The organism is Rhodococcus sp. SJ-2 (genome assembly GCF_053750035.1).
In genome coordinates, this window is record NZ_JBSMJG010000003.1 from 56,290 (window position 1) to 111,825 (window position 55,536).

Here is a 55,536-nt window from a genome sequence, read left to right on the forward strand (position 1 = left end):
GTGTGGACAACGGACATCCGCACCTTGTCCACCGCCCCCGACGACAAGGTTCAGCTGGTCGAATTCCTCGATTTCGAGTGCGAGTCCTGCAGAGCGTTGTACCCGGTGATGGAGCGGATCCGCAGCGAGTACGCCGGACGGATCGACATCGGCATCCGCTATTTCCCCATTCCCAGCCACACCAACAGCCATCTGGCGGCCCGGGTCGTCGAGGCCGCGGCTCGGCAGGGCCGTCTCGAGCCGATGTACCAGCGTATGTATGAAACGCAGGCGCAGTGGGGCGAGTCGAGCCAGTCTCAGGCAGCAGTGTTCTGGGGTTTTGCCGAACAGCTGGGGTTGGATATGGCCGCATTCGAGCGTGACGTCAACGATCCCGCTGTCAGCGCGCGCGTGGACCAAGATTTCGACGACGGTCTCGCCCTCGGTGTGCAGGGCACGCCCACGCTGTTCCTCAATGACGTCGAGCTGCCGACCATGCCCAGCTACGAACTGCTCAAGGCCAGGATCGACACGGCGTTGGCAGAGTGAGCGTCCCGGCGGGTTCGGCGACGGTCGCCGGCGAGACGTCGGGGCGGGCACTCGGCCGCAAAGGGGTGGGCTGGATTCTCGGTGTCTGCGGCACTGCGGGTCTGATCGCTTCGCTGGTGCTCACCATCGAGAAGTTCGCTGTGCTGGCCGATCCGACGTATCGGCCCTCGTGCAGCATCAATCCGGTCATCAGTTGCGGGTCGATCATGACCTCGTGGCAAGCGGAATTGTTCGGCTTTCCCAATCCGCTGCTGGGGCTGATGGGTTTCGCGGTTGTGCTCACCACTGCCGCCGTAGTCCTGGCCGGAGCCAGCTTGCCCCGATGGTATTGGAACGGCCTGTTCACCGGCCTGAGTGCTGCGGTCGTCTTCGTGCACTGGCTGGCATTCCAGAGTCTCTTCCGGATCGGGGCGTTGTGTCCGTACTGCATGGTGGTGTGGCTGGTGACTGCGCTCGCCTGGTGGTACTGCCTGCTGTACCTCGAGGCGGTGCACACGACCCGGCCGTCGCGGACATGGCAGCTGCTGCACCGTCACCATTCGGTGCTACCGACGGTGTGGGTGTTGACCGTGCTCGCCTTCGTCGTCGAAGCCTTCTGGTCGTACTGGCAGACCCTGATCTGACACGGGCCGCACAAGGTCAGCCACGGCTCTGTTGTCCCTGCCATGACCTCGACCTTTGCGCATCGTCGCACCGACCGCGTCGCCCGCCCGTGAGATGCGCGGTGACCATGTCGATGTTCTGCGGCCGGTCGAGAGTCGAACCCTATGGATATCTCACCCGGACGGCGAAATATCCCTGACGCACCTCACACTCCTCTCGGATTCAGGGATGGTCCGGGCAGCGCCCGGCCGCGCCAGCTCAAGTCCGCCTACAACGAGCGGTTCCGGCCGCCGTACGGGCCTGTCTCGGGCGGATCCAGCCCGATCCGTCCGAGACAGGGCCCCGCAGCCCGGCCGGGTATCCCACTGCAGTGACCTCGATCGCTATCCGGGATCGACGAGCACCTGCGCCTGCGGCTCGTCGCACCACAGCTGCGTGATGAATGCGCAATACGACTGTGCGGTAGCCGACCAATTTTCGGTTGCCGAGGTCATCCCCCATCCCTCGCCGATCACTGCAGCCGAGATCAGGACCGCCCGATTGGCCAGAGCGGCAGCCGGGCTGCCGTAGTCGGCGACGGTCCCGGCCACATCGGCCGCCACATCGAAGACCTCGTCGGGCACGGCAGGGGCCGCCTGGGCGCCGTACCCACAGGGAGGCGTGCTGGCATGGAGGTGCCGGTTCACCTGTCCCAGAACCTGTTCCAACGCGCGCACATGCCGACGCAGTTTGCTCGGCTTGCCGATGTGGGCGGCTGTGACGGTCGGCAGGCGACGCAGCCGCTGAGGATCCGGAAGTCCGGCATGCTCGAGCATCAACGCGGTCAGGTCCCTGATGACCCAGTCGGCCAATGCCGCGGTGGCCCGGTCTGTTGCCGGCACAGTCACCACCGGCATGTTGGTCTTCAACAGTGTTTTCCGATCTTTCGGCGCCGAGACGGCGAACGACTATTCTTTCGGGTCGGTAGGTGTCGAGGTGTCGCTGTGTGTCGATGGCTCGCCGGAGCTCTGCAGCTCGGCGGGATCACGATCGACGATCGTGGTGCTCTTGGGGGCACCGCTGAATCCCACGTGCGCCTCGTCTCGCATGCGTTTGACCATGTGCGGGTAGTGCAGCTCGAACGCAGGTCGTTCGGAGCGGATCGGCGGTAGTTCGGTGAAGTTGTGGCGCGGCGGCGGGCAGGTGGTGGCCCATTCGAGCGAGTTGCCGTAGCCCCACGGGTCGTCGACGGTCACGATCCGGCCGTAGCGGTAGCTCTTGAAGACGTTCCACATGAACGGCAACACCGAGGCGCCCAGGACGAAGGAGCCGATGGTCGAGATCACGTTCAAGGTGGTGAACCCGTCGGTGGGCAGATAGTCGGCGTACCGGCGGGGCATGCCCTCGTTGCCGAGCCAGTGCTGCACCAGGAATGTGGCGTGGAAGCCGATGAAGGTCAACCAGAAGTGCCACTTGCCGAGGCGCTCGTCCATCATCCGGCCCGTCATCTTCGGGAACCAGAAGTAGACGCCGGCGTAGGTCGCGAACACCACGGTGCCGAACACCACGTAGTGGAAGTGCGCCACCACGAAGTATGAGTCGTGCAGCTGGAAGTCCATCGGCGGGCTCGCGAGGATGACGCCGGACAGACCGCCGAACAGGAAGGTGATCAAGAACCCGACGGAAAACAGCATGGGCGTCTCGAATGTCAGCTGGCCTCGCCACATGGTGCCGATCCAGTTGAAGAATTTCACGCCGGTGGGGATGGCGATCAGGAAGGTCATGAACGAGAAGAACGGCAGCAGTACTGCGCCGGTGGCGTACATGTGGTGCGCCCACACCGCGATCGACAGCGCGGCAATGCCCAAGGTGGCATAGACCAGACCGGTGTAGCCGAAGATCGGTTTGCGGGAGAACACCGGGAAGATCTCGGAGACGATACCGAAGAACGGCAGCGCGATGATGTAGACCTCGGGGTGGCCGAAGAACCAGAACATGTGCTGCCAGAGCAACACACCGCCGGTGGCGGGATCGAAGATGTACCCGCCGAGCATTCGGTCGTACAGCAAGCCCATCAGCGCCGCGGTCAGCAGCGGGAAGGCGAGCAGGATCAGGATCGAGGTGATGAAGATGTTCCAGGTGAAGATCGACATCCGGAACATCGTCATCCCCGGGGCACGCATGCACACGACGGTGGTGATGAAGTTGACCGCGCCCAAGATGGTGCCCAGACCGGACACGACCAGACCCACGACCCACAGGTTGGCGCCCATCCCCGGCGAATGCAGTTCCGAGCTCAACGGCGCGTAGGCCGTCCACCCGAAGTCGGCGGCCCCGCCCGGGGTGAGGAAACCGCTGACGGCGATGAGGGAACCGAACAGATACAGCCAGTAGCTGAAGGCATTCAAGCGGGGAAAGGCGACATCGGGTGCCCCGATCTGCAGCGGCAGGATGTAGTTGGCGAAACCGAACACCACCGGGGTGGCATACATCAGCAACATGATCGTGCCGTGCATGGTGAACAGCTGGTTGTACTGCTCGTTCGACAGGAACTGCAGACCGGGTACGGCGAGCTCGCTGCGCATGAACAGCGCCATCAGTCCGCCGGCCCCGAAGAACGCGAACGAGGTCACCAGATACATCAGACCCAGAACCTTCGGGTCTGTCGTGGTGATCATCTTGTAGAGGAAGGCGCCCTTGGGTCTGCGCCGCGCCGGCATCGGACGGGTGGCGGCAGGTAAGGGTGGTGGGGCGAGAGCGGTCATGAGGTGCTGTCCGATCCGGTTTTTGCGCGTGCGCACAACGATGAGACGTCACGAGCGTACCTAATTACTACGCAGCATAGTTTTTAGGGTGGATCAGACCGTGGTGGCTACCAGGCACACCGACGCAGAGACCACGGCCAGCCCGGCCAGCGCGGTGGCCATGGGCATGGTCACCGACAACGCTGCGGCAGTCGCGTACGACAGCCGCGGCCATCGGGTCCGCCAGCTGAGGTTCAGGGTGCGCAGCCGCAGCGTCGTCTCGTTGCTCAGCCCCAGGGTCCCGGCCGGCTGCGACAGTGTCGATGCGGACACCACGGTCAGCGCCGAGCACACGGTTGCTGTGCTGGTGGCGTGGGCAGCGTGCTGATCTGCGGTGAGTTCGACCAGAGTTTTGACCGCGGACGGGGCAGACGCGAACAAGGGGACGACCGGGAATACCGCAGCGAGGATGTCGCATGTGGTGACGATGAGGTGGTGACCGCCTCGCAGGTGCGCCCGTTCGTGGGCGAGCACCGCGTCGCGTTCACCCGTGGTCAGAAAATCCGACAACCCGTCCGTGGCGACGACGAACCCGGGCCGGCCGGCGACGCTGTAGGCCATCGGCATCGGGTGCGCTAGCCACATCACATCGTCGTCGCGGGAACGGGCGACGATGGCGACCACATCCCGGTGATAGGTGCGCAGACGGGCCTGTTCCCGGGCGTATCGCCGACCCAGAATCACGGCTCGGACCACCACGGCGAGCAATCCCAGAGCCCCGACTGCTGCCATGGTTTCGGTGATCCACGGCTGCACCGCATGGGACATGGCGGTAAAACATCGCACCACGGCTTCGACCGCGGCCTCAGCGGGCGCATGGTCGGGCCAGGCCAAGGTGACCACCGCCGAAGCCCCGAGGAACAGCGCCCCGCCCAGGCTGCCGAGCCAGGCTGCCAGCAGGACTCCCGGAGGCAGGGAGGTGCCGGCAAGCCGGGCGAGCATCCGCGGTGCGGCGATCGAGATCAGAGCAGCGCCCAGCAGCAGGACCAGGGCCAATGTCATTGGTCGGCGGTCCGGTTCGTCCTACCGCGGCGCAGGGCATCGTATTCGCGGTCACTGACCGTCTTGGCGAAATGCAGCAGCACTGCGCTGGGGTCGGCGCTGCTGTCGAGCAGCGCACGCAGCGCCTCGGAGGTCGCCTCTTCCCGGCTGCGGGAGGGCGAATAGAAGTACGCGCGGCTACGCTTTTCCCGTTGCACCCACCCCTTCTCGTACAGGTGGGTGACCACGGTCAAGATGGTGGTGTAGGCGAACTCTTTGCGTTCGCTGAGCCGATCGACGAGATCGTGCACCGACTGCGGATCCTCGGTCGACCACAGTTCGTTCATCACCTCGGCCTCGAGGCCCCCCAACCTATTCATGGCTCCCCTCGCAGACATTCACCGATCATCCCTTATCCATGCGCTACCTATGCGCGCGCATCCGGCGCGACCTGAACTCCTCGTGCGCTCAACCATGCCATGGGATCACCTTTACGACCGTCCGGCTCCCAGACCTCGTAGTGCAGATGCGGTCCGGTCGACTGCCCTCGATTGCCGACAGTGGCGATCTGCTCACCGGCACGCACACGCTGTCCCGCAGAGACCAAGGCCTGGTCGATGTGCCCGTACACCCCGATGGTGCCGTCGTCCTGCAGAACTCGCACCCACAGGCCGAAACCGGAAGCCGGCCCGGCCTCGAGTACCGTGCCGTCGGTCACCGAGACGATGGGGGTGCCGATCGTGTTGGCGATGTCGAGACCGTAGTGGGTGGTTCCCCATCGCGGCCCGACACTCGAGGTGAGCGTGCCACTGACAGGCATCAGCGTCTTCGGGCGCCGTGCCTCGGCCTCTCGCGCGAGCCGGCGCTCTTCGCGCAGCCGAGCCCGGTCGAGTTGGTCCGCGAAGTCCGCCAGAGTCGGTACCTGGGCCACCTGCAGCACCTGCGGCGCCTGCGAGAGCGATTCCGGCGGGGTCGACGGCTCCGGTGCGGTCTCGAATTCTTCGACGGCCGCGGGATGGACCGACGCGGCGTGGGCACTCGAGGTCGTGGCCGCAAACAATGCCCCGGCAGCCACCGACACTGCCAGGACACGTCCGCTGGCCCCTGCGCTCGTCCGGCGATGTGCGCCTGCGCTCCGGAGCGGGGCGGGCACGTCGGTCTCCGCCTGCTCTTCGGGGGACTCCCGGTTCTCGGCATCGAGACGTGCGTCCGAGTCCAGGACCGGCGGTGTCGGCGCAACGGACTCGATCGTCCTGCCCGCGTCGACGGTCTCGGTCGGCTCGGGACGACGCCAGGTCGGAGTATCACAGCGAAAGTGGCGGGGATCAGCGAGTTCGGGTTCTGGTCTACGGTGTCGGGCCAAGATGCATCCTCAGGAAGGCACCCGCTCGCGTGATAACGAAACGGTGACGGACATCGACACCGTACTACTATGTTGCATAGTTTCAATAACCGGTCGGTGTGCAATCCCCGTGGATGGTCATGATCTGGAACTATTCCGGCCGCGGCCGTCGGCGGCGCTCTCCGGATCAGACAAGCTGTGCAGCATGGCGTTGTAGGAGGCGAGTTCGTCGTCACCGGTGTGAGCGACCTGCTCGTCACGCCGACGTGCACGCCGCTGATCGGCAGAGCCCCACTGCACGATCGCGAGCACCGTCGCCAGCAGCAGCGGCAACTCACCGACACCCCACGCCAGGTTGCCCCCGAGCCGCTGATCGGCCGCCAGGTCGTCGAACCACCCCAGTCGCAGCGAATCGTAGAACTCGCCGGCAACCACGAAATCCGCCATGATCACGGCCACCAGGAAGAACGCATACCCGGCCAGCGCCGCTCCCGCCGCGGCCACCCGCACCACCGGCGCCGGCGGGCGGGGCACCGGATCGATGCCCACGATGCTCCAGAAGAACACCCCTCCCACCATCAGCAGCCACACATTGATCGACACATGCGCGGTGTGCGACCCGGCAAGTCCGTCGTACATCCCCCCGAGATACAGCACATAGAAGGTGCCCAGGAACACGGTCACCGTGACCGCCGGGTGAGTCATCCACCGCAGAGCGGTGCTGGTGAACAGCGCCCGCATCCAGTCGCGGGCGCCCGGAACTGCGCCGCCCGAGCAAGGCCGCACCGTCGCTGCCGCCAAGGTGAGCGGAGCTCCCAGTACCAGGCACAGCGGTACCACGATCGCCAGCGCCGCCGTCGCGGCGAGGTGCACACTGAATGCCGCTGGAGCGTAGCGCCCGACGCCCGACGAGGTGGCCACAAGCAGCACGACACAGCCGAGCAGCCAGGAGACGATCCGACCCACCGGCCAGTGCTTTCCCGAGGCACGCAGTCGGCGCACCCCCCACAAGTAGACCGCCGCCAGCACCACCGCAGCGGATCCCAGCAGTAGATCGAACCGCCATTCGGTCACCAAACGGGCCATCGTCGGCGCCCCGTCGAAGCCGTACCCCAGGACTTCCTCGACCAGGCTGGGTGCGCCGCGTTCACCCTGCGGCGGCGGCGTGCGACCCAATGCCACCCCGAGCCCGACCGTGACGGCCAGCACTGCCGACTCGATCAACGCCAACCGTACGAACGGGCCCCGATTCGACGGGTCGGCAGCCAGAGCAGTGACGGCCACCGTCCGCTGGCGCCACCCCAGCCACCCCACCACGGCGAATGCGAGCACCTTGGCCATCACCACGAATCCGTACGGGCCGGACAGCAGTTGCCCGATCGGAACTCGCACCAGGGCGTTGACCGTCCCCGAGGCGGCCATCACCACGAAGGCCACCGTCGCCATCGCGGAGAACCGGCGCGTGGCCACATCCAGGTGCCCACCTCCGCGCACAGCGTGCAGCACCAGCGCCGCCAATCCACCGACCCAGAGACCGGCCGCCACCAGATGCAACACCAGACTGTTAGTGGCCAGGTCATGCGATCCCCCTGCCGAGGAATGTCCGGTCAACGCACGGGGCATCAAGCTCAGCACCGCCATCACCAGCAGCACCGGCGTCCACCGATGCTGCAGCACGAGGCGAGATCCCAGCCCCACGACAGCGGCCAGACCGGCGGTCCACACCCACGCGGTGGCGACCTCGATTTGCCCCACCGCCTGTACGAACGGGAGCGGATCGGCGAACACGGTACTCAGCGGCTGGCCCGAGGTATCCGACAACGTCAGAGGAACGAGCGCCACCGCGGATCCGGCCCACAGCGCTGCAGCCGCTCCCGCAGTGCGCACCGCCCGGTATCCGTCGACATCGAGCACCCCGGACCGTTGCGGCGGTACCAGCACCGCCGCAACCAGCAGCGACCCGATCATCACCACCGCCGCCACTTCCCCTATCGCGGTGGCGGCCGGAAGGCCGTACCTCGTCAACACCCCGGGATCGGGCAGCCCGAGCAACCGCAGAACCTCACTGCTCGATACGGCCGCCAAGGCGGTCGCTACCAGCGCCGCCCCTACTGTCCAGCCGGTCATCACGCCGACTACAGCTCTCTTAGTGCCTGCCACGGAAAACCTCACTCGTCCGTTGTTCGCCCGTTCCCGCCGGCCGAACCTGCAGGCGCGTGCCTCGCCGCCGAAATACTATGAAAGATAGTTCATCGCTGATCCTCACCCCCTCAGGTGCATTGCATGCATAGATGCGCATATGACAATATTGTTCATGTCGTCAACGGAAAGGTGCCGCGATGAGCCACGGACACGGACATGGTATTTCCCCCGGCCAGGCCACCAGCGCCTCCGGTCGACACGTCCGACGACTGTGGATCGCCGTGGCCCTCGGACTGACGACCTTCGTGATCCAACTCGTCGTCGGGTTATCCACCTCGTCGCTGGCTTTGCTGTCCGACTCCGCGCATGTGTTCACCGACGTGTTCGGCATCTTGATGGCAGTTACGGCCATCACCGTCGCGCAACGCGCCCGCAGCCGACCGAACCGCACCTTCGGCCTGTACCGCACCGAGGTGTTCGCCGCCCTGCTCAACGCGCTCCTACTGTTCGGCGTCGCCCTCTGGATTCTCTACGAGGCCCTCCACCGGCTGTCCGAGCCGCCCGAGGTCCCCGGCCTTCCCGTCACCATCGTCGCTGTGGTCGGCCTGACCATGAACGTGATCTCGTTTCTTCTGCTGCGCGACGGGGCCAAGGAGAGCCTCAATGTGCGCGGGGCTTACCTGGAAGTCCTTGCCGACATGCTCGGCTCGGTGGGCGTGCTCGTCAGTGGTGTGGTGACCCTCGTGTTCGGCTGGCGGTATGCCGATCCGATCATCGGTGTCGCTATCGGGTTCTTTGTCCTGCCGCGGGCCTACAACCTCGGCCGACATGCAATCGGCATTCTGCTCCAGCAAGCACCGAAGAGTATCGACATCACCGAGGTCAACGCGGCACTCGATGCTCTTCCCGGAGTACACGAGTCCCACGACCTGCATGTCTGGACGCTTACCTCGGGAATGGAGGTGGCCTCCGCGCATCTGGTCACCGAGTCCGGCACCGACTCCACTGCGGTGCTCACAGCAGCACAAACTCTGTTGGCAGAACGCTTCCACCTCGAACATGCCACCTTGCAGGTCGAACCCCACGACGGCGAGGGCCGCTGCCACGAACTCTCCTGGTGACTTCCGCAGCCCCACCGAATGCATGACAGACCCAATCTGTCCCAGCATCGAATTCCGAGAATCGAACGGCTGGTAGGTCAGGATCACGGAGAGACCGGTCGGAGACTTCCACGGAAGACTTCCAGTGGCTGCCCTGTAGAGGGCTACCGCACTGATGAGGGCTGCAACTGTGCGGTGGTGAGCGATTCCAGGGCTGCGATTCCGACCGGTTCGCTGACGGCCAGCGGAATCACCGCGCACCGATCGGCGAGCTCACCCCCAACCGTGTCGATCTGCTCCAATTCGGCGACCGCCCGCTGCCGCAACAACGGCGCGGTCGGTTCTGCGGCGGCCAGAGAATTGTTGACCACCCACGCCCACGGCTCGATACCGGCGCGGCGCAAATCATCCTGCAGACCGGCGGCTTCGAGCACCGGGGTGGTCTCGGCAAGAGTGACCAGCACAATCTTGGTCTGCGCCGGGTCCTGTAGCCGCATCAGCGGTGTGGTGAAGTGCCCGCCGTTGCCCATCTGCCGGGCGATCTCCCGGTGATACGACCCGGTCGCATCGAGCAGCAATAACGTGTGGCCTGTGGGGGCGGTATCGACGACGACGAACTTGCGACGTGATTCGTGAATCACCTTCGAAAAGGCCTGGAACACCGCGACCTCCTCGGTGCACGGGGAGAGCAGGTCCTCGGCGAGAGTGGCGCGGCCGGCCTCATCGAGCCCGGCGCCCTTGGTAGCCAGCACCTGGTCTCGGTAGGTCTCGCTCGCCTCATGAGGGTCGATGCGGGACACCTCGAGGTGATCGAGCTCCCCGGCAAGGGTGTCGGTCAGATGCGCGGCGGGGTCGGTGGTGGTCAGATGCACATCGTGACCACGGCAGGCCAGGGCCACCGCGATCGCGGCGGCAACAGTGGTTTTGCCGACCCCGCCTTTGCCCATGCACATCACCAGTCCGGGCCCGTCGACCTCGATCGCATCGACCAGATCCGCTAACGGGGCGTCGGCGACGGCGGCAAGCCCCGGATCGGTGCCGGTGGTCATTGCGGTGGTGGTGGTGGTGTCGAACAGGGTGTTCAAGGCGTCGAGGCCGACCATGTTGACCGGCTTGAGTTCCACCAGATCGGTGGGCAGCGCGGCGATCGCGGCGCCGCGACCCGCCAGTGCGGCCTGTTCACGCTGGTACACGGCGGTAGCCAGCGGGTCGGTGTCGTCGGCCGGGTCGGGCAGCACGCCGTTGACGACCACATGCTGTCTCGTCATGCCGATCGCGGCGAGTTCGCTGTGGGTGCGGGCGATCTCGGCCAGAGCGGCGCGGTTCGCGCGTGCCACGAGCACCAGGCGGGTGCGGCCGGGGTCTGACAAGGCCTCGACCGCGCCGGCGTACATGGCTTTCTGCTTGTCGAGCCCGGCCAGCGGTCCGAGGCAGGACGCGTCGCCTTTGCCGTGGTCGAGGAATTCGGTCCAGTTACCGGGCAGTTGCAGCAGCCGGATGGTATGGCCGGTGGGGGCGGTGTCGAACAGCACGTGATCGAACCCGGCGACCCGGCCGTCGGGATCGGTAAGCAGAGAAGTGAATTCGTCGAACGACGCGACTTCGGTGGTGCACGAGCCGGACAACTGTTCGGTGATCGACGCGATCTCCGCTGCGGGCAACAATCCGCGGACGGGACCGACGATGCGTTCGCGGTAGGCGGCGGCGGCCTGCTCGGGGTCGATCTCGAGCGCGCAGAGCCCCGCCGCCGCGGGGACCTCGGTGATCGTGTTGCCGATGCTCAGACCGAAGACCTGCCCGACATTGGAGGCGGGGTCGGTCGAGACGAGCAGCACCTTCTTGCCTGCCCGGGCCAGGCGCACTGCCGACGCGCACGCGATGGAGGTCTTGCCGACCCCGCCTTTACCGGTGAAGAACACGAACCGGGGCGGGTCGGTCAGGAACGTCGGGTCGGCGACAGTCATGAAAGCGGGTACTCCTCGTAGAACGGGTCAACGGAAAGGTGCAGACCTATGGTCAGCAGCAGGTGGACTCGCCCGGTGTGCAGCAGGAGTCGTTGTCGTCGGCGAGCCCGAGCATGGTCACGCCGGACGGCGGCGCGGCGGGCACCTCGAGGCCGGCCCAGGTGGCGAGTTCGGTGCGAGTCGGGTAGCGGCCGGTAGCGACGGTGACGTCGTCGACGAGCACGAGCGGCAGCCCATCCGATCCGGCGAGTTCGAGGAATTTCTTGACCGTCTCGTTGTGGGCGAACGAGAGTGGGTCGTTGGCCAGGTTGTGGCGGGTGATGGTGGCGCCCTGCTCGGTCAGCGCGGCCATGTCGGCGGTGAAGGTGACCAGGTTCTGGTCGAGGTCCTCGCCGCACACGCCGGTGTTGCAGCACAGGGCCGGTTCGAAGACTGCGATGGTGCTCATAGGTATCAGGTATTCCTTCAGTGCTCGAGGGCGAACAGAGTTTCCGGGACGAACTCGGTTATCGGGCGTCGGCGTCGGACAGCAGCCGGGTAGCGAGCTCCTCGACGCGGACGGCGATGTCATCGCGCACCAGGCGCATCCGCTCGATGCCGTCGATGCCACGCTCGGACGGCTCATCGGTGTCCCAGTTCTCGACGACCACCCCGGTGGGCGCGTCGACGCGGGCTTCGCCGCCGAGGGTGACCACCAGGTCGACCTCGCCGAGCAGCTGCGGATCGATCGGCTTGGGATACTCACCGTCCACGGGTGCCCCGATCTCCTCGAGGACCTGCATCGACAGAGCATTGAGGGACGAGCCGGGTACGGTGCCGGCCGAATGAACGGCGACGCGGTCGCCGGCGGCCTGGCGCGTGAGGGCGGCAGCCATCTGGGACTTGCCGCCGTTCTTCACACACACGAACAGCACCGAAGCAGCGGGCACGAGGGTGATCCTTTCCGACGAACTCGGATTGACGCTTGAATAGATACGAGTCAATATAGACGCATGTCGAATCAGATGTCGAGCGGGGCCGAGCCGTGCTGCCCGCCCCTCTCGCGTGAGCCGCTCACCTCGGATTGGGCCACCGACCTGGCCCGCATGTTCAAGGCATTGGGAGATCCGGTCCGCCTGCGCATGCTCAGCATGATCGCCAGCCACCAGGGCGGCGAGAGCTGTGTGTGCGACATCAGCCCCGCCTTCGACCTGTCGCAGCCGACCATCTCGCATCACCTCAAGGTGCTGCGCGAAGCCGGTCTACTCGACTGCGAACGCCGCGGCACTTGGGTGTACTACCGGGTGCTCCCTACTGCCCTGGAACAACTGTCCGCGGTACTCGCCACCGAATCCGGGGTCCTGCCCGCATCGGCTTGCACCCCGACCGCCGCACTCGCGGAGACTCTCTCGTGACCACCACGACCGACAACCGGTCTGTCGCCGGCAAGATGTCGGTCCTCGACCGGTTCTTGGCCGTGTGGATCGGCATCGCCATGGTCGCCGGTCTGCTGCTCGGCCGCCTCATCCCCGGGCTCGGCGACGCACTGAGCATCATCGAGATCGACAACATCTCCCTGCCGATTGCGCTCGGTCTGTTGATCATGATGTACCCGGTGCTCGCGAAGGTGCGCTACGACCGCCTCGACACCGTCACCGGCGATCGCAAGCTGCTGATCTCGTCGCTGATCCTCAACTGGGTGCTCGGCCCGGCTCTGATGTTCACCCTCGCCTGGCTGCTCCTGCCCGACCTGCCCGAATACCGCACCGGCCTGATCATCGTCGGCCTCGCCCGCTGCATCGCGATGGTCATCATCTGGAACGACCTCGCGTGCGGCGACCGCGAAGCCGCCGCCGTGCTGGTCGCGATCAACTCCGTCTTCCAGGTCATCATGTTCGCCGTCCTCGGCTGGTTCTACCTGTCGATCCTGCCGGGCTGGCTCGGACTCGAACAGACCACCCTCGATGTCTCACCGTGGCAGATCGCGAAATCGGTGCTGATCTTCCTCGGCATCCCTCTGGTCGCCGGCTTCTTGACCCGCCACTTCGGCGAAAAAGCCAAAGGCCGCCAGTGGTATGAGGACACGTTCCTGCCGAAGATCGGACCGTGGGCGCTCTACGGGTTGCTGTTCACCATCGTGATCCTGTTCGCCCTGCAGGGTGAGCAGATCACCTCACAGCCGTGGGACGTCGTACGCATTGCGTTGCCGCTGCTCGCGTACTTCATCCTCATGTGGGGCGGCGGATTCCTGTTCGGTGCGGCGGTCGGGCTCGGTTACGAGCGCACCACCACACTGGCGTTCACCGCCGCCGGAAACAACTTCGAGCTCGCCATCGCCGTCGCGATCGGCACTTTCGGTGTCACCTCCGGTCAGGCGTTGGCCGGGGTGGTCGGTCCGCTGATCGAGGTACCTGTCCTCGTTGCCCTGATCTACGTCTCGCTCGCTCTGCGGAAGCGTTTCACCGGTTCGTCTGCCCCCGCTGTGTCGTAAGGATCGATCACGTCAGGAGATGTCGATGTCCGAGCACGCTGCTCAGCCGGAACTACTGATGCCTCAGGCGGTGCTGCACCGCAGCGCCGAGCATCTCGCCGAGAAGTACGCTGGGGTGTTCTCGGCGCAGACCGTCGAGCGGATGGTGTTCGAGTCGTATGCGGCGCTGCGGCGCACCGCCAAGATCCACACTCACCTGCCCTCGCTGGCCACCCGCTTCGCGGGCGAACGCCTCACTGCTTTGGCGCAGGCCGAAGGGGCCGTGCCGAAGGATGTGCCGGAGGTGCTGTTCGTGTGCGTGCGCAACAGCGGACGCTCGCAGATGGCCGCGGCACTGCTGGCTCATCACGGCGCGGGGCGGGTGCACGTGCGCTCCGCCGGATCGGCTCCTGCGGCGACGATTCATCCTGTCGTGGTCGAGGCGATGGCCGAGATCGGGCTCAATCTCGGCGGCGAATATCCCAAACCCCTGACCGACGATGTGGTGGCAGCCGCCGATGTGGTGATCACCATGGGGTGCGGCGACGCGTGCGCGGTGTATCCGGGTAAGCGCTACCTCGACTGGTCGTTGCTCGATCCGAACGACGAGTCGCTCGAGACGGTACGCGCCGTCCGCGACGATATCGACACTCGCGTGCGGGTGCTGCTCGCCGAACTCGACCCCGTCTCTGCCTGAGTTCCCTTCGAAAGGACGTCTGTTTTCATGACCACTGCTTCCTCGACCAACCGCACACCCTCGGTGTTGTTCGTGTGTGTGCACAACGCCGGCCGTTCCCAGATGGCCGCGGGATTCCTCACCGCGCTGGCCGGCGACCGGGTCGAGGTCCGTTCCGCGGGCTCCGCTCCGGCCGAGCAGGTCAACCCGGCCGCCGTCGAGGCGATGGCCGAGGTGGGTGTCGACATCTCCGCGCAGAACCCGAAGATCCTCACCGTCGATGCGGTGCAGGCCTCCGATGTGGTGATCACCATGGGGTGCGGCGACACGTGCCCGGTGTTTCCGGGCAAGTCGTATCGGGATTGGGTGCTCGAGGATCCGGCCGGGCAAGGGGTCGAGGCGGTGCGTCCGATCCGCGACGAGATCAAAGCCAAGGTCGAGGCGCTGATCGCCGAGCTCGTTCCCGACGGCGCCCACGCCTGACAGAGGTGGTCCGTCGGCGCCGACGACAACAAACATGGCGGAGGCGTTCAGTCCCCCAGTCGAGGGCCCGCACTCGGAGGTCGTGAGTCCACGGATTGAGATGTGCCGGATACGGCAACACCGAAGCAGGCTCCGAGGTCAGACTGCAATGACGGGCAGTTCGATCGTAAAGCGTGCCCCACGGCCCGGCCCGTCACTGTGTGCTCGGATGCGCCCGTGGTGGGCTTCGACGAGGGCACGGGTGATGGTCAGGCCGATACCGCTGCCGCCGTGTCGGCGATCACGGGCAGTATCGGCGCGGTAGAAGCGATCGAAGAGGTGGTCGAGGTGCTCAGGAGCAATGCCCTCACCGGTGTCGGCCACCGTGATCTCCACCCGATCGCGGTTCGCTCGTCTGCTGGTGACCGTGACCGTGCCGCCACAAGCGGTGTGGCGCAGGGCATTGTCGAGCAGGTTGCCCAGGACCTGCCCGAGCCGGTCGGGATCGACCGACACGACCATCGAGTCGGTGATCCGGCTGTGCAGTGCGACGCCTTTGCTCTCGTACCGTTCGCGCACCGCATCGACCGCGGCGGTGACCAGGGCGCCGGTGGTGGTGGGCACCGGCCGGATGCGGGTGAGGTGTTCTTCGGCGCGCGAGACCGCGGTGATGTCCTGGGCGAGACGACCCAGCCGGTGGGTGGCGGCGCGGAGGATCTGTCGGGTGTCGTCGTCGAGGGTGCGGACGCCGTCGTCGAGGGCTTCGAGGTAGGAGTCGAGGGTAGCGATCGGGGTGCGCATCTCGTGGCCGAGATCGGCGAGCATCCGGCGGCGGGTGGCCTCGGTGGCCTCGAGGCGGCGGGCGAGTTCGTTGACGGTCAGGGCAAGGTCGTCGAATTCGCGGCCGAGACCGGGGCTGGACACGCGAGTGTCGTACCGGCCGCCGGCGATCCGGGCGGTCGAGGTGGTCACCGCGGTCAACGAGCGTTGAACACGGCGGGTGATATACCAGCTCACCGCCAACGCCAGCAGCACCGCGACCGCGACCGCCAGACCCCACGCCAGGACGATCGCCCAGGCGAACGCCTCTTCAACATGGGCGGCCTGACTCGAGTTGTGGTCGATGCCGGCCTGACCGAGGTGATCATGGAAGATGCCGGGCGCGAGGGCGGAAGCGACGAGCCAGGCGCTGACGGCGCAGCCGACCACCACCACGGTCAAGGCGAGGAACAGCCGGGTGCCGAAACTCGACCCGGCCAGTGCCCGCCGTACCGACCCTCGTGGAGCGGGGCTCTGGGGATTCATGCTCCGGTGCCCATCCGGTAGCCCACACCGCGGACGGTGCGCACGTAGCGGCCGCGGACGACATCGTCGCCGAGTTTGCGGCGCAGATGACCGATGTGCACGTCGACCAGGTGGTCGTCGCCGGTCCAGCTCGGCCCCCACACCGCCTCGATCAACTGGGCACGGGTCAGCACAACACCGGGATCGCGGGCCAGGGCGGCCAGGACGTCGAATTCGGTGCGGGTCAAGGACACCGGCAGCCCGGCGACGGTGACTTCCCGTCCGTCCACATCGATGACCAGGTCCCCGACGCTGCGGATCAGGCCGGGGGCGGCCTCGGCCGGTGCGGCGATACCGGTGCGGGGACGGCGCAGCATGGCCTGGATGCGGGCCATCAATTCGCGGGGGCTGAACGGTTTGCTCATGTAGTCATCCGCGCCCACGGACAACCCGATGAGGGTATCGATTTCTTCGGTGCGGGCGGTGAGCATCACGACATAAGCGTCGGAGAAGGTCCGCAGTTGCCGGCACACCTCAACCCCGTCCAGATGAGGCAGCCCCAGATCGAGGACCACGACATCGGGGTCGACCTGCCGGGCGAGGGTGACGGCGTCGGCGCCGTCACCGGTAATCGCGGTCTCGAACCCGTCGCGTTCGAGATACGAGCCGATCAGGTTCGCCAACGGTGCCTCGTCCTCGACGACCATCGCCCGCAACCCGGTCGACGGGCGCGGCGGCGCCGCAGGATCGCTGGTCGCGGTGGGAGTGCGAGCGGAGGAGTCCATGGTGTCCATCTTCACCAGCGGGCACCACTGTCGACGATGCCGTGGGGCTTCTTGAGCAAATCTTCATACGACCTCCACAGGAATCCAGGGGTAGGCACACCAGGCTGAAGGCACGAACCGGAGAAAGGAGGCGACCATGATGGGCTGGGCAGGTGAGCTGACCTGGACCGGATGGATCGTCATGGCCGTGTGCATGTTCGCATTCTGGGCGGTGGTGATCTATCTGGTGGCCATGATGTTCCGCACCGACCGCGCAAACGGGCCTGGCCGCACCAGCCCGGAGTCCGATCCGCTGCGGCTGCTCGAGGCGCGGTTCGCCCGCGGTGACATCGACTCCGAGGAATTCGTGGCCCGTCGCCGGCTGCTGATGCACCCCGGCGACACCACGTCGGTCGAGCACCGGCGGGGGCAGGTTCATGACTGAACTCGGCCGTCGATCCTTCCTTCTCGGATCAATACTTGCCGGAGCCGGAGTCCTGATGGCCTGTTCCGGGTCGGGCTCACCGACCGGCGCCCCCGTGCAGCCCTCGTCGACTGCGGTGCGCCGTCTCGAGCAACAACGCCGTCGCCCGGGTCAGCAGATGGTCTCGGCGCGGTTGACGCCGCGTCCGGTCGAGGTGGACCTCGGCGGGCGCATCGTCTCGACCTGGGGATACGACGACACTCTTCCTGGTCCGCTGGTGCGTGCCCGCGCCGGGGATCTGCTGCGGGTGGACGTGGACAACCAGCTGCCGGCGCAGACGAGTGTGCATTGGCATGGGCTGGCGTTGAGCAACGACATGGACGGAGTGCCCGGGCTGACCCAGGACCCGATCGCCGCCGGGGCGCGGTTCGCCTACGAGTTCACCGTCCCGGATCCGGGCACGTACTTCTACCACTCGCATTCGGGATTGCAGCTCGATCGCGGCCTCTACGGCGCCCTGATCATCGACGATCCGAATGAGCCCGGCGACTATGACCACGAGTGGATCGTGGTGCTCGACGACTGGCTCGACGGCACCGGCCGCACCCCCGACGATGTGGCCCGCGACCTCGGCATCGGCGCCACCGGCGAGAGTGGCGACGCCTCGATGGGCGGGATGGACCACGGCGCCATGGGCGGTATGGGCGGGATGGATATGGGGGCGGAGACGATGCTCTCCCCGCTGCTCGGCGGCGCCGGGGACGTGAGCTATCCGCTTTTCCTGGTCGGCGGACGGGTCCCGGAGGATCCGATGGTCTTGACCGCGACACCCGGGCAGCGGGCACGGATCCGGTTCATCAACGCCGGCGCGGACACCGCGTTCCGCGTCGCGCTCGGTGGGCACCGGATGACCGTGACCCACACCGACGGCTTCCCCGTCGTGCCGCACGACACCGATGCGCTGCTGCTCGGCATGGGTGAGCGTGTCGATGTGCTCGTCACCCTCGGCGACGGCGTCTTCCCCCTGTTCGCGCAGGCCGAAGGCAAGACCGGGCACGGGCAGGCGCTGGTGCGCACCGCCACCGGCGCGCTGCCCGCACAGACCCGCCCGGGCGAGCTGGACCGGCAGGTGCTGCTCGGCACCGACCTCGCGCCCCGGGACTATGTGCGCCTGGCTGAGAAGGAACACGATGTGTATCACAGCGTGGACATGGGAGGGACCATGTCGCCGTACCGGTGGACCCTCAACGGCCGCGCCCACCCCGACATCCCGCCGCTGAACGTGGCCGAAGGGCAGCGGGTGCGCATGCGGATGCGGAACATGTCGGACATGTTCCACCCGATGCACCTGCACGGCCACACCTTCGCGCTCACCGACACCGGCCTGCGCAAGGACACCGTCACGATCGGGCCGATGCGCACCGTGGAGATCGAATTCGACACCGACAACCCGGGCCAGTGGGCGCTGCACTGCCACAACGCGTATCACCAGGAAGCCGGAATGATGACCACCGTGTCCTACCTGGCCTAGTCCGGGGTGCGCCGGCTGCGGGGATACCCCGTCGTTGGTTCACCTGGGCTCTGACCGTTCGAGGAAAGGATCCACTCATGAACAAGAAGACTCTCGCCGTCGGCGCCATGGCGCTCGCGGTGGTGTTCACCGCAGCCGCGTGCAGCGACTCCGACACCGGCACCACCGCCGCCACATCGAGCGCCACCACCTCGGCCACCACCTCCGCCGCCGACGACACGGCACCGCACAATCAATCCGATGTGATGTTCGCGCGCATGATGATCCCGCACCATGCCCAGGCGATCGAGATGAGCGACATGCTCCTCGCCAAAGAAGGTATCCCCGAGGAGGTGACCGCCCTGGCCGAACAGATCAAGGCCGCCCAAGGCCCGGAGATCGATGAGATGAACTCCTGGCTCGAACAGTGGGGCGAACCGCAGATGCCGGGTGGCATGCCCGGGCCGGGGCACAACATGCCCGGAATGACCTCCATGCCCATGACCTCTATGCCCGGTATGGGCCGCGGCATGCCCGATTCGGACGACATGCCCGGTATGGGTGGCATGGGCGGCATGGGCGGCATGATGAGCGCGCAGGATATGCAGGCTCTGTCCGACGCGCAGGGCACCGAGGCCACCCGTCTGTTCCTGACCCACATGATCACCCACCACGAAGGGGCGATCGACATGGCCGAAGCCGTGATCCGAGACGGGCAGTACCCCGACGCCGTCGAGATGGCCCGCACCATCGTCGAGACCCAGCAGCGGGAGATCGAGACCATGCGCCAGTTGCTGACCACCCTGTAACCGGTACCACCCGGTTTCCACTCGGCCCGCCACCCCAGGAGGCTTTGCGATGTCGCACCCGCAGCACGGACACCCCCACCCGGACCCGGCGCCCGCCGGACACGTTCACGGCGCCGAGGTCCAGAGCCCGCCCCCCGACGAGCATGATGCTCACGCCGGGCCGGGTGAGCACACCGGGCACGATGGTCACGATCGGCATGCCGGGCACGGGGCACACGGAGAAATGTTCCGCCGCCGGTTCTGGGTGTCGCTGGTGCTGTCGATACCGGTGGTGTTCTTCAGTCACATGGTCGCCGACCTGCTCGGCTACACCATGCCGAATTTCCCTGGGGCCATATGGATTCCCCCGGTGCTGGGCACGGTGATCTTCGTTTACGGCGGCATGCCGTTCCTCACCGGCGGCTGGGCCGAACTCCGCTCACGCCGGCCCGGGATGATGCTGCTGATCGCCATGGCGATCAGCGTCGCGTTCCTCGCCTCGTGGGTCACCACTTTGGGTCTCGGCGGGTTCAACCTGGACTTCTGGTGGGAACTGGCCCTGCTGATCGTGATCATGCTGCTCGGGCATTGGCTCGAGATGCGTGCCCTCGGCTCGGCCTCCGGCGCCCTCGACGCGCTCGCCGCGATGCTGCCGGACACCGCCGAGAAAATCACCGAGACCGGCACCACCGACGTGCCCTTGTCGGAACTGGCGCTCGGGGATCTGGTGCTCGTGCGCGCCGGAGCCCGGGTGCCCGCCGACGGCACCGTCACCGACGGCCGCGCCGAGGTCGACGAATCGATGATCACCGGCGAATCCAAGGCGGTCACCCGCGAAGTGGGTGACACGGTGGTCGCCGGCACCGTCGCGACCGACAGCGCCCTGCGGGTGCGCATCACCGCGGTCGGCGAGAACACCGCCCTGGCCGGCATCCAGCGGATGGTCGCCGACGCGCAGGCCTCCTCGTCCCGTGCCCAGGCGCTGGCGGACAAGGCCGCGGCGTTCCTGTTCTACTTCGCCACCATCGCCGGCGTCCTCACCTTCGCGGTCTGGACGCTGCTCGTCGGTAACGTCGACGAAGCGGTGGTGCGCACCGTCACCGTGCTCGTCATCGCCTGCCCCCACGCTCTCGGATTGGCGATCCCTTTGGTGATCGCGATTTCCACCGAACGCGCCGCCAAATCGGGGGTGCTGGTCAAGGACCGGCTCTCGCTCGAACGCATGCGCACCGTCGATGTGGTGCTGTTCGACAAGACCGGCACCTTGACCCAGGGTCGGCATCAGGTCACCGGTGTGGTCGCCACGGCCGGCACCTCCGAAGAAGACCTGTTGGCGCTCGCTGCGGCGGTCGAGGCCGACAGCGAGCACCCCGTTGCCCGAGCCATCGTCGCCGCTGCGGAAACTCGGGTCCCGGCCGCCGCGCAGGTCACCGCCACCGACTTTCGGTCCTTGCCCGGCCGCGGGGTCCGCGCGCTCGTCGACGACACCGAGGTGACGGTCGGCGGACCGGCCATGCTGGCCGACCGGCACCTGTCGGTGCCCGAGGACATCACCGCGGTCACTGCCGGATGGGTCCGGCGCGGGGCCTCGGTACTGCATCTGGCCCACGGGGACCGGGTGCTCGGTGCCGTCGCGCTCGAAGATGCCGTGCGCGAAGAATCCCGTCAGGCCATCGATGCGCTGCACGCCCGCAAGGTGAAGGTTGCGATGATCACCGGGGACGCGCGGCAGGTCGCCGACGCCGTGGCCGCCGACCTCGGGATCGACGAAGTGTTCGCCGAAGTCCTGCCCGAACACAAGGACGCCAAGGTCACCGAACTGCAGAACCGCGGTCACACGGTGGCGATGGTCGGCGACGGGGTCAACGACGCGCCGGCGTTGGCTCGCGCCGATGTCGGTGTGGCGATCGGTGCCGGCACCGACGTGGCCATCGAGTCCGCCGGGGTCGTGCTCGCAGCCAACGATCCGCGGGCGGTGCTGTCGATCATCGAACTGTCGCATGCCAGCTACCGGAAGATGTGGCAGAACCTGGTGTGGGCCACCGGCTACAACATCATCGCCGTGCCCCTGGCGGCCGGCGTGCTCGCCTTCGCCGGGGTCGCGATCTCGCCCGCGGTCGCCGCGATCCTCATGTCCGTCTCGACCATCGTCGTGGCGCTCAACGCCCAGCTGTTGCGTCGCCTCGACCTCGACCCCACCCACCTGGCTCGCACCTGAGCCGGCACCCGATCGATCCGAAACGAGTTTCTGCTTCTCATGTGGAGTTTTCCCCTGCGCCGGTGGGCGCGTGTCCTGGTGCCTGTTGCTGCTGTGATTGTGCTTGCCGGTTGTGCGAGCGGCGAGCAACCCGCAGTATCAGCGGGTTCGACTTCGTCCGCCGTGGCATCGGAGGTGCCCGGCACAGCATTGGAACCGGCACTCGACCATCTGCACGGTCTGCACCTCGATGCGAACGGGGTGGTGCTGGCCGGCACCCACACCGGCCTCGTCGAGATCGCCGACAGCGGGCGCACCACCCGCGTCGGCGTCTCCGACGACGACTTCATGGGACTGACCGGGGCGCCGGGCACCGACCGTCTGTTCGCCTCCGGGCATCCGGGGGCGTCGAGTTCGGCGCCGAATCCGTTGGGGCTGATCGACAGCACTGATGGCGGCCACACCTGGATACCCAAATCCTTGAGCGGCGAGGTGGATTTTCACGCCTTGGCCACCGACGGTGAGTTGCTGGTCGGCTTCGACGGCGTGACCGGATTGCTGATCTCCACCGACGGTGGCAGCAGCTGGACCGCGGGCGCTCCGGTGGCTGCGGCCGCGCTCGCCGTCACCGAGGCCGGGGTGTGGGCGACGACTACCGCCGGGTTGCAGCACAGTATCGACGGCGGGCTCACCTTCGCCGTGGTGCCGGACGCCCCACCGCTGGCGTTGCTGTCCGCGGCGCCGGATGGCTCGTTGTGGGGCATCGACACCGCTGGCACCGCGTGGCGTAGCCGCACCGGCCAGAGCTGGGAGCCACGCGCGGTGGTCGGGCCGGTCGAGGCAGTGCTCGCCGTCGACTTCGACACCGCCTACGCCGCGACCGCCCAGATGCTCTATCCGCTGAACTGACCCCGGAGGAGCATGCTCACTCCGCGACGGTGAACCCTCGAGTCGACTCGAAGGTCAAGCCGATGCCGGATCCCTACCGGTGTTCGGCCTGCCGCAACGCGAGGATCAGATCGGCGGTGCTCGGGACATCCTCGAGCCCGTCGGCGGTGCGGTAGACGCGGCAGGTCAACCCGACGCCCTCGGTGGGAGCGAACGGGTCGATCCCGTCGATGCGGATCGTCGGGGATCCGGGGAAGGCGACGCGCTCGGCGGCCTCCGGGGTCTCGATACGGCGCAGCCGGATCGGGGTACCGGCGTTGCCGGTCGCGGCCAGGGCCTCGGCGAGGCGGTCTCGGGCCTCCTCCCAGTTCGGGCAGCCGTCGAAGTACAGCAGTTCGATGTCCATCTCCACCCGAGTCGCTCTCATTGATTTTCGGTGGCGGGAACGGTCTCGGAGCGGCGTTCGAGCAGCACCGTGTCGCGCCAGATGCCGTCGAGCCGGCCGATGCGTTCGCGCACCCCCACGGTGCGGAAACCCGCCGAATGGTGCAGCGCCAGGCTGGCCCGGTTCTCCGGGAAAATCGAGGTCTGCAGCGTCCACAATCCGGCCTGATCGGCGGCGATGACCTGGGCGCGCAGCAGGGCCTTGCCGACGCCGCGCCCGCGCATCCCGTCGCCGACATACACCGAATTCTCGGCCACCCCGCGATAGCACTCGCGGTGCGACACCGGGCTCAACGCCGCCCAGCCGACGACCTGACCGTCGATCTCGGCGACCCAGCGATGCTCGGGCAACCACTGGCTCTCGAGATGGTCGCGGCTGGGGACCTCGGTGGTGAACGTCGCGGCACCGGTGGCGATGCCCTCGGCGTAGATGCGGCGCACCGCCTCCCAGTCACCGCCTGCAAGTGGGCGCACGGCCACGTCGGCCGGGACGTCCTCGGGGCAGCACGGGCGGGCGGTGAGCACCCCCATGACCGCATCGGCGGCACTGGGCAGATCGCTGCAGCAACTCGGGTTGACCCGCACCACGGTGCTGGTGCCGTGTTTGCCGGTGGTGACGAAGCCGACGTCGGCGAGTTTGCGGACGTGATGGGAGATGGTGGGCTGGCCGATCCCGAGCTTGTCGGCGAGCTCGCCGACGGTGATGCCGGACGGATGGGCGGCGACGTGGTGCAGCAGCCGCACCCGGGTGGGTTCGGCCAGGCAGGCGAACCATCCGGCGTAGGTGGCCGCGTCCTGCGGGCTCAGGGCGTCGAGGTCCACCTCCGCGCCGGGGGGCGCCGTGAGCGGTAGGCCGAGTGCTGTCATACCCTCACTATATCGATCGACATCGATGGTTGCATACATCGACGACCATCGATACTCTGACAGCAGCTTAGATCGATACCCATCGATGAAAGGACCTGTCATGAGCGAGTTGCCCGTCAGCGAGTTGCCCGTCGTCGTCGTCGGAGCCGGACCGATCGGCCTGGCCGCCGCCGCCCACCTGCGCGAACGCGGCCTCGAACCGCTGGTGCTCGAACGCGGCGACGCCGCCGGAGCCGCCATCACGCAATGGCACAGCGTCCGCACCTTCTCCCGCTGGGCCGAACTGATCGACCCCGCCGCCCGCCGCCTCCTCGACACCACCGGCTGGACCGCCCCCGACGACGACGCCTACCCCACCGGCCAAGACTGGACCGGGCAGTACCTGAGCCCGCTGGCGGATGCTCTCGGTGACGCAGTCCGCCTCGATCACGAGGTCGTCGGCATCGCCCGCCGCGGCCGCGACCGCATCGTCGACGCCGGCCGCGACACCGAACCCCTGTCGGTGCACATCCGCCACCGCGACGGCACCGAAACCCGCCTGCTCGCCCGCGCCGTCCTCGATGCCTCCGGCACCTGGAGTACCCCCAACCCGCTCGGCGGCGAAGGACTGCCCGCCCTCGGGGAACGCGCCGCAGCCGAGACGATCACCTACCGCGTCCCCGACCTGGGTGACGATGCGGTGCGCACCCGCTACGCCGGCCGCCACACCGTCATCGCCGGTAGCGGCCACTCGGCACTCAACGCCATCGTGGCGCTGGCCGAGCTCGCCCGCACCGCCCCCGGCACCCGCCTGACCTGGGCGGTCCGCCGCGGCGAGATCGGCGCCGCGTTCGGCGGCGGCCAGGACGACCAACTGCCCGCCCGCGGCGCCCTGGGACTGCGCGCCAAAAAGGCCGTCGACGACGGGCTGCTCACCGTGGTCACCGGATTCCGCACCGCCGCCGTCGAACCCACCACCGACGGTCAGATCGCCCTGGTGTCCGATACCGGCGCCCGCATCGAGGCAGTCGACGAGATCATCGCCTCCACCGGCTTCCGGCCGGACCTGTCGTGGCTCTCGGAAATCCGTCTCGACCTCGACCCGGTGCTGCAGGCCCCGACCGCGCTCGCCCCGTTGATCGACCCGAACGTGCACTCGTGCGGGACCGTCTACCCGCACGGGGCCGCCGAGCTCACCCACCCCGAACCGGGCTTCTATGTGGCCGGGATGAAGAGCTACGGCCGGGCCCCGACGTTCCTGGCGATGACCGGCTACGAGCAGGTCCGCAGCATCGCCGCCGCCCTGGCCGGTGACCACGATGCCGCCACCCGCGTCGAGCTGACCCTGCCCGAGACCGGGGTGTGCGGCGGCGCCGGAGTGTTCGACGACCCCGCCGCCGACACCGCCACCGAGGCCGCGGCGGGTGGGTGCTGCGGCCCCGCAGAGCCGCAGTTGGTCACCCTGAACGCCCGCACCGGCGGATAACACCGGTGACCGACACCTCGACCCGCCCGCAGCCCGGCGCCCTCACCGGGGCCGGGCTGCGGCGGGTGCTGGCGGTGCTGTGCCTGACCGAGATCACCAGCTGGGGCATCCTGTACTACGCGTTCCCGGTCCTGTCGGTCTCGATCTCCGCCGAGACCGGCTGGTCGCCCACGTCGATCACCGCGGCGTTCTCGCTCGGGCAGCTCGCCACCGCGCTCGCGGGTATCCCGGTCGGGCGCATCCTCGACCGGGTCGGACCGCGCACGATCATGACCGCCGGCTCGGTCCTCGCCGTCCCCGCGCTGGTCCTGATCGCGCTCGCCCCCACGCTGCCGGTGTTCTACGCCGGATGGCTGCTGGCCGGCACCGCGATGGGCGCGGTGCTCTACCCACCGGCGTTCGCAGCGCTGACCCGCTGGTACGGCGAACGCTCCGTCCACGCCCTGATGATCCTGACCCTCGCCGCGGGGTTGGCCAGCACCATCTTCGCCCCGTTGACCTCGGTCGTGGATCAGCAGTCGGACTGGCGCACCACCTACCTGATTCTCGCGGCGATCCTCGCCGCGATCACCATCCCCGGGCACTGGTGGGGACTGCGCGGATCCTGGCCCGCCGCGACGCCGCCGGCGAACGGCGCAGCCCTGGGGCACCGGGAGATCGCCCGCAGCCCCGCGTTCCTCGCACTGGTGGCCGCGTTGGCTCTGGGCGCGTTCACTGCCTTCGCCGGGGTCTTCAACCTGGTGCCGTTGCTGCTCGAACAGGGCTTCTCCCCGTCGGTGGCGGCGTGGACGCTCGGGCTCGGCGGCGCCGGACAGGTCCTCGGCCGTCTCGGCTACCTGACCCTGGTCGCCCGCACCAGCGTCCGCAGCCGCATCGTGGTGATCCTCGCCGGGACCGCGGCAACCACCGCACTGCTCGGGGCGGTGACCACAGCCGCGGCGTTGATCGGCGCGGCGATCGGCGCGGGACTGGTGCGCGGATTGTTCACCTTGATCCAGGCCACCGCCATCACCGACCGGTGGGGCTCGACCCACTACGGCCGGCTCGGGGGGCTGATGTCCGCCCCGATCGTGGTGGTGATGGCGTTGGCGCCGTGGGCGGGAACCGCCCTGGCGTCGGCGACCGGCAGCTACGCCACCGCTTACCTCGTCCTCGCAGTCGTCGCCGTGATCGCCGCGCTCCTCGCGGTCGCGTCCGTGCCGCGCCTGACCGCCCCTCCGTCCACTGAAGGAACCTCATGACCGACTACGACGCCCTCGTCATCGGTGGTGGCCAGTCCGGCCTCGCCGCCGCCCACGCCCTATCCACCCGAGGCCTGCGCACCGGACTGCTCGAAGCCGGCGACGAGCCCGTCGGGGCCTGGCCGCACTACTACGACAGCCTCACCCTGTTTTCCCCGGCGAAATACAGCGCACTACCGGGCCTGGCGTTTCCAGGCGACCCGCAGCGCTATCCGCGGCGCGACGAGGTGGTCGACTATCTGCGTCGCTACGCCGCCGGACTCGACGTCGACATCGTGACCGGCTCCCGCGTCGAGACCGTCACCTACGACACGGGCGTCTACACCGCCCAGACCGCCGCCGGGAGCAGTGTCACCGCGCCGGTCCTGATCGCGGCCACCGGCTACTTCGGGTCCCCGAATATCCCGCCGCTGCCGGGCCTGGAGACGTTCGGCGGCACGGTGCTGCACACCAGCGACTACCGCGAGCCTGCTGCGCTGGCCGGTCAGAACATCATCGTGGTCGGTGCCGGTAACTCCGCTGTGCAGATCGCCACCGAACTCACCGAGGTCGCCTCCGTCACCCTCGCCAGCCGCCGACCTCCGAAGTTCATGCCGCAGCGACCTTTCGGACGTGATGTGCATTATTGGTTGACGGTCACCGGGTTCGATCGCGCTCCTCTCGGGCCACTGCTGCGCACCCCGCCGACCCAGCAGGTTCTCGACACCGGCCGTTACCGCCGCGCCCTGGCGAGCGGCAACCCGCAGCCGCGACCGTTGTTCACCGGTCTCGACGGCGACCGTGTCACCTGGCCCGACGGCACCACCACCACCGCTGACACGGTGCTGTTGGCCACCGGTTACCGCCCGCACCTGCCGTATCTGACCGGCCTCGACGGCACTGACCGGCCTCTCCACCGGCAGGGCATCTCGACCACCCACGCCGGTCTCGGGTATGTCGGCCTCGAATGGCAACGCAGCCTGTCGTCGGCGTCGCTGCGGGGTGTCGGCCGCGACGCCGATCGGGTCGCCGGCCGTGTGGTCGCTGCCGCCCGATCCCGCCGCACACTGCCCACCGGTCCCTGACCGGCGCTGCCCCTCGGGGACCGGTCCGACCGGCCGGTGCCCGAGGGGCAGCGAGAGGCTCTGATCCCTGCCTGCTGTGCGAGGGTGGCATCATGAAAGGCACACTGCCCGTCCCTCTGGGGGCGGGTTTACCTCTTCTCTCGCGTTTCGTGGCCGGTGCGGTGCGGGGGGCGGCGTGTCTCCCACATGGTGGTATCGCCCCGGTTATCGTTCAGGCGAACCTGCATCGTCGGACGAGGCCCGTCCGACACGACCGCGGGAGCGGCGCTGATGGACATGGACGAACAATTGCACCAGCTGGCGTGGCAACTCCAGCGCAACGGACATGACTGGAGTGAGGTCGCCGCCGAACTCGGCTGCGACGAAATCGTCGCCCGAGCGATGGCCGACCGGTATCTCGCCGACACCGAGTCTCGAGCACAGAAGGACCAGTTCTCGCTGTTCGATCTCTGAGTTTGTTCAAGCACTTCTCGAGATGCTGCCGCTACGCCAACCGTCCGGCGCTCGCGGCGCCGCGACCCGCCCATCCGCTCGTGTGCGCCTCGGCTCGACTGCAGACCGGCTTCGGCGAGAAGACCGGGTCGTGGCATCGTTTAGCTTCCTGATCATCGAACACCGAGGGAGCTGGACGAGCTGATGCACGCGTTCGCCGACGAGTCGCGCCGCGGCGACTATCTGGTCTGTGCGGTCACCATCGCGCCGTCGGACCTGGACTCGGCCCGCAAGACGCTCAAGTCGCTGCGCGCTCCGCGATCGGCGCGGATCCACATGTCCCATGACAGTCGTCGCGCGTCCCAGATCATTCGTGGAGTGGTGGCGCTGGACCTGCAGGCACATCTGTATGTTGTCGACCTCGGCGGCCGGTCCGAACGCCACGCCCGCGACCGGGCCTTGGCGGCGATGGCCACCGACCTCGACACCCTCCACGTCCGCCAGCTCTGGCTCGAATCCTGCGATCAGGACCGTCGCGATCGCGAAGTGATCCGAACAGCGTTGGCCACCTCACCGGGATCCGGCTTCGCGTATCGGCATACCTCCCCTACCAGCGAACCGATGCTGTGGGTGCCCGACGTGCTCGCCTGGGCATGGGGCAAAGGTGGACACCACCGTAAAGCTGTCGCCGACACACTCGAGGTCCACACCGTGTCGTGATCCGGGTGTTGTGATCCGGCTTCTGAATGCGCAAAACCCGGGCGACTCACCGTCCAGTGAGCTCCCGGGTCCACTTCCCACGAACGCTGTGCCGTGGGCACTCTCTAGTATCCACTGAGATAGTAGATAGATCAACCGCCGCCCTCGACGAGCGGAAAGGTATGAAAGCGCCCTGCCGCGGGGGGGTCGGCAGGGCACCTCGACTGGGGAATTCGGGCCCCCACTACAGCGAGATTGCTGCGGCAAGAACCACGCTCTCAGCCGGGTTGTCGGCCTGACAATATCCGATCGTTACCTATCGAGAGCCGGCGCGCTCTGAATTGCTGGTTCGCCGACGGCGGAGCGGAACGCACGCGAAGGAGTGCACTCTGCGACGTGCTATTCCGGAATCAGGTCTTCTTCCCGCATCGGAAACCGATACCCGGCCGGGATTCCATCGACCGACTCGAGGACACACCGGCCCTCATCGTCCACGTCGACAATCGAGAACACCGACGCACCGGCCGGACGGATGCGAACACGATCCCCACGCCTCACTGCAACCTCACGCACTCTCGGTAAGGGATGTTTCCCCACGTTGGGCGACCGAAGTTGAATCCCTGAGCATGAGTGGACTCTCCCTTCGTTTCGGCGGGCCACCCACCCAGGAAATCGCGGCAGCTGCGACGCTTCCCGAGCACCCGTGTCCGGGGCTCCGCCGCAGCTACCGCAGGATCACGATATCGAATGTGTGTGCGAAAATGAAACGATGGCGCTCCACCGGGAACCGGCCCCTGATGCCTGCCCGAACGGGCATAGACTCGGACCAAACTTGATCTTGGTCGGATGGGCCCCCTGTACGTGCGCGACCTCGACGACCTCGGCGGGAAGTCACGGACACCGGACCTTCCAGTGCAGACGGTGCTCGGCCACCATCTACCGGCCACCACATGTCGGCCCGGCATGGCAGGGAGTCCAGTGGCCACGAGATGACGACCACGGCCAGGTCGAGGCCTAGAAACCGATCCTTGTGGCGGACGCTCCCAGCTCGCCGGCGGCCGTCGCCCACTCCGTGCGGCTCGGTCCTGTGGTTACTGTCGGCGCGTGAACCTCGAAGACAGCATCGTCGCAGCCGCAGCGGAAGCCATGAGCGACGACGATCTTGTTGCAGCCATCGCGGTCCTGCACGCTCACGAACGAGAACTGCTCATCGCCGACGACGTCGAGGGCGCATTCCGCGTCATGCGAGACAAGTTTGTTCTGCTGGCCATTCACAACGAGCGCCAACAGTGACCCGATGAACACCAAAAGTTCTGGATTCCTTATTTTTCCGTTCAGTTCGGTATCCGATCACGTTGGACTCATCCGTCCTGTGCACCTCAGGAAGTGAACGAGGCCGTGCCGACCGGATAGATCCGCACCGCGGGCACAGGCCGCGGTGTAGCCCACGAACCGCACCGCCCTGCTCGGTCTCGAACGGTCCTCTCCCAGCCCTACCAGCTTGTCGATCGCATACTGTTCGGCGGCGCGACGGGTGGGCTGTACACATTCACCGAAGAACCCCCGTAGGGATGTGTTGGAAGCCGGCCTCATGCGGGATCTGCGCGTCGAGCGTCATAGACGATCAGGTGTCCTTGATCTGGTCGGTCGACCACTGCTCCGACTGGGTGCGCCAACTGTGGGGAGGCTACGACTCGGCGGCCGCCACGCGGGCGCGGTAGCTGCGTCCGGCTGCTCGGATACGTGCAGCGAGATCTTCAGACGGGGCACTCATGGTTCCGACCAGGTCCGTGAGTTCAGGGTTGGTCGGATGCAGCGTCCGCTGTGCAGCGAGTCGCTCGATGCTCTCTTCGAGGCCGGGTCTGTCGACGGGGTACCCCTTCTCCGTCGCCCAGGTCAGGACAGTCACGGTCACCGGCGTGGTGACGCCGAGTTCTACGGCTGCGATGCGTGCCTGTTCAGTCCAGGCAGCGATGTACGCGGCGCGATCTTCTTCTTCCAGATCGTCGATGGCTACGACTTCGTCGTCGAGCGCCTCGTCCTCGCTGCTGCCTTCCGCATGGCCGGCACGGTCCCGGTCGATTTCGTCGCGGTCCTCGGTGTACACGTCGTCGAGGCCGGAGGCGAGCCAGTAGTCGTCGATATTGAGCAACAGTTCGATAGGATCGGTGCGCCGGAACGGGAGTTCGTCCTCCGGTGCGGTTCCTTCGACGAGCCGGGCGACGAGGTCCGCTTCCCAGGATGTGGGCCGGCCAAGAAGCAGCTGCTCGAGTGAGCCGACGTTGGCGGCGACGGTGGTGACGATGTCGGCCATCGCATCGGCGAAGTCCACTTGGGAACCGCCGGGGTGGGTACTGCGTGCGATCGCAGTCAGGGCGGTGATCGCCGCGGACCTGGTCTGTGGGTCGATACCGTTGGTGGACGGGCGGGGCACCGGCTGCGTGCTGGTGGGGGTCGTGTTCATCCGGGATTCCTTCTTTTTGCCGGTGGTGACGGCGCGCAGCGCTTCCGTTAGCGAGGCTCCGGGATGCTGCTGTTGGTATGCGCGGGCGGCTTTCTTCCGGGCGGAGTTTTTGGTCATGCGCGTGTGCTCCGTTCACGTAGCAGGGCGACGTCCCACATCCATCGCCGCTGGTCGTGACGGGTGAGTTGGTGTTGCAGATCCGGGGGACCTTGTCCTCGATCGCCACCGCCGTGATGATGTGGGCACCTGTCGGGTGGCGTCGGAGTCAAGCCGTGCAACGCGGCTCTGATTCGTAGCTAACCACAGCGGCCCGACATGTTCTGGGCGATCGCGGTGTCACGGTGGGGGCGATGCAACCATGTTCGTGGTGTGGAGGTCCGTGCTGCGGAGCCGCTGCTTCTGGGTTGTGTCCTCCCAGCAACTCCGGTGTGAGCTGGTGCGTCGTCTGGCAATAGGCTGGGGGTTCGAACTGGGCGGTTGCTGCGCCCCGGTCCGAACCTTTCTCAGATGGTGAACAGGCCGACCAGTTGCCAGATGGTTCGGGCGGTCTCGCGGGGACATTCGAGGCTGATCGGCCAGTCCCCTTCTGCGGTCAGGGCGGGGCCGGTGAGCACCTGGACGTACATCCCGTCGATGCCGCCCGGGCGACGAAGGTCAGGCGCTCGACTCCGGCGTCCCACACCAAGGTTCCGCCCTCTTCGAGGGTGACGGACTCGGCGACCCAGCCTCGTTGAGGTTCCTGGTAATGAGGCCTTCCACGTCGGCTGGCCAGCAGGAGTTCGATCGTCCTGGGTGGGATTCAGATGTCGGGACTTGCACTGGTCACAGAGGCGCGGATACTTTCGGCTTCGGCGCGGATGTCAGCAGCCGTCCGCAGAGGTCCGCTCCTGGGCGGTCCGCTGCGGTAGCAATGGAACACGGTGGTGATTCCGTATTGCTCGTAAGCGTGTTTGAGTTCTTTGGCTGCGGCGAGGAGGTCTTTCTTGGCCTCGTCGTCGAGAGCCTGCCAGGCGGCGGTGACTTCCTCGGAATAGCGGGCGTCAGCCTCGGACCAGGCCGCCCCGGCGGCTGCGGGATCCGACTTGTTCCGGTTGAGGCGGCGGCGCGGTCGGAAGCGTTCGAGCATCGTCGATCCTTTCGGTCGGGTCAGAGTTCGTGGCCGAAGTGTCGTTCTTGGGCCGGACCGTGGTGGTCGTGGGTTGACGGCGGTCGCCCGTCTGGTTGGGCGGGTCGGTGCAGTTGCGTCGGTGCGGCCGAGGGTGATTGGGACTCGACCGAGGCCGCGCGTTCGTTCCGAATGCCGGTGTCGCGGTGCAGTGTTTCCTGGTGTTGTTCGAGTTCGTCCTGACCTGACCAGTTGTTGTGGGTGGTGATCTGGTCGTGCTCGGGTTCGGGGCTGAAGTCTGCAGGGGTCCATCGCTCCGGCCCGTCTGGAGCAAGGTTGGGGGCGGTGACCGGCGCGAGTAGGTCGTCCTGGTCGAGAGTGCCCTCCTGGAGTTTGGGGCTGCGGTATTCGGCCAACTCCTCCCAGTGCCGCTCATACCGGAGGTTCGGGTCGAGATCTCCGGGGCCGGGGACGACGGTCGGGAGTTCGGTGGTGACGGCGCGCTCGAGTTCGGCGGCGAACGCTTCGCGGCCGACGGTCCGCATGGCGTCTTCGAGTGCGAGGTCCGGGTCGGCGTCATCGGGTGGGTTGTCGTGGAAGTTCGCGGCGTGGGTGGCGGCGCGGAGTGCTTCGGGGTCGATCACGCGCCAGTCGATCGTGCGGTCGGGGATGCGGTGGGCGAGCTGGTCTGCGACGAGTAGTACGGCGACGGATTGGATGCCTTCGGTTTCTTCCTGGATGGCGGCGATGTGGCGGCCGAGCTGGCGCGGGTCGGCGATCGTCTGTGCGTCGGCCGCCGGGATCTTCGGTTCGGTGTAGGCGGCGGTGTCGCTGATGATCGGCATGAAGTCGGTGTGCAGTTCACGGTGCACGACGCTGGCGTGCAGTTCGCTTCCGTCGCCGAGGATCTCGCGGTGGGCGAGGTAGTCGGCGGTTCGCAGCGCCAGCTCCCAGGTGACGAGCTCGTGCAGGCGGGCGGGGTCGCGTTCGTCGAATGCGTTGACCACGGCTCCGGTGTCGTAACGCATGGTGGTCTTGCCTGCGAGTGGGTCGAACAGGTCCTTGTAGCGGTCGTTCGGCTCGGGTAGGCCGGCGGCGGCGCGTTCTGCGGCGAAGGTGGAGGTGCCCTCGAGGATGCGGTGCACGGCGGCGTCGTGGGCGTCGCCGTAGTTGGTTCGTTCTGCGAGGGTCAATCCGAGGCGCACCAGGGCGTGCGCGTTGTCGAGCTGGACTCCGCGTAGTGGTCGTTCTCTCATCCGGGGTACCTCTCTGAAAGTCTCTGGTGCGGTGTAGGGGCCACTGCGGTCGCGGTCGTAGTCCCGCATGATCGCCAGATGGCTGGTCAGGGACAGAACAGGGCGGCCGGGCTTGAGTGGGGTCGGTGTGTACCCGTCCGCAGGCACGACGGCCGGGGCAAGTACATCGGCGAGCAGTCGGGGGTCTCCGCTTTCGGCGGTGACGTAACGGGATGCGGCCAGGGCGGCCAAGTCGATACGCGCAGTGTCGATTTCCCATCCGGCGTTTTCTGCGATACGCCGGAACAGCTCGTACTGCGATCGTGAATTTCCGTCGGCGAAGGGGTGGATCTCTGTCATCCGCGCCCAGTAGTCGGCCAGTCGGGTGACGAACGGGCCGTGGTCGAGTCCGGCAAGGTTGTTCTCGGCGGCGAGGTCGGCGAATAGGTCGTTGACGTCGGCGGCGGTGTCTTCGGGGCTTGAGTGGGTGATCGGCAGGTTTCCCTGGCTGGTGGGCACGGTCTTGTATTGACCAGCCCACGAGTACAGTCCGTCGAATCCTCGACGGTGTATCTCCCGCAGGAAGTCTCCGGTGAACTCTTCCGGGGACGGGACGGTGGCGAACTGCCATATCGCCTGGGTGAACAGTTGCTTCTCGACTTCGGCGAGTTCTTGCGCGTCGGTGATGCCGAGCAGGTTGACTCGCGTGTCCGTTCCGTGGATGTAGCCCTCGACCGAGGGTGATGCTGTGGTCACTCCTCGCCTCGGTCTGTGCGGCGGTAGGCGTTGAGGATGTCCTCGCGGGTCTGGCCGGCCTCGAGTCGGTCGATGATCGTGCGGGGATCTTCGCCTCCGAAGTCCCCTGCCATTGCGCAGGCGGCGCGGACATGTTGTGCGACGATCTCTCGCGCTGCGTCCTCACCGAATGGCTCGAGCCGTTCTCGGAGTGAAGGTCGAGGGTGGGTGTCGTCGGTGCTGCCGGTCATGGTGGCCTCCTGTGGTGGTCGGACGGTCGGGTCGTGAGGCAGGCTCGGCTCCGGAGTCCCCTCCCCCTCCCCTATGTCTACTCGGCGGTTCCGACGGTCGGTGCGGCGCCGATGCGGGCTCGAACGCGGTCGAGTCGGCGGGTTGCGGCGCGTTGCGCGTAGCCGATGGTGAGCAGGTGCTCGAACAACTCGTGCTCGGGCAGGGTTTCGGCGGCGGAGGTGATGATGGCTCCGGCGGTGCGGAAGCTGCGGCGGTAGGCGGCGCTGACGATGGCGTGGGCGTAGTAGAGGGCTGCGGTGGGGTCGGCTCCTGCTGTGGTGGCGGTGGTCAGTGCGTAGGCGAGGCGACGTCCATGGTGTCCGGCGAGTTTTCCGTGGCGCTCGAGGTGGGTCAGGACCATGGCGGGGTTGTGAGGCTGGTCTGCCGTGACGAGAGCTGCGATCGCGTCGAACAGGTCGGCGTGGAGCGACTGGTGGAAGTCGGTGGTTTCGAGCAGGTCCACGACGTCGGCGGCGGTGTTGTGGCCGGCGAACAGCACCGCGCACAGCAGCAGGGTTTCGGTGTCGCCGTTCTCGGGGGCGAATTCGTCGGCGCTGCTGTAAGTGCTGGGTTCGTCGAGATGGGTGGCGGTCATGCGCTGATCCGCTTGTCGAGTGCGTCGGCGGCGTCGAGGACGGGTGTGGGGTCGGGGTGACCGGTGGGCGCAGCGGCGAGGGTGGCGTGGGCTGCGGGGCGGCCGTCGATGGTGATGGTGACTTCGCTACCGGCGGGCGCAGCGTAGGCGAGCGCGAGCGTGCGCGCTGCTTCTGCGGCGGCGGAGGCAGCGGCGGCATGTGAGAACGCGCAGCCGGAGTCGGAATGTGTGAAGGCGGGCGCGGTCAGTGCGGCGGTCCAGACGATCATGTCGGTTCTCCTTCTGCGGGATGGGTTTTGGCCAGGTCTCGATCCATTGTCGTCTAATTATCATCTTTTGTGAAGTCTTTCAGGTGCGTATTTATCATCTTTTCAGGTGTTTTTTTGATCTGTTTTTGATGCTTGTAGGATTCGTGCGGTGGTGCGGGAGGGGCCGCTGGCCTGGGCTCGATGCCCCGGTCGGCGGCTACTGCCCGGGCCGGGGGTCCCGGCGGGCGGCACGGAGCGGCCCGCCGGGACGGTGGTCTACTGCTCGTCGGCCAACGGCTTGAGTCCAGCGGCGCGGCGTTCGATGTCGGAGAGTGTGTAGCCCTGGTCTGCGACGGCGCGCAGGTAGAACTGCGCGAAGTCGGTGGGCGTGCGCCAGTGGTCGGCGTTGACCTGGGATTCGAGGGCGATCAGGAGTCGGGCGCGGAGCAGGACCAGGGCGCGGGCGTCGGGCGCGGTGGCGAGTTTGGCGAGGGCGTCCGCAGCGGGAATCATCTGTTCGGTCAGTGCGCGGGCGTGATATGCGGAGGGGATCTGCGGCCATTTCACCAGTGCCGTGGCCACGAACGCGGCGGTGCCCTTGGGGGCGGTCTTACGGGTGCTCTGCTGGGCGAGCCAGGTCCGGCGGACTTCGGTCGCAGCGCGCCATGCTCGGTTGTTCTCGATCACCTCGCGGCGCTGGGTGGCGCGGGTCTCGGCGTCGACTTCACCGGCGGCGGGGATAGCGGTGCGGTTACCCCAGTAGGTGTGCCACGGGGAGTCTGCGCAGCGGATGACATGCCAGTAGTGGATGGTTTCCTCGGTCTCGATGACCTGTTCGCGGGGGATCATCCATTCTTCGCGTTGATCCTCGGCGGGGAGCTCGTCCACGAGATCGTCCTCGTCGACTTCCTCGCCGGTCTCCCGGTGGTAGCAGGCGCTCCGACTGTCGACGTAGAGGCCGAGGTGTCCTGCGGCGGCGACTTCTTCGATTGTGGGGGTGTTGCCGTCGACGTCGGTGACGCGCTCGATCGTGGCGCTGTTGGCCTCGTCGATCCATTCGTGCATCGATCCCATTGCGACGGCGTCGATGCCGGTCTCGGCGAGGGCTGTGGCGGCGCGGGCGAGGGCTTCGGTGCGTTCGGTCCGGCGCAGGCGTTCGGCAGCGAGTGCGTGGTCGAGTCGCCTGCTTCGGATGGCCCATTCGATGCGGCCGACAGCGGCGGGGTCGTCGCTGAACTCGGCGATGGCTGCGGCCTGCTCGATGGTCAGCTCTCCACGCTGTACGGCGTCGCGCTGCTCGGTGCCTCGCAGGGTCAGGGCGGCGTCGACCTCTGCGCGGCGGGCCTTGGTGCGGCGGGTGATCTTTGCGGAGTCGAGTCCGTGGTCGGCCAGGGTCTCGAACAGTGCCAGGCGCTCGCCGGTGGTGATGGCGGCGCGGTGTTCGTTCTCGCTCCATTGGGTCACCAGGCGGTCAACGGTGGCCTCGGTGCCGTCCTGTTCGCCGCCGACGATCATGGCGGGGATCTGGGTCAGTCCGGCGTCGAGGGCGGCGGCGGTGCGGCGGTGCCCGGTAAGTACGCGCAGCGCTCCGGTGGCGGTGCGGCAGACGGTGATGGGAGTCAGGACCCCTTGTTCGGCGATGGATTCGCGGAAGTCGTCGGTCAGGTGCAGGTTGTGGCGGATGTTGGCGTCGGTGAGCAGGGCGGCGGGGTTGACGGTGCCGAACTGCGGGACCGTTCCGTTCTTGTTCATGTCACCAAGTTTACATCTGTTTTGGTGCTTTTTCGATGTTTTTTTGATGCCTTATTGGATATTTTTTGGTGACTTGCTTCACCCCGTTCGGCAGTTGACGTGGGGACTTTCGCCTGAATGAACTCCGGCCCCGCCTAGGGGCGGGGCCGGGGGGTTCAGCGTTCTACGCGGTCGTGGATGGGAAGGACGCTGGCCCGATAGTGGAGAAAGTGGGCGGCGAGCTCGGGGAGTCGAGTGTTGGAGGTGTCGACGTAGTTGCCGCCGAACATCACCCACGAGTGTGTGCGGCGGTAGCAGTTGGTCTCGTCGTCCCATTCGACCGGGACCAGTGCGGCGTAGTTCTCGTTCGCGAAGAAGCTGCGGGCGCGGATCTGTAGCGCGACCGTGGGGGCGGGTCGGGCCTTCTCCGTCGAGGAAGTGGCGACGGGTGCCGTGCGGGGGTGTATTCGGCGGGCAGGACGTCCGCCGTGGCGGTGAAGGTGCGGCGTTCGTCGAGGATGCCGACCAGAAGTAGGTCGCCGTGCGTGGCGCTGACTCCCCCATTGGTGCAGTCGCCGTACTTGGAGGTGCGGTAGACGTCGAGTGTAAGGCCCGATGGTTGATGCGCATCACTGTGCATGCCTCAAGTTCACATCTATTTTGATGTTTTTTCGATGTTAAATAGATATTTTTTTGGTGTTTTTAGCGATGGTGGTTACAGCGCTTTAGGGCTTTGAACTGGGGTTTTGTTGTTTCTCGGCGGTGGTGTGGGGGTGTGGCGGGAGCGGGTTCCTCGGTCGGTCGGCGTGGCCTGGTGAACCGGGCGCGGCGGCCGCCGGGCAAGGGTGGGTTGTCCCTTGCGTGGTGGTCGGCGGGTCCGGTAGGGCCGTGTGCGGCGTCCGGGTGAGGGGCACGCGGGAAGCCGGAACCTTGGGAGTGAGGTCGGGGGTCCTGGGGTGGAGCCCCTGGGGATCAGTGGTCCGGCGTCTGAGGTCGGGCGGGCCTGCATAGACCGAAGGCCCCGAACAAGTCGGGGCCTTCAACGGTGGTGGCGTTGACCGGTCAGTCGTCGGAGTCCTGGGCCTTGCGGCGGCGGATCTTCTCGACATCGGGGAAGGGTTGGCCGTCGTTGTACTCGCGTTCGAGGTTGGCGGTGTATTCGGCGATGGCTTCTTCGATGTAGCTGTTGATGCTGCGGTGCGATCCGGGGTAGGCGCCTCGCAGGGTTTTCTGGGCATTGGTCGCTGCATCGATGACGGATTCGGCGAGAGTGAAGGTGCGTCGAACCAGGCTGGGCTGCTGTACGAGCTTCTTGGGCGTCCGGGCGGCAGCGGTGGTGTCCTCGTCGGGTTCGTCGGCGTCGAACATGCTGCGGATCTCGCTCATGACTTCTTCCTTTGCGTGATGGTGGCGGCGAGCTCGTCGTAGACCAGTGCGTGACGCCAGCCGTCTTTGGTCTCGGCCAGGGCAATTCCCGCTTCGATGGCTGCTTTGATTGCTTCTCGGTAGCCGATGGTGGCCAGGATGGGGATGCCGGCCTCGGCGAGGTCGGTGGTCCACTTCTGGGCAAGCTTGGTATTGGTCTTGTACATGTTGAAGATCGCTCCGCGCACCCACAGACCGGAGTTGCTGCGTTTTTTGATGCGCTGCGCGTATGCGGTGACTCTCTGCATCGCGTCGACGCTGAACTGTGTGGGTTCGTTGATCACAACGAGCTGATCGGCTGCTACGAGCGCGCACAGTTCGAGGGCGTTTCGGGTGGGGGAGCAGTCGACGAGAATGTAGTCGTAACGCTCACGGATCGATTCGAGCGCTTCGCGCAGGATGTGCGGGCCTTCGAGGGGATCGTTCGAGATGTTCTTTTCCGCGCTGATCAGGTCGGCGGGGTTCTTGGGTGCGGCGATCAAGTCCATTCCGCCGCGGATGTCCTTGATGACGGCGTCGGAGGCAGACTGGCGTCGATCGGCGTGCAGCTCGATGATGTGGTCGACGGTCACCGTCGCGTCGTCCCGGCGACCGGGTTGCGTCTTGGTGACGGTGAGGGTGAGGTTGCCGGAGGGGTCCAGGTCGACCAGGAGCACGGTTTTTCCGGCTCGGGCGAGGGCTTCACCGAGGTTCAGCACGGTGGTGGTTTTGCCTACGCCGCCTTTTTCGTTGGTGAGCAGGATGATCTGTGAGCTCATAGCCGTCCTTTCTTGGTGCAAGAATACATCACTTCTGGTTCGTATCAGGTGCTGTTTTCGTGCGTTTAGCGGATTTGGTGCTTATTTCATGTTGTTTCGGTGCGGTTTAGGTGTTGGTGACCAGATGGAATGCCGACGGCCAGGGCTCGATGCCCTGGCCGTTGGCCACCGCCGGCGTGAGGCTGGGTGGGGGTTAGGTGATCTGGAGGCAGTCGCGCCATTCCCACCTTTGCGGGGTCTGGGTGCAGATGCGGCGCTGTTCACATATCCAACACCATTGGTTGGCGCGGCGGGTGGTGGTGGGTTCGGTGTCGGTGGTCTGGGTGGCGGGGGTGTGCAGGCGGCGGGCGCGGTAGATGGCGCGGACGTGGTTGTCTCGGGCTTCGATGTCGGCGTGGGTGAGGGTTCGGGGGCGGTCGGTTTCCTGCAGCATGGGGCCGAAGAGGGTTCGGCAGGTCTGGCAGGGGGTGAGCTCGTCGGCGACTGGTTGTGTGCAGCCGGGCAGGATGCATACGGCGAACAGGGATTCGGTGGTCATGGGGTCCTCGCGGCGAAGCCCTCGGCGGCCGCGATCGGGTCGCGGCCGCCGAGGGGGTGGGGTTATTGGCCTGGTCGGATGGTGGTTTTGGCGTCTTCGGCGCGGGCGTCGGTGATCTTGTCGTAGGGGATTTTGTCGTTCCAGCCGGGGTCGGTGTCGACGGTGACGGTTTTTGCGTTGACTCGGCGGACTCGGTACCAGGAGTTGTGGCAGCAGATGTAGTAGCCGGGGCGTAGGTCGGTGCGGCTGTAGAGCTTGGGGCCGTCTTGGGCGTCTTGTTCGGCGCGGACTGCGGTCCAGTATTCGATGTCGGATTCGAGCTCGGCTTTGTTGAGTTGGAGTTGTTCGATGTGGCGGGCTCGAGCGGGGTTGTCGGTGTCGCTGTGGTGGGTCTGTTCGTATGTGGTGAGTTGGCGGTCGATGCTGCGCAGTTCGGCGGATTGTCGTTCGAGGCGGCGGTGGATTACTGCGGGGTTGTAGCGGTGCTCGGTGCTGCGGGCAGCGGCTGCGGCGCGGCGAGTGGTTTCGGCAGCGAGGGCGTCGGCGTCGCGGGCTGCGCGGGCTGTGATGTGGGCGCGGTCGAGTGCTCGGCGATGTCTGGTTTCGCTGTGATGTCCGATTTTCACGGGTTCGCCTCCGGGGGGCAGGGAGTCACAGGCGCGGTCGTGGCGGGCGTAGGCGGCGTTGGCGGCACCGGCTTTGCGGTCGGCTTTGGTGGCGAGGGCGTCGGCGCGGTCGGTGAGTCGGGCGTCTCGGTCGCGGTGTGCGTCGGCGGCGTCGCGGAATGTGGTGTCGATGTCGGTTTCGACGTCGTATCCGGCGGCGCGCAGCGCGTCGACGGTGCGGTCGATGCGGGCAAGCTGGGGTGCGCGGTCGCGGCTGAACGGTAGGTACCACGCGGTGATGCTGCGGCCCCATTTCCAGCCTGCTGCTTTGAGGATGGCGGCGGTGCCGTCGCCTTTGCTGGTGCCGTCGATGGTGGTTCCGTCGGCGGGGGCATGGGTGATGGCGAGCATTCGGGTGTTTCCTATCGGTCGGTGGTGGGGGGTGGGGAGCCTGTGGTGAGGCTCCCCACCTGGGCTTGGGGTGTGGTCAGTACTCGGCGATGTAGTACGGCCAGAGGTCGCCGGTTTGCGCGGCCATGCGGGTGATGGGTCGCCAGTAGGTGCTTGTCGAGTAGGCGGTTTCTTCATGGCGGGGGCACATGACGAATTCGCCGTCGGTGTGGGTCGGCTCGGCGATGCAGCCGTTGTAGTCGCAGTACGGCTGGGTGAGGCCGATCGTCTGACGGGTGGTGTTGTTCATCGCGTGTGGCTCCTTGGTGGGGGGGTGTCAGCTCAGGCCGGACTGGAATGCGGCGCTGATTTCGTCTTCGGTCATGCCTGCGGCGCGGGCGGCATTCTTGGCCTCGTGGGATTCGGCGAGGACGACCGCGATGTCTTTTCCGGTCGAGATGTTGGCGAGCAGGTCGTCGACGTCGCGGGCGACGTTGCGGAGTTTGGCGGTGATCTCTGCGTTGCTCATGACTCAATTTTACATCTGTTTTGGTGCTTTTTCGATGTTAATTAGGTGCTTTTTTGGTTCTTTTTGGTGATGGTGGTCACAGTGCATTAAGGCTTTGACCGGGGGTTTTGTGGTGCGTCGGGGGGTGGTGTGGGGTTGAGGTGGGAGCGGGTTCCTCGGTCGGTCGGCGTGGCCTGGTGAACCGGGCGCGGGGGCCGCCGGGCAAGGGTGGGTTGTCCCTTGCGTGGTGGTCGGCGGGTCCGGTAGGGCCGTGTACGGCGTCCGGGCGAGGGGCACGCGGGAAGCGGGGACCTTGGGAGTGAGGTCGGGGGTCCGGGGGCGGAGCCCCTGGGATCGGTAGACCGCCGCTGTCGGCAGACGGGCCGGGGCACGCTCCTGGCCAGGGTGAGGGGGCACCGTCCGTCGGCCGCGGGAGCATACGTTTACCGGCCCCGAGGCCAGGGAGGCCCACATCCGAATGCGAAAAGATCCTGGACCGGGGTCTGCGTTGATGCCGGTGCCGACCGGAGGGGGGTCCGGGGGCGGATCGCCCCCGGTTACCTCCTTGCAGACATGACTCGGCGCACCGAACCGGGGGCGATTCCGGGTTCGATGCGCCGAGGGGGAGTGACGATGCGGTTGCCAATCACCTGATACTCACTTTATTTGCACCTGTTGTGGTGGTGTTGTGGTGCTTTAAAAGAGATTTTGAGGTGTTTTTTTGGTGAATGGCCTGCTGTGCTGGGTTTTCAGGTCATGCTGCGGTGTGTTCGACTTCCGGGGCTTCTGAGAGCCAGCGGTAGACGGTGGCGATGGAACGGTCGACTTCCTGAGCGATGACCGGCACGTCGACTCCGGCTTTGCGGCGGGCGAGTGCCCATTCTCGGCGTTCTTCGTGAGAGCCGAAGTTCGGCATTGCGGTGGTGTCCGAGACGGTGCTCCCGGAGGTGTCTGCCAGGTGGGTGAGGGGGACTTCGAGCTGGTGCGCGATGGTGCGGGCGCCGGGCTCAGTGACGGGGTGCGGAGCGGAGCTTGGTGGCGGTGTGAGGTTGTCCGCGGCGCTCTTCGACTCCTTGGTGGCCTCTGCCTTGGTCTCGGTTTCGAGAGTGGCGTGGCGGCCGAGCTTGGTCAGAGCGTGGGTGGACGCGAGAAGGGAGATCGGTGGGAGGGCTGCGATCACGGCGGCGAGGACGACATTGAATCCGGGTGCGTGGGTGAGAACGGCGTGGATGGCGTTGCCTGCGATCGACACGGCGGCGGCTCCGATCAGGATCTTCCAGAAGAATCGGCGGGCTTGGCGGTCGTGGCGGCGGGTGACCACTCCCATCGTCGCTTGCAGGATCGTCCCGTCGATGATGACGGGGAACAGGAAGGCGATTTCTCGCGGTTGGCCGGCCTGGATCGACAGGTCTCGTAGCGCGATGAAGCTGAGAATGAATGATGCTGCGGCGATTCCCACGGTGATGGCGACCGAGCCGATCCACATGGGGGTGCTCACGCTCGATGTTGCTGGGCTCGCAGCGAGGGAGGTTTTCTCGGCGCGCGATTCGTGGCGCCGTTGCCGCACCGCTTTGAGGGGTCTCATGCGTCGCATCGGTTTCATAGTTCCCATAATAACAATGGGAACTATGAAACGCGAAGTTTTCTTGTCTCGGATGAGAGTCGCTGGTCGCGGCGCGATTCTCACGCGGGATTCGTCGTCTGGTCGGTGCGACGTTCCGCGAGAGTGACGGATGATGCAGCTGAGCCCCTGGCCGGTGCGTGATGCGACCTGGTCAGTCGGATGTTTTCACTGCGACGGGTGGTGCTCTCACGTTCCGAGCGTGAGACCCATTCCGGCAGTGCTCGACATGGCGGGTCTACGACAGTCTCACGGGTGGCAAGGCTGTCGGGGCGGCTGTGAGAAGTCCGCAACGTGCTGGGATGCCGATTGTCAGGATGCTGCGACCGGTGAGAATCCCGACAACTCAGGAGGCTCCGTTGGCCTATGTCGGTGGCCAGGGTCACCCCACTCGACCGGTCCCAGGCGCGGATGCGACGTCGACACCGGAGGACGCTACGTGACCCCGCTGGCAATCCCTCTGGGTGTTTGGTGAGGAGCGCCTACCGGGACTGCGGGTTGCGGGTCATTGAGTACACGATGGGGCCGTCCGGGATCGTCGTCGTCGCGGCGGTGGCGAATCCGAGCCGTTGGTACAGGCGGACATTTCGCTTGTCCGAGGTTTCGAGAGCGGCGGGGGCTCCCTGTTGGTCCAGTATCGCGAGACCTTCCGCCGTCACCGCTGTCCCCAGCCCCGATCCTTGATGGGCTGGATCGACCCCGACTGTCTCGAGCGTCCAGCATCCTGCAGGCGGATCGGGTCGGGGCAGGGCTGAGAGCGCAGCGAGGCGTGATCCGTGCAGCTCGACTATCCGCTGTTGGATCTGCTCGGCGGGTGCGGGAGTGTCCGGGGGAAGGAATGCCGCTACCGCGCGCACCTGGTCGTCCACGAGCACGATGCCGTGGTCGAGCGCGTGGCCGAGGTAGAGACGCTGAATCTCTTCGAGACGCTCTGCGTATCGGTCCTCGGGCAGAGCCCATCGCGTCCACGGGTACCTGTCGAACGCTGCAGCGAGGACCCTCGCTGCGGAATCCAGATCTGAAGGCACGGTGGGGCGTACGCGGTGGCTCATGCAGCGACCTCCTGTGACGTCCGTGGCAGCGCGAGCGAGTGTCCGCGTCCGCATGCGAGTGTAGGTCGGCTGACGTATTCGCTTCCCAGCCGAAAAAGCGATTGTCGTTCTCAGGTTCCGAAGTTCAGCTCACGGCGGTGAGTATCACGGCGAGCCGTCCGAGGGTGTGGACGGGCGCCGGCGTCGGTGCGTGAGCGCGACTGTGTCACCGAGAATCGCGGTCGCATTCACGACGCTCGGAAATGTGATTGTGAGGGGGAGTGGGACGCCGGCCTGGACAGTTAGATCTTGCGGGAATAGGAAGCCGGCAGCAGCGATGAGTACGCCGCGCAGGATTGCTGGGGTGCGTATCGATGGGGTCGCACTGCGGTTCTCGCCGTTCTCGCAGGTGGTCCGGAGTGGGTCTCGTGCTGGTCTCCGGATTCTTGCGAGTCGTTCTCATTCATAGGCCCCTGATCGTAGTGAAGTGTGAGAGGCCAGAGGTCTCGGGACACAGCACGGGATTCTCGCTGCAGCAGTGATGACGAGAGTGGTCACTCTCGGTGCCAGCGGCCGACTCCGGTTTGGGACGTGGACTTGATCTCGCCTTCGGCGGGGGTTTCCCATGACTTGCCGTCGTGGTGCTCGGCTTCGAGGCGTTCGATCTTCTCGAGGACTGCTGCTTCGAGGAATTCTCCGAAGGTGCTCGCTGGAAGGTGTGGGCGGGTGCCGAGGTAGGCGGCGCGGATGCGTTCGGCCTGGTCGGTGTGGAAGCCGAGTTTGGGCCGTGGGGTGCGCGGATTCTTGGGTCCAGAGGGATCCTGGGTCATTCGGAGGCTCGGTGCCGAGATGTCGGCGCGTTGCGGCCGACGCCGGTCTGGGAGAGGGATTTGAGCTCGCCTCGGGTGGGGGTGCGCCAGGGCCGGCCGTCGTTGTGGGCTTGTTCGAGGCGGTAGGCGCCTTCGAGTAGTAGTTCGGTGATGAACTCGCTGAGTGTGGCTGGTGGCAGGGTGCCGCGGGTGCCGACGTATGCGGCGCGTACCCGATCAGCATCGTCTTCGGTGATGTCGAAGGCCATGCGCTTTTTCATGGTCACAGTGCCCATCGTAACTTCGGCACGCGGTGTTCTTGTCTCGCTCAGTCAGTGCCTGGTGACGCGCACCGACTGAGCGAGAAGACCTTGTTGCGAGGGGCACGTTCCACGGCTCAGGGAAGGAGGTCTGGGCGGATACCTGATATGGCTTGGCATGACCTACCCGAATAAGTTCCGTATATGGCTCGGCGTGTCCTACCCGAACAGTAGATCTTGATAGTGCACAGTACTCAGCATGGAAACCGTGGGGGCGTCGCTTCTCAGTGACGAGCAGTGGGGAAACGAGGTGCTACTGCCGCACCGGCCGTTCGCGACGAATGAACTCGAGCACGGTCAGTACCGGATGAGCCGCGACCAGGCGCTGATGATGCGCTATATCCAGCATTCTCCTCACGCGTTGCTCGGATCGATCGTCATCGACTGCGACCATCCGGATGCGGCTATGCGCGCGTTCGAGAAGCCTTCGGATCATCCGGCGCCGAGCTGGGTAGCCCAGTCGCCTTCCGGGCGGGCGCACTTGGGTTGGTGGCTCGGCGACCATAGGGTCTGTCGCACTGATTCGGCGCGTTTGACTCCGCTGCGCTATGCGCATCGCATCGAGCGAGGTCTGTGCATCTCCGTCGATGGGGATTTTTCCTATGGCGGGCAGCTGACCAAAAATCCGATCCACCCCGGGTGGGAGACCATCTACGGCCCCTCGGACCCGTACTCATTGCGGGATTTGGCGACTATCTACACACCTCGTCAGGCGCCGCGGCGGCCGGACCGATCGGTGGGTCTGGGTCGCAATGTGACGATGTTCGACACGGCACGTAAGTGGGCGTACCCCCAGTGGTGGAACCACCGTCATGGCTCCGTTGACCAGTGGCTCCAGCTGGTGCTTCAGCGCTGTCACGGCATCAACAGCGAGTTCGCCGACCCGCTGCCGTTCGTCGAGGTCCGTGCCACTGCGTACTCCATCGGTAAGTGGATCTGGCGTAATTTCGATGAGGGAACGTTCCGAGCTCGTCAGGCTGCGCGTGGCAGCAAGGGTGGCAAGGTTATGAGCTCCGCGAAGCGAGAAGCGAATAGGAAGCGGGCCACCAAGTTCGATTTGGCTACAGCATTGGAGTACGCGCGATGAGCGGCGGTGCGCAGGCAAAACAACGTCGATCGATCACAGCGAAGGAGCTGGCGCAGCGGCTTGGCTCTTCGGAGCGCACTGCACGCCGTCTGATCGCTGAGCCTCGGGACGAATTTCTCGAGCGCGCGGAAGTCCGTCGCAAGCGGGTGGTGGGCCTGCGTGAGCAGGGGATGAAGTACCGCGAGATCGCCGAGGAGATGGGTATTTCGACCGGCGCGGTGGGCCGGATTCTGCATGATGCCCGCAAGCTCAAGGAGACAAAAGCTCCTGCTCGTGGCGTCGGCGAGTTTCACGGAAGTGGACTGACCGGTGCAAAGGTCCCGAATCAGCCGTAGCAGACCGCATCTGAAACAGGCCTACAGCGGAGCTGGGTTGCCAGCGAGTTTACGGACCGCTGGGGTTCCTGGGGCACCGGTAGGAACGGCGGAACAAGAGCGAATACGCACAGATCGAGCGGCCAGTGTTGATCTCGGCCGGCGGTGGCTGTGGGAGATCCGATCTTGTAATCCGCCGATTTGTCGCCGCTGCTACCAAAACCCCTTCAAGCGTATTCGGATCCTGCCCAGGTGGGGTGGCCGACTGGGTAGAGACCGTTGTTCGAGTAGTCGGTATTCGGTTGGGTTGAGGGCGGTTCGTCACCGGCCATGGAGAAGTAGTCAAATCCTGTGGATCGGTCCGTCCGGCGACCATGGACGCCGGCGTGCTGGGGACGGCTACACCCCGGTGTCAGCTCATCCGCTGTGGCTGACGCGCATACCCGACAGAAGTGCGGTGAGGACTGTCGAGGCCTCCTGGGCTGCACGTTCGGGTTCTTGGTCGGTCGTGACGAATAGCACCGCGTTGCAGTAGACGCTGAACAGAATGAACGAGGCGGCTGCAGCCGGGACAGGCTTCGCCTCGCCCGTCTGGATGGCCTCGTCGAGCATGGCCCGAATCAGAGGTATCGCCATGCCCTCGTCGAACTCGCGGACGCGGCTCCAGCCGAGGACGTTGATGGCCTGGGCGAGTAGCGCTCGGGCTTCGTCATCGACAACGTAGCTCTCGAAGAACGCGCGGGTGGCCTGCTCGACGCGCTCCCAGCCGCCGCTCTCTGGCGGCATCGCAGCGATGGTGGCTTCCAGGATCGCTGTCTGACTGACTCGGAACAACTCGGCGAAGATCTCCTGTTTGTCGCGAAAGTGGTGGTAGACCGCGCCGTTACTCGATTCCGAAGCACGGGCGATTTCGTCAATGGAGGTGTCGTCAAATCCTTTGGTGACAAACAGGTGCCGTGCGGCATCGAGCACAGCCTTCTTGGTGAGCGCAGCACTGATGTCACGGCGGCGGGGCTTGACGGAGCTCATGGAGCCGAGAATACTCGCGGACCATGGATCGGTTACAGAGTCATACTCTGTGAGCGGAGGGGCTGAGCTATGGGAACGACGAAGGAAATGGCCCAGTCGAGCATGCCGACGCGGCAACACGACGAGGACGGGCAACCGGTCGTATTCGCACACAGTGTCTTCGAGCGGATGGCGACTGTCGGTCCGCGCGCGCCGCTGGCACTCCCGCCATGGCCTGGACAGACAGACGAGGAGTAGTTCGTGACCGACGAGTTCGCAGCCCATCGCCGCACCGCCGGGGGCATCAGCTTCACCGACGTGGGAGAGGGCCCGGTCACGCTGTTCGTGCACGGGGTGCTCACCAACGGCAGGCTCTGGCGCAACTGCGTGCAACTGCTGTCCGACCGCCGTCGTTGCATCAGTATCGATCTGCCCGGCCACGGGCACACACCCCCTGTGGGGGAGCCGTCGGTGTGGGGGCTTGCCGACGCTGTCGACACGGTCATCCGCGAGCTGGACTTGCACGACATTCACCTGGTGGGCAACGACACCGGCGGCGCCGTCGCTCAGGTCGTGCTGACCCGCAACCCCGAGCGGTTCGCCTCGTTCGCCCTCACCAACTGCGACACCGAAGGCAACTTCCCGCCCCTCGCACTGCGGCCTGCCGTCTGGGCAGCCAAGGCTCACTTGTTGCGCGCGGGCGCCCCGCTGGCCAGGATGCCCACGCTCGCCAAGCAGATCTACCGCACCGGCTATCAAAACGTCTCTGCTGTCCCCGACGACGTCATCATCGGCTACCTGGCACCGACCTTGGGCAGCCGCGAGGGGCGCCGCTTCATGACGGCTCTGCTGTCGTCGATGAAACCTGAAGAGCTCGCGTCGATCCGTCCTCTCCTCAGCGCGTGTGAGGTGCCCACTGCCATTGTGTGGGGCACTGGCGACATCTTCTTCCGCCGCTCTTGGGCCGACTGGCTCGTCGATCTCATTCCTGGCGCCACCGGTGTCGTCGAGGTTCCGGGGGCCCGGTTGTTCTTCCCGGACGAGCGGGCGCCCGAACTCATCGACGCGCTGGAGGCTCATTGGACGCTCGGACCAACTGGTGACGAGGCTCAAATAGGGTAAGCGATCCAGGAGTGGGGTCCGTCAGGCGATCTCGGACGTCGGCGTGTCCGGTGGCGGTTGTGCGGGGTGATGTCGCCGGGTCGTTCGAGGAGCTTGCCCTGGTGGAACATCGCGCCGGCACGCACGAGCGCGACCGGACTGGCAGAGACCGCTATTCGAGAAAGATCGGGCGGATACGGCAAAGTGAGTCGGTATCACCAAGGACCTGGTGGTGGGTGTACCGCCGTACACGTACGCCTCGAGTGCCAACGTTCTTGCCGATGTTCGCGCCCGTGATGAAGCATCGGGTCATGACGGATCGGCGTTCAGTGCAGGGTTCGAGGTGACTCAGAACCCGCAGTTCAGATGGTTATCGGTTCGTAGCTCCAACAGCAATGGCGCCCCATGCTTCTCCCGGCGGGTTCTAACGGTGGTCGCAACACCCCGAGTTTCGGGAGGTTGCGACCACCGTGTCGTTTACAGACAAACGCGAGGAGTTCCTCGCCCTACTCGATGTGGTCAAGAGCGTCACTCCAGCAGCGCGAGACCTGGGTATCAATCGCAATACCGCGTACGCGTGGGCGCGTGCAGCTGGCGTCTCTTCGAGGCGAACCGAGGACCCTCGCAAAGCCGAATTCCTGTCGTTACGCAGGGAGGGCCTGACCAGGAAGGCCGCGGCAGAACGTGTAGGAATCAACATCCGGACGGCCAGGGACTGGGACCGTGGAGTCCGACGACTGAAACGCGGTCGGCTCTATCCCGACGGAACGTTTGTGGACTACACCACCAACACGACGACGATGAGATCCATGACGAGTCCACCGTCGACGGTTCCGGAGCAAGTCGGATCGCGGCTGCTGTCACTTCAAGAACGAGAGACGATCGCTGATCTCAAGCGGCTCGGCTGGTCATTACGGGCGATCGGCCGAAAACTGGGACGATCGGCATCGACGATCAAACGCGAGATCGACACGCGCTCGACGGACGGCGTCTATCTGCCGCATGGTGCTCATCGCGACGCCGCCACGAAACGGATGCGCCCGAAGCCGGCGAAACTTGCCCAGTCCGGGCGGCTGCGGGACTACGTGTCGGACCGGTTGAGGGAACAATGGTCTCCGGAGCAGATCAGCGGCGTCCTGTCGCGAGATTTCGCGGATGACGAGAGTATGCAGGTGAGCACGGAGACGATCTACCAGGCGATCTACGTCCAGGCTCGCGGCGGGCTGAAACGTGAGGTCGCTGACGCGTTGCGCACCGGCCGAGCCCGCCGTAAGCCGCATCGCTCGCCTGAGCAACGCACCAGCCGGTTCGTTGATCCGATGGTGATGATCAGCGAACGCCCGGCGGAAGTTGAGGACCGTGCTGTCCCAGGGCATTGGGAGGGCGATTTGGTGCTCGGCGCGGGCAACAAGACAGCGATCGTCACCCTCGTCGAACGGTCCACACGTTACGTCATGCTCGGGCATCTTCCCGGCGAACACACGGCCGAAGCCGTCCGCGACGTCCTCGTTACTCTGATCGGCACGCTGCCCGAGCATCTGCGCGGCTCGCTGACCTGGGATCAGGGTGCAGAGATGGCTGCGCACAAGGCGTTCCGAGTGGCCACCGGTGTCCCGGTCTACTTCTGCGATCCCGCGTCACCCTGGCAGCGAGGATCGAACGAGAATACCAATGGTCTGCTGCGCCAGTACTTCCCCAAGGGCACGGACCTATCTATCCACGGCCTCGAAGACCTCGAGCACGTCGCGCAGAAGCTCAATAGCCGCCCACGCAAGACGCTCGGCTGGGATACCCCAGCCGAGCGTCTGTTAGAACTTGTCTAGTTCGCTTGGTGTTGCGACGACCCCTGGAATCCGCCCCCCCTGAGCTGGGGCGCCATTGCTGTGCGCTAGAGGGTTTAGCTTGCCGAACCGCTGCCAGCGGACCCGGTGCTGAGCAGGGTTACCAGGAGGCATTCCCAGGAATTGGGGCCGATGTAATCGCAGGGTCCCGAGGGGATGGGCCACGGACCCTCGGGCGGTGCGGCAGCAGCGGTTGCGGGGATGCCGAGGCCGAGTGTCGCGGTCGCGGCGGCGACCACCAGTAGCTTGCGCATGTCAGTGGATCCTTCGGTGTTGGGTGTTGGCGATTTGTCGTGTTCGCCGGTTGAAGTGCGCAGCATATCCACTGGTGTTCGGATTCGGGGGTTGGGGCGTGGTGTTGTTCGGGGTTCAGGAATGAGGAGAGGGTGCCACGGTAGGGCATGGTCCAGCGGTGCACCTTGTCTTTGAATACGCCGAGTCGTTCGGCGGCGGCCCGGATGGATAGGTCTGTTCGATGAGTTCGATGGCGGCGGTTGCGGTGTCGCATGGTGATATCTGCTCCTTGCGTGCATTCCGGCCGATCCTTCTCAATTACTACGGCACCCCCTGGTCCAGCGGTGACGCTCAGTTCGCCGCATCCTGATGCGACTCACGCTGCTGCTGAATGCGGGTAAGGGAGGTAGGCCAACGACGTGACCACGGCATCGCGCGCAGTTCGATAGTCGGCGCGGCCGTCGCCACCTGTGGGGAATCGTCCGTAACGTGCTCGCGCGGGGGCCGCGATGGGAAGAGCGAGGGTGCCGGAGGGAGTGGCTCGGACGCCGCGCTTCTTTCCGCGTCGGCTGCGCCATTCAAGTTCTTCAGTCCACCAGCGGTGTAGTTCCCGGTCGATTAGGTGTCGGTGGGTTCTGGTGGCTGCTGTACCTATCACGCCACGTGAGTGAGCAGTGCGGTCCATTTGCTCGGTCGACGTCATTGCCGATGTGGGTAGAAGTTGTAGGTCGCGCAGCTTGTAGAGGGTTCGGATGACGGTTTCGCTGGTGTATCCAGTGGCTGCTGATACAAAGAAAGCCAGTGTTGTTCTGCGGTGGACGGAAATGATTGGTTTTCCGAATTGGAGAGTTGCCCAGTGAATGCGTGCAACGACACCACCAAGACCTATTCTGTGCGTCCAGACATCATGGGTGTGATGGGCCAGTAGTGCATGCGATGTTCCGGGTCGAGGGGCGGGGGCGGGTTCCCCTTGTGTTGCACCTATAGAGGGGAGATTCAGCTCCCAGGTCGATGCGCGGGTACCCGATCCTGCGTGAATTCTGGTGACCCACTGTTCCCCCGCAAGGATGCGGAGGCGACGGGAGACGGTGCATGCGGCGACGGCAGCTGCTTCGGCGAGTCTGCGGACGTCGACGTCGAGGGTGCGGGTACGGGCGGTGCGGGCGAGGACGATCAAAGCGTGGAGGATTCGTTCGTCGCTGGCACCTCCTGGGCGTGCCCAGCGTGTCGGATCTGCCATTACGGCGGCTTCGACTTGGTCGAGTTCGTCGTCTACCGGTGCGCGCTCGTCCGCAAGGGAAGGTGCGAACCTGGCCGCGACGTCGAGGGCTCGCTGCCATTGCCGGGCCGTGTCGTCGCAGCCGCGGTCGTGATCGTCGCGGAGCCGAACAAGTCCGGGGGCTGATGCCACGGCAGTTTCGACGTCGAGGAGGCTGTGGCCGGCTTTGGCCATGCCGAGCAGGATGCTGTGTGCGAGAGCCGATCGGTCGGTGCCGGGTGTTGGCGTTGTGCCCAGCAGTGCCTGGGTGCGGATGCTCAGCGGGCGTCGGGGCCGGTCCAGGTGCGGTCCGGCCTGATCCTCGAGGATGCGGACCGTGCGGGTGCGATCGTGGTGTTTGGGGAGCTCTGTGTGGGGGTGACGGGCAAGTAGCCACTCCACGACATCGTGGGGAGCACCCGACGACATGCGCTTCAGGGTGTTGCTTAGAGCGGGTCCATGCAGGTAGGGGAGTGAATATCCGCCATTGCGGTGGGGAGCGCCGGGGGGTCGGACGGCGCCGGTCACGGGGTTGGCCAGCGGGGAGGTATCCAGACTGGGATAGTGCTGGCGCAGTGCATGTGCGAGCGTGCGTACGCTGTCCGCGCTCGCCCCTGGGTCGGAGAGTCGGATCCACACGTGCTGGCCGCCTGCCGGGCCGGAGGCTGTGTGCAGGTGCGCGACACCGAGCTCGTCGAGCACCGTGCAGAGCCGGTGTGCGTCGATGGCGGCGACGTCGGCACCATGTGGGCCGCTGTCGAAGTCGAATGCGAGTAGGCGGAATCGGAGGTCCGCGGCGGTCAGATGGATCGCCCACGGGACTTTCGGTGCTGCTGGAGGCATCGATGCCGTCGCCAAGTAGTCGTGAGTGCACTGTGCATCGAGGCGTACACGGGGCCGCGGCGACCATCCTCGTGTGCACATGTCGAACAGGTGCCTGAGGAGATGCGTTGAATGAGGCTCGTTTATCGGGTCGTTAGCAACGACACGGAGCGCATTGATTGAAGCTGTTTCAGGGAATGCGCTACCCTGAGACCTGTCTGGCACGACAGTCCCTTCGGGGATATAGCAGTACCTGAGGAGGAGCTGGTAACTCCGCCTCTACGCCTTGAGAGCCCTCGTCAGCCCGGTCGCTGCGGGGGTTTTCTCATGTCGGCAGTAGGCACTGGATTTTGTTGGGCTGGTTAGTCCCTCTGGCAGTGTGCCTCTATGCCGCGTCGATCACCTCCTGCGAGGTGCTGGAGAGGTCGTTGGGGTCCAATTCGACAGCAAGGTCGGCACGCCCCAGGTGATGGCAGACGAGGTCTGCCAGGTATTGGCTGCGGGAGGTCACTCCTCGCGCGTTGAGTGCGGCATCGAGCGCGGGTGTGATTTCCTTTGGCACGCGGATCGTCACATAGTCACGCTCGCCTTTGCTTGGGCGTCCCATTCGACCTCCTCGTATCAGCACCAGATATGAATGCGGTCCCATCTTGCGCGACGAAGCTCGCGGACGTGTAGGCAACACGCCGACGTCCCGCGACCTTGCCAAGTGCGTGGAAGGCGACGCACAGGCCTGTCCTACCGCAGCTCCTGCGACGTCGTACAGCAGAATTGGGACCCATTCGTCGACGGGTTGAGGTGAGAGATCCCCTCGTTGCGCACAGGACGACACGCTGGATGTAGCTGAAGCGAAAGTTGAAGTACACGAGCCAAGCTCGCTAATATGCATAACGACGGCTTTCTCTGGTGAGGAAGTACGAAAGCCCGAGTGGTTTGGCGACTGGTCGGGCAATGGTTTCTTTTGAAGGCCCTCTGCTGGCAGGCAGGGGGCCTTCTGCTTTTACGGGATTTTTCCAATGGTCTGGACATCCCCGGCGCGGCGCCTACATGGCAGACACCTTCCCGACTTCGCGAGCGAGGTCCGGTCTGCCGGCTTGAAGTGCGAGTAGGTCGGCGATGTACTGAGACAGCGCGACCTTGGCATTTTCGGCGTCCTTGCTGAGCTGTTGATGCAGCTCAGCGGGGATACGTAGAGTCATCGCGGCGCGGTCGCCCTTGTGTGGCTGTGCCATTGCGCGAACCCCGTTCTTCAAGATCGTCCAATCAATCTGAATCAGATTAGCGGCCCGAGCCCCTCATGTCAGTTACCGTCGCCATCGGCGTGGCGCGGATCTATTCTACGGTTTTAACTTCAATACAGTGACATCGACTCAGATCTTGTCGAGCATGTCGAGACGAATTTGCCGGGTGCGATCCCATACCGCACGAAGCTCACCTGCCTTGACCTTGTAGATGCGCGCAAGCTCACGGGCGACGTCGGGGTCGTAGTCGCGCCGCCCCTTCTCTATGCGTGTGAGCGTGGTGGTGCCGACACCGAGCTTTTCCGCGACGTCGGCCTGATTGAGGCCGGCAAGAGTGCGCAGGTCAGCGAGAGTGAGCTCGTCGGACCGAAGAACAAGCATGTCACCAATAGTCACACGCAGTTTCTTGGCGACGGCGCCGAGCAGGGCGGGGGTAGGGGTGGCGCGCCCGATCTCCCAGGAACGCAACGTCGCCTCGGAGATCCCGGCGGCGTCGGCCAGGTCATCACCGGTCAGTCCGCGTGCTTCACGTAGGCGACGAAGCCGGGCTCCGCTGAAGCCGCGCACGGTACTTCTCGACAATCGCCCTCCCTGGTGAGGCTGATTCTGGGCTAGGAACTCACCCATCTTTGCACCCCTCCTGACATGCGGATTTGAGGTTTGATGTCAAAGTACGGTGGTATTATGATACAAATGCAGACGTGCAGTTGATCAGTACGCTCAACTCGCCCATCAAGGGCAAGGTCGGGGGACCCACTTCATCTCTCCCGGCGCGTCACGACACAGGACGTGGCGCGTCGCTGCTTTGCGATGCGCCATGCGTAAACGGGAGGGGCTATTTCGTGAGCACACATCGCCGCCGGAGGGCAACGAGCGCGGTCTTGAGCACCGCAACGCTGGCTCCAGCTGCTGCCGGGTTGATGATCGCCCTGGCGCCGACAGCATCAGCGGCCCCGGTCGACAACTCCGGCGGGGGACAAGCCGGAATCACGTCCACACCGGAATCCGGCGGTGGTCAGGCCGGTATCACCTCGACGCCGCCTCAGTCGGCACCTGAGCCCACACCCGCGCCGTCCTCACCGCAGCCGCAGCCGACCGAGGACTTCTGGGTCGCGCCGCCTGCC

The 55,536-nt window shown here is 66.0% G+C and carries 59 protein-coding genes and 1 pseudogene (2 of these 60 cut by a window edge); 23 read left to right on the forward strand and 37 right to left on the reverse strand.

The genetic code is table 11. The features are described 5' to 3' along the window. Positions 1-528 carry the 3' portion of a thioredoxin domain-containing protein gene (locus ACSYG9_RS28250; RefSeq protein WP_440127901.1) on the forward strand. The gene continues 141 nt to the left of window position 1, outside the view, so only the last 528 of its 669 coding nucleotides appear in the window; its start codon lies beyond the left edge, outside the window; the stop codon is at positions 526-528. Beyond that, positions 525-1,151 (forward strand): vitamin K epoxide reductase family protein, encoded by a 627-nt coding sequence (locus tag ACSYG9_RS28255; protein ID WP_440127900.1) that lies wholly within the window; start codon positions 525-527, stop codon positions 1,149-1,151. The genes ACSYG9_RS28250 and ACSYG9_RS28255 overlap by 4 nt, the downstream gene beginning before the upstream one ends. A 363-nt stretch (positions 1,152-1,514) precedes the next feature. Here the strand turns inward: ACSYG9_RS28255 and ACSYG9_RS28260 are convergent, their stop codons facing one another. The 6 genes from ACSYG9_RS28260 to ACSYG9_RS28285 form a co-directional block, all read right to left on the reverse strand. Next, positions 1,515-2,027 carry a hypothetical protein gene (locus tag ACSYG9_RS28260; RefSeq protein ID WP_378564054.1) on the reverse strand — a complete coding sequence of 171 codons (513 nt, stop codon included), beginning with the start codon at positions 2,025-2,027 and terminating at the stop codon, positions 1,515-1,517. Positions 2,028-2,078: 51 nt separating this feature from the next. Then, positions 2,079-3,875 (reverse strand): aa3-type cytochrome oxidase subunit I, encoded by a 1,797-nt coding sequence (ctaD, locus tag ACSYG9_RS28265; protein ID WP_440127899.1) that lies wholly within the window; start codon positions 3,873-3,875, stop codon positions 2,079-2,081. Between the two features lie 93 nt (positions 3,876-3,968). After that, on the reverse strand, positions 3,969-4,916 hold the full coding sequence (locus tag ACSYG9_RS28270) for a M48 family metalloprotease (RefSeq protein ID WP_440127898.1): 948 nt from the start codon (positions 4,914-4,916) through the stop codon (positions 3,969-3,971). Next, a complete protein-coding gene (locus ACSYG9_RS28275) occupies positions 4,913-5,275 on the reverse strand; it encodes a BlaI/MecI/CopY family transcriptional regulator (RefSeq protein ID WP_378563611.1) in 363 nt (120 codons plus the stop codon). The genes ACSYG9_RS28270 and ACSYG9_RS28275 overlap by 4 nt, the downstream gene beginning before the upstream one ends. A 47-nt stretch (positions 5,276-5,322) precedes the next feature. Continuing rightward, positions 5,323-6,258 (reverse strand): peptidoglycan DD-metalloendopeptidase family protein, encoded by a 936-nt coding sequence (locus ACSYG9_RS28280; protein WP_440127897.1) that lies wholly within the window; start codon positions 6,256-6,258, stop codon positions 5,323-5,325. 117 nt (positions 6,259-6,375) lie between these two features. Then, complete coding sequence (locus ACSYG9_RS28285) at positions 6,376-8,364, reverse strand: cytochrome c oxidase assembly protein (protein ID WP_378563605.1); 1,989 nt, start codon at positions 8,362-8,364, stop codon at positions 6,376-6,378. A 212-nt stretch (positions 8,365-8,576) separates the two neighbouring features. Here ACSYG9_RS28285 and ACSYG9_RS28290 point away from each other — a divergent pair, with 212 nt between their 5' ends. After that, on the forward strand, positions 8,577-9,500 hold the full coding sequence (locus tag ACSYG9_RS28290) for a cation diffusion facilitator family transporter (protein WP_378563602.1): 924 nt from the start codon (positions 8,577-8,579) through the stop codon (positions 9,498-9,500). A gap of 143 nt (positions 9,501-9,643) precedes the next feature. Here the strand turns inward: ACSYG9_RS28290 and arsA are convergent, their stop codons facing one another. From arsA to ACSYG9_RS28305, 3 genes are read right to left on the reverse strand one after another with little or no spacing between them, the layout of a single operon-like run. Then, positions 9,644-11,443 (reverse strand): arsenical pump-driving ATPase, encoded by a 1,800-nt coding sequence (gene arsA / locus ACSYG9_RS28295; RefSeq protein WP_440127896.1) that lies wholly within the window; start codon positions 11,441-11,443, stop codon positions 9,644-9,646. Between the two features lie 52 nt (positions 11,444-11,495). Beyond that, complete coding sequence (arsD, locus tag ACSYG9_RS28300; RefSeq protein WP_440127895.1) at positions 11,496-11,891, reverse strand: arsenite efflux transporter metallochaperone ArsD; 396 nt, start codon at positions 11,889-11,891, stop codon at positions 11,496-11,498. Positions 11,892-11,949: 58 nt separating this feature from the next. After that, complete coding sequence (locus ACSYG9_RS28305) at positions 11,950-12,372, reverse strand: arsenate reductase/protein-tyrosine-phosphatase family protein (RefSeq protein ID WP_440127894.1); 423 nt, start codon at positions 12,370-12,372, stop codon at positions 11,950-11,952. Between the two features lie 63 nt (positions 12,373-12,435). Here ACSYG9_RS28305 and ACSYG9_RS28310 point away from each other — a divergent pair, with 63 nt between their 5' ends. The 4 genes from ACSYG9_RS28310 to ACSYG9_RS28325 are packed head-to-tail and all read left to right on the forward strand — an operon-like array spanning position 12,436 to position 15,051. Further along, entirely contained in the window at positions 12,436-12,837 is a 402-nt protein-coding gene (locus ACSYG9_RS28310) for an ArsR/SmtB family transcription factor (RefSeq protein ID WP_054719241.1), read from the forward strand. Positions 12,838-12,872: 35 nt separating this feature from the next. Further along, positions 12,873-13,913 (forward strand): ACR3 family arsenite efflux transporter, encoded by a 1,041-nt coding sequence (gene arsB, locus ACSYG9_RS28315; protein ID WP_440127921.1) that lies wholly within the window; start codon positions 12,873-12,875, stop codon positions 13,911-13,913. A 25-nt stretch (positions 13,914-13,938) separates the two neighbouring features. Next, the gene (locus tag ACSYG9_RS28320) at positions 13,939-14,589 is read left to right on the forward strand and encodes an arsenate reductase/protein-tyrosine-phosphatase family protein (protein WP_440127893.1); all 651 of its coding nucleotides are present in this window, start codon (positions 13,939-13,941) and stop codon (positions 14,587-14,589) included. 27 nt (positions 14,590-14,616) lie between these two features. Then, complete coding sequence (locus ACSYG9_RS28325; RefSeq protein ID WP_440127892.1) at positions 14,617-15,051, forward strand: arsenate reductase/protein-tyrosine-phosphatase family protein; 435 nt, start codon at positions 14,617-14,619, stop codon at positions 15,049-15,051. 138 nt (positions 15,052-15,189) lie between these two features. Here ACSYG9_RS28325 and ACSYG9_RS28330 read toward each other — a convergent pair whose 3' ends face one another. Then, positions 15,190-16,335, reverse strand: a complete 1,146-nt coding sequence (locus tag ACSYG9_RS28330; protein WP_064063741.1) for a sensor histidine kinase — start codon at positions 16,333-16,335, stop codon at positions 15,190-15,192. Continuing rightward, positions 16,332-17,108 carry a response regulator transcription factor gene (locus ACSYG9_RS28335; RefSeq protein ID WP_084421683.1) on the reverse strand — a complete coding sequence of 259 codons (777 nt, stop codon included), beginning with the start codon at positions 17,106-17,108 and terminating at the stop codon, positions 16,332-16,334. Before ACSYG9_RS28335 ends, ACSYG9_RS28330 begins: the two co-directional genes overlap by 4 nt. 127 nt (positions 17,109-17,235) lie before the next feature. Between ACSYG9_RS28335 and ACSYG9_RS28340 the strand changes: the two genes are divergently transcribed. From ACSYG9_RS28340 to ACSYG9_RS28360, 5 genes are all read left to right on the forward strand, one after another. After that, positions 17,236-17,523, forward strand: coding sequence for an SHOCT domain-containing protein (locus ACSYG9_RS28340; protein WP_064063740.1), 288 nt, complete (start codon positions 17,236-17,238; stop codon positions 17,521-17,523). Next, on the forward strand, positions 17,516-19,033 hold the full coding sequence (locus tag ACSYG9_RS28345) for a multicopper oxidase family protein (protein ID WP_064063739.1): 1,518 nt from the start codon (positions 17,516-17,518) through the stop codon (positions 19,031-19,033). Before ACSYG9_RS28340 ends, ACSYG9_RS28345 begins: the two co-directional genes overlap by 8 nt. A 77-nt stretch (positions 19,034-19,110) precedes the next feature. Beyond that, complete coding sequence (locus tag ACSYG9_RS28350; RefSeq protein ID WP_064063738.1) at positions 19,111-19,821, forward strand: DUF305 domain-containing protein; 711 nt, start codon at positions 19,111-19,113, stop codon at positions 19,819-19,821. A gap of 49 nt (positions 19,822-19,870) precedes the next feature. Then, positions 19,871-22,018 carry a copper-translocating P-type ATPase gene (locus ACSYG9_RS28355; RefSeq protein WP_193904056.1) on the forward strand — a complete coding sequence of 716 codons (2,148 nt, stop codon included), beginning with the start codon at positions 19,871-19,873 and terminating at the stop codon, positions 22,016-22,018. 39 nt (positions 22,019-22,057) lie between these two features. Then, entirely contained in the window at positions 22,058-22,906 is an 849-nt protein-coding gene (locus ACSYG9_RS28360) for a F510_1955 family glycosylhydrolase (protein WP_193904055.1), read from the forward strand. 73 nt (positions 22,907-22,979) lie between these two features. Here the strand turns inward: ACSYG9_RS28360 and ACSYG9_RS28365 are convergent, their stop codons facing one another. Then, positions 22,980-23,312 (reverse strand): DF family (seleno)protein, encoded by a 333-nt coding sequence (locus ACSYG9_RS28365; RefSeq protein WP_229582201.1) that lies wholly within the window; start codon positions 23,310-23,312, stop codon positions 22,980-22,982. After that, entirely contained in the window at positions 23,309-24,196 is an 888-nt protein-coding gene (locus tag ACSYG9_RS28370; protein ID WP_193904054.1) for a helix-turn-helix domain-containing GNAT family N-acetyltransferase, read from the reverse strand. The genes ACSYG9_RS28365 and ACSYG9_RS28370 overlap by 4 nt, the downstream gene beginning before the upstream one ends. Positions 24,197-24,296: 100 nt before the next feature. Here ACSYG9_RS28370 and ACSYG9_RS28375 point away from each other — a divergent pair, with 100 nt between their 5' ends. The 6 genes from ACSYG9_RS28375 (at position 24,297) to ACSYG9_RS28400 (ending at position 30,390) form a co-directional block, all read left to right on the forward strand. Beyond that, positions 24,297-25,661 carry an FAD-dependent oxidoreductase gene (locus tag ACSYG9_RS28375; RefSeq protein ID WP_440127891.1) on the forward strand — a complete coding sequence of 455 codons (1,365 nt, stop codon included), beginning with the start codon at positions 24,297-24,299 and terminating at the stop codon, positions 25,659-25,661. Positions 25,662-25,666: 5 nt separating this feature from the next. Further along, positions 25,667-26,902 (forward strand): MFS transporter, encoded by a 1,236-nt coding sequence (locus tag ACSYG9_RS28380; RefSeq protein WP_440127890.1) that lies wholly within the window; start codon positions 25,667-25,669, stop codon positions 26,900-26,902. Then, positions 26,899-27,966, forward strand: a complete 1,068-nt coding sequence (locus ACSYG9_RS28385) for an NAD(P)-binding domain-containing protein (RefSeq protein WP_440127889.1) — start codon at positions 26,899-26,901, stop codon at positions 27,964-27,966. Before ACSYG9_RS28380 ends, ACSYG9_RS28385 begins: the two co-directional genes overlap by 4 nt. Before the next feature lie 270 nt (positions 27,967-28,236). Next, complete coding sequence (locus ACSYG9_RS28390; protein WP_378563838.1) at positions 28,237-28,419, forward strand: hypothetical protein; 183 nt, start codon at positions 28,237-28,239, stop codon at positions 28,417-28,419. A gap of 183 nt (positions 28,420-28,602) precedes the next feature. Continuing rightward, complete coding sequence (locus ACSYG9_RS28395; RefSeq protein WP_378563835.1) at positions 28,603-29,118, forward strand: hypothetical protein; 516 nt, start codon at positions 28,603-28,605, stop codon at positions 29,116-29,118. Positions 29,119-30,201: 1,083 nt separating this feature from the next. Then, the gene (locus ACSYG9_RS28400; protein ID WP_440127888.1) at positions 30,202-30,390 is read left to right on the forward strand and encodes a hypothetical protein; all 189 of its coding nucleotides are present in this window, start codon (positions 30,202-30,204) and stop codon (positions 30,388-30,390) included. Between the two features lie 394 nt (positions 30,391-30,784). Here ACSYG9_RS28400 and ACSYG9_RS28405 read toward each other — a convergent pair whose 3' ends face one another. From ACSYG9_RS28405 to ACSYG9_RS28490, 18 genes are all read right to left on the reverse strand, one after another. After that, positions 30,785-31,678, reverse strand: coding sequence for a hypothetical protein (locus ACSYG9_RS28405; protein ID WP_440127887.1), 894 nt, complete (start codon positions 31,676-31,678; stop codon positions 30,785-30,787). 386 nt (positions 31,679-32,064) lie between these two features. Further along, positions 32,065-32,241, reverse strand: coding sequence for a hypothetical protein (locus ACSYG9_RS28410; protein ID WP_440127886.1), 177 nt, complete (start codon positions 32,239-32,241; stop codon positions 32,065-32,067). A 119-nt stretch (positions 32,242-32,360) separates the two neighbouring features. Next, positions 32,361-32,687, reverse strand: coding sequence for a hypothetical protein (locus ACSYG9_RS28415; protein ID WP_440127885.1), 327 nt, complete (start codon positions 32,685-32,687; stop codon positions 32,361-32,363). Positions 32,688-32,707: 20 nt separating this feature from the next. Then, positions 32,708-34,657, reverse strand: coding sequence for a Fic family protein (locus tag ACSYG9_RS28420; protein ID WP_440127884.1), 1,950 nt, complete (start codon positions 34,655-34,657; stop codon positions 32,708-32,710). Next, a complete protein-coding gene (locus tag ACSYG9_RS28425; RefSeq protein ID WP_440127883.1) occupies positions 34,654-34,887 on the reverse strand; it encodes a hypothetical protein in 234 nt (77 codons plus the stop codon). The genes ACSYG9_RS28420 and ACSYG9_RS28425 overlap by 4 nt, the downstream gene beginning before the upstream one ends. Before the next feature lie 77 nt (positions 34,888-34,964). After that, positions 34,965-35,522 carry a DnaB-like helicase N-terminal domain-containing protein gene (locus tag ACSYG9_RS28430; RefSeq protein WP_440127882.1) on the reverse strand — a complete coding sequence of 186 codons (558 nt, stop codon included), beginning with the start codon at positions 35,520-35,522 and terminating at the stop codon, positions 34,965-34,967. Then, a complete protein-coding gene (locus tag ACSYG9_RS28435) occupies positions 35,519-35,791 on the reverse strand; it encodes a hypothetical protein (protein ID WP_440127881.1) in 273 nt (90 codons plus the stop codon). Before ACSYG9_RS28435 ends, ACSYG9_RS28430 begins: the two co-directional genes overlap by 4 nt. Before the next feature lie 255 nt (positions 35,792-36,046). Next, on the reverse strand, positions 36,047-37,522 hold the full coding sequence (locus ACSYG9_RS28440) for a ParB N-terminal domain-containing protein (protein ID WP_440127880.1): 1,476 nt from the start codon (positions 37,520-37,522) through the stop codon (positions 36,047-36,049). 1,041 nt (positions 37,523-38,563) lie between these two features. Beyond that, entirely contained in the window at positions 38,564-38,887 is a 324-nt protein-coding gene (locus ACSYG9_RS28445) for a hypothetical protein (RefSeq protein ID WP_440127879.1), read from the reverse strand. Beyond that, complete coding sequence (locus tag ACSYG9_RS28450) at positions 38,884-39,684, reverse strand: AAA family ATPase (protein ID WP_440127878.1); 801 nt, start codon at positions 39,682-39,684, stop codon at positions 38,884-38,886. The genes ACSYG9_RS28445 and ACSYG9_RS28450 overlap by 4 nt, the downstream gene beginning before the upstream one ends. Before the next feature lie 193 nt (positions 39,685-39,877). Next, positions 39,878-40,222: a hypothetical protein gene (locus tag ACSYG9_RS28455; RefSeq protein ID WP_440127877.1), complete on the reverse strand. Its 345-nt coding sequence runs from the start codon at positions 40,220-40,222 to the stop codon at positions 39,878-39,880. 62 nt (positions 40,223-40,284) lie between these two features. Next, positions 40,285-41,238: a DUF3560 domain-containing protein gene (locus ACSYG9_RS28460; RefSeq protein WP_440127876.1), complete on the reverse strand. Its 954-nt coding sequence runs from the start codon at positions 41,236-41,238 to the stop codon at positions 40,285-40,287. Positions 41,239-41,314: 76 nt separating this feature from the next. Beyond that, a complete protein-coding gene (locus ACSYG9_RS28465) occupies positions 41,315-41,527 on the reverse strand; it encodes a hypothetical protein (protein WP_440127875.1) in 213 nt (70 codons plus the stop codon). A gap of 27 nt (positions 41,528-41,554) precedes the next feature. Further along, positions 41,555-41,746 (reverse strand): hypothetical protein, encoded by a 192-nt coding sequence (locus ACSYG9_RS28470; RefSeq protein ID WP_440127874.1) that lies wholly within the window; start codon positions 41,744-41,746, stop codon positions 41,555-41,557. Between the two features lie 733 nt (positions 41,747-42,479). Next, positions 42,480-43,223 carry a DUF2637 domain-containing protein gene (locus ACSYG9_RS28475; RefSeq protein WP_440127873.1) on the reverse strand — a complete coding sequence of 248 codons (744 nt, stop codon included), beginning with the start codon at positions 43,221-43,223 and terminating at the stop codon, positions 42,480-42,482. Positions 43,224-43,828: 605 nt separating this feature from the next. Next, on the reverse strand, positions 43,829-44,398 hold the full coding sequence (locus ACSYG9_RS28480) for a GNAT family N-acetyltransferase (RefSeq protein ID WP_440127872.1): 570 nt from the start codon (positions 44,396-44,398) through the stop codon (positions 43,829-43,831). Positions 44,399-44,931: 533 nt separating this feature from the next. Continuing rightward, positions 44,932-45,207, reverse strand: a complete 276-nt coding sequence (locus tag ACSYG9_RS28485) for a ParB family protein (RefSeq protein WP_440127871.1) — start codon at positions 45,205-45,207, stop codon at positions 44,932-44,934. Beyond that, on the reverse strand, positions 45,204-45,467 hold the full coding sequence (locus tag ACSYG9_RS28490; RefSeq protein ID WP_440127920.1) for a ParB family protein: 264 nt from the start codon (positions 45,465-45,467) through the stop codon (positions 45,204-45,206). Before ACSYG9_RS28490 ends, ACSYG9_RS28485 begins: the two co-directional genes overlap by 4 nt. A gap of 238 nt (positions 45,468-45,705) precedes the next feature. Between ACSYG9_RS28490 and ACSYG9_RS28495 the strand changes: the two genes are divergently transcribed. Together ACSYG9_RS28495 and ACSYG9_RS28500 are read left to right on the forward strand one after the other, a co-directional pair. Then, on the forward strand, positions 45,706-46,593 hold the full coding sequence (locus tag ACSYG9_RS28495; protein WP_440127870.1) for a replication initiation protein: 888 nt from the start codon (positions 45,706-45,708) through the stop codon (positions 46,591-46,593). Further along, positions 46,590-46,928, forward strand: coding sequence for a helix-turn-helix domain-containing protein (locus tag ACSYG9_RS28500; RefSeq protein WP_440127869.1), 339 nt, complete (start codon positions 46,590-46,592; stop codon positions 46,926-46,928). The genes ACSYG9_RS28495 and ACSYG9_RS28500 overlap by 4 nt, the downstream gene beginning before the upstream one ends. Positions 46,929-47,324: 396 nt before the next feature. Here ACSYG9_RS28500 and ACSYG9_RS28505 read toward each other — a convergent pair whose 3' ends face one another. Continuing rightward, on the reverse strand, positions 47,325-47,936 hold the full coding sequence (locus ACSYG9_RS28505; protein ID WP_440127868.1) for a TetR family transcriptional regulator: 612 nt from the start codon (positions 47,934-47,936) through the stop codon (positions 47,325-47,327). A 240-nt stretch (positions 47,937-48,176) separates the two neighbouring features. Between ACSYG9_RS28505 and ACSYG9_RS28510 the strand changes: the two genes are divergently transcribed. Both ACSYG9_RS28510 and ACSYG9_RS28515 read left to right on the forward strand, forming a co-directional pair. Next, entirely contained in the window at positions 48,177-49,037 is an 861-nt protein-coding gene (locus tag ACSYG9_RS28510) for an alpha/beta fold hydrolase (protein ID WP_454843081.1), read from the forward strand. A gap of 556 nt (positions 49,038-49,593) precedes the next feature. Beyond that, positions 49,594-50,839, forward strand: a pseudogene (locus ACSYG9_RS28515) (IS30 family transposase). Between the two features lie 74 nt (positions 50,840-50,913). Here the strand turns inward: ACSYG9_RS28515 and ACSYG9_RS28520 are convergent. From ACSYG9_RS28520 to ACSYG9_RS28540, 5 genes are all read right to left on the reverse strand, one after another. Continuing rightward, complete coding sequence (locus tag ACSYG9_RS28520) at positions 50,914-51,111, reverse strand: hypothetical protein (protein WP_440127866.1); 198 nt, start codon at positions 51,109-51,111, stop codon at positions 50,914-50,916. 356 nt (positions 51,112-51,467) lie between these two features. Beyond that, on the reverse strand, positions 51,468-53,192 hold the full coding sequence (locus ACSYG9_RS28525) for a hypothetical protein (RefSeq protein WP_454843082.1): 1,725 nt from the start codon (positions 53,190-53,192) through the stop codon (positions 51,468-51,470). Positions 53,193-53,556: 364 nt separating this feature from the next. Further along, on the reverse strand, positions 53,557-53,778 hold the full coding sequence (locus ACSYG9_RS28530) for a hypothetical protein (protein WP_330136906.1): 222 nt from the start codon (positions 53,776-53,778) through the stop codon (positions 53,557-53,559). A 436-nt stretch (positions 53,779-54,214) separates the two neighbouring features. Next, entirely contained in the window at positions 54,215-54,403 is a 189-nt protein-coding gene (locus ACSYG9_RS28535) for a toxin-antitoxin system HicB family antitoxin (RefSeq protein ID WP_378563764.1), read from the reverse strand. 138 nt (positions 54,404-54,541) lie between these two features. Then, positions 54,542-54,994 carry a helix-turn-helix domain-containing protein gene (locus ACSYG9_RS28540; protein ID WP_440127864.1) on the reverse strand — a complete coding sequence of 151 codons (453 nt, stop codon included), beginning with the start codon at positions 54,992-54,994 and terminating at the stop codon, positions 54,542-54,544. 299 nt (positions 54,995-55,293) lie between these two features. Between ACSYG9_RS28540 and ACSYG9_RS28545 the strand changes: the two genes are divergently transcribed. Continuing rightward, positions 55,294-55,536 carry the 5' portion of an insoluble domain protein gene (locus ACSYG9_RS28545; RefSeq protein WP_440127863.1) on the forward strand. Its footprint extends 969 nt past the window's final position, so the window shows 243 of its 1,212 coding nt (coding positions 1-243); it begins with the start codon at positions 55,294-55,296; its stop codon lies beyond the right edge, outside the window.

Coding starts and splice junctions, on each gene's coding strand:
- ACSYG9_RS28260 (WP_378564054.1), bottom strand. CDS start 2,027: ATGCCGGTGGTGACTGTGCCGGCAACAGACCGGGCCACCGCGGCATTG.
- ctaD (WP_440127899.1), bottom strand. CDS start 3,875: ATGACCGCTCTCGCCCCACCACCCTTACCTGCCGCCACCCGTCCGATG.
- ACSYG9_RS28270 (WP_440127898.1), bottom strand. CDS start 4,916: ATGACATTGGCCCTGGTCCTGCTGCTGGGCGCTGCTCTGATCTCGATC.
- ACSYG9_RS28275 (WP_378563611.1), bottom strand. CDS start 5,275: ATGAATAGGTTGGGGGGCCTCGAGGCCGAGGTGATGAACGAACTGTGG.
- ACSYG9_RS28285 (WP_378563605.1), bottom strand. CDS start 8,364: ATGACCGGCTGGACAGTAGGGGCGGCGCTGGTAGCGACCGCCTTGGCG.
- ACSYG9_RS28290 (WP_378563602.1), top strand. CDS start 8,577: ATGAGCCACGGACACGGACATGGTATTTCCCCCGGCCAGGCCACCAGC.
- arsA (WP_440127896.1), bottom strand. CDS start 11,443: ATGACTGTCGCCGACCCGACGTTCCTGACCGACCCGCCCCGGTTCGTG.
- arsD (WP_440127895.1), bottom strand. CDS start 11,891: ATGAGCACCATCGCAGTCTTCGAACCGGCCCTGTGCTGCAACACCGGC.
- ACSYG9_RS28310 (WP_054719241.1), top strand. CDS start 12,436: ATGTCGAATCAGATGTCGAGCGGGGCCGAGCCGTGCTGCCCGCCCCTC.
- arsB (WP_440127921.1), top strand. CDS start 12,873: ATGTCGGTCCTCGACCGGTTCTTGGCCGTGTGGATCGGCATCGCCATG.
- ACSYG9_RS28320 (WP_440127893.1), top strand. CDS start 13,939: ATGTCCGAGCACGCTGCTCAGCCGGAACTACTGATGCCTCAGGCGGTG.
- ACSYG9_RS28325 (WP_440127892.1), top strand. CDS start 14,617: ATGACCACTGCTTCCTCGACCAACCGCACACCCTCGGTGTTGTTCGTG.
- ACSYG9_RS28330 (WP_064063741.1), bottom strand. CDS start 16,335: ATGAATCCCCAGAGCCCCGCTCCACGAGGGTCGGTACGGCGGGCACTG.
- ACSYG9_RS28335 (WP_084421683.1), bottom strand. CDS start 17,108: ATGGACACCATGGACTCCTCCGCTCGCACTCCCACCGCGACCAGCGAT.
- ACSYG9_RS28340 (WP_064063740.1), top strand. CDS start 17,236: ATGATGGGCTGGGCAGGTGAGCTGACCTGGACCGGATGGATCGTCATG.
- ACSYG9_RS28345 (WP_064063739.1), top strand. CDS start 17,516: ATGACTGAACTCGGCCGTCGATCCTTCCTTCTCGGATCAATACTTGCC.
- ACSYG9_RS28350 (WP_064063738.1), top strand. CDS start 19,111: ATGAACAAGAAGACTCTCGCCGTCGGCGCCATGGCGCTCGCGGTGGTG.
- ACSYG9_RS28355 (WP_193904056.1), top strand. CDS start 19,871: ATGTCGCACCCGCAGCACGGACACCCCCACCCGGACCCGGCGCCCGCC.
- ACSYG9_RS28360 (WP_193904055.1), top strand. CDS start 22,058: ATGTGGAGTTTTCCCCTGCGCCGGTGGGCGCGTGTCCTGGTGCCTGTT.
- ACSYG9_RS28365 (WP_229582201.1), bottom strand. CDS start 23,312: ATGAGAGCGACTCGGGTGGAGATGGACATCGAACTGCTGTACTTCGAC.
- ACSYG9_RS28370 (WP_193904054.1), bottom strand. CDS start 24,196: ATGACAGCACTCGGCCTACCGCTCACGGCGCCCCCCGGCGCGGAGGTG.
- ACSYG9_RS28375 (WP_440127891.1), top strand. CDS start 24,297: ATGAGCGAGTTGCCCGTCAGCGAGTTGCCCGTCGTCGTCGTCGGAGCC.
- ACSYG9_RS28385 (WP_440127889.1), top strand. CDS start 26,899: ATGACCGACTACGACGCCCTCGTCATCGGTGGTGGCCAGTCCGGCCTC.
- ACSYG9_RS28390 (WP_378563838.1), top strand. CDS start 28,237: ATGGACATGGACGAACAATTGCACCAGCTGGCGTGGCAACTCCAGCGC.
- ACSYG9_RS28395 (WP_378563835.1), top strand. CDS start 28,603: ATGCACGCGTTCGCCGACGAGTCGCGCCGCGGCGACTATCTGGTCTGT.
- ACSYG9_RS28405 (WP_440127887.1), bottom strand. CDS start 31,678: ATGACCAAAAACTCCGCCCGGAAGAAAGCCGCCCGCGCATACCAACAG.
- ACSYG9_RS28415 (WP_440127885.1), bottom strand. CDS start 32,687: ATGCTCGAACGCTTCCGACCGCGCCGCCGCCTCAACCGGAACAAGTCG.
- ACSYG9_RS28425 (WP_440127883.1), bottom strand. CDS start 34,887: ATGACCGGCAGCACCGACGACACCCACCCTCGACCTTCACTCCGAGAA.
- ACSYG9_RS28430 (WP_440127882.1), bottom strand. CDS start 35,522: ATGACCGCCACCCATCTCGACGAACCCAGCACTTACAGCAGCGCCGAC.
- ACSYG9_RS28435 (WP_440127881.1), bottom strand. CDS start 35,791: ATGATCGTCTGGACCGCCGCACTGACCGCGCCCGCCTTCACACATTCC.
- ACSYG9_RS28440 (WP_440127880.1), bottom strand. CDS start 37,522: ATGAACAAGAACGGAACGGTCCCGCAGTTCGGCACCGTCAACCCCGCC.
- ACSYG9_RS28445 (WP_440127879.1), bottom strand. CDS start 38,887: ATGAGCGAGATCCGCAGCATGTTCGACGCCGACGAACCCGACGAGGAC.
- ACSYG9_RS28450 (WP_440127878.1), bottom strand. CDS start 39,684: ATGAGCTCACAGATCATCCTGCTCACCAACGAAAAAGGCGGCGTAGGC.
- ACSYG9_RS28455 (WP_440127877.1), bottom strand. CDS start 40,222: ATGACCACCGAATCCCTGTTCGCCGTATGCATCCTGCCCGGCTGCACA.
- ACSYG9_RS28460 (WP_440127876.1), bottom strand. CDS start 41,238: ATGCTCGCCATCACCCATGCCCCCGCCGACGGAACCACCATCGACGGC.
- ACSYG9_RS28465 (WP_440127875.1), bottom strand. CDS start 41,527: ATGAACAACACCACCCGTCAGACGATCGGCCTCACCCAGCCGTACTGC.
- ACSYG9_RS28470 (WP_440127874.1), bottom strand. CDS start 41,746: ATGAGCAACGCAGAGATCACCGCCAAACTCCGCAACGTCGCCCGCGAC.
- ACSYG9_RS28480 (WP_440127872.1), bottom strand. CDS start 44,398: ATGAGCCACCGCGTACGCCCCACCGTGCCTTCAGATCTGGATTCCGCA.
- ACSYG9_RS28485 (WP_440127871.1), bottom strand. CDS start 45,207: ATGACCCAGGATCCCTCTGGACCCAAGAATCCGCGCACCCCACGGCCC.
- ACSYG9_RS28490 (WP_440127920.1), bottom strand. CDS start 45,467: ATGAAAAAGCGCATGGCCTTCGACATCACCGAAGACGATGCTGATCGG.
- ACSYG9_RS28495 (WP_440127870.1), top strand. CDS start 45,706: ATGGAAACCGTGGGGGCGTCGCTTCTCAGTGACGAGCAGTGGGGAAAC.
- ACSYG9_RS28500 (WP_440127869.1), top strand. CDS start 46,590: ATGAGCGGCGGTGCGCAGGCAAAACAACGTCGATCGATCACAGCGAAG.
- ACSYG9_RS28505 (WP_440127868.1), bottom strand. CDS start 47,936: ATGAGCTCCGTCAAGCCCCGCCGCCGTGACATCAGTGCTGCGCTCACC.
- ACSYG9_RS28520 (WP_440127866.1), bottom strand. CDS start 51,111: ATGCGCAAGCTACTGGTGGTCGCCGCCGCGACCGCGACACTCGGCCTC.
- ACSYG9_RS28525 (WP_454843082.1), bottom strand. CDS start 53,192: ATGCCTCCAGCAGCACCGAAAGTCCCGTGGGCGATCCATCTGACCGCC.
- ACSYG9_RS28530 (WP_330136906.1), bottom strand. CDS start 53,778: ATGGGACGCCCAAGCAAAGGCGAGCGTGACTATGTGACGATCCGCGTG.
- ACSYG9_RS28535 (WP_378563764.1), bottom strand. CDS start 54,403: ATGGCACAGCCACACAAGGGCGACCGCGCCGCGATGACTCTACGTATC.